Raw genomic sequence first — 56,576 nt, 5'->3', positions numbered from 1 at the left:
ACCCGTACGAGAAGGGGCCGCTCGGCCCGCGTTTCCGCGGCGAGCATGCGCTGCGTCGTTACGCCAACGGCGAAGAGCGCTGCATCGCCTGCAAGCTGTGCGAGGCGATCTGCCCGGCGCAGGCGATCACCATCGAGGCCGAGCCGCGCGATGACGGCTCGCGCCGCACCACGCGCTACGACATCGACATGACCAAATGCATCTACTGCGGCTTCTGCCAGGAAGCCTGCCCGGTGGACGCCATCGTCGAGGGGCCGAATTTCGAATTCGCCACCGAGACGCGCGAGGAGCTGTTCTACGACAAGGACAAGCTGCTGGCGAACGGCGAGCGCTGGGAATACGAGATTTCGCGCAACATCGCCGCTGACGCGCCGTACCGTTGAGCGCGCAGGCGAGGGGGTAAACAATGATTATCCAGGCCTTGGCCTTCTACCTGTTTGCGGCGATCACCGTGGCTTCGGCCTTCATGGTGATCGCGTCGCGCAACCCGGTGCACAGCGTGCTGTTCCTGATCCTGGCCTTCTTCAATGCGGCCGGACTGTTCGTGCTGATGGGCGCCGAGTTTCTGGCGATGATCCTGGTGATCGTCTATGTCGGCGCGGTGGCCGTGCTGTTCCTGTTCGTCGTCATGATGCTCGACATCAACTTCGTCGAGTTGCGCCAGGGCTTCCTGCAGTATCTGCCGGTCGGCGGCCTGATCGGCATGATCCTGCTGATCGAACTGATCCTCGTGCTGGGCGGCTGGGTGATCACCCCGGCGGCGCAGCAGGCGGCGGCGACGCCGATCCCGGCCGACATGACCAACACCCATGCGCTCGGCGCGGTGATCTACACGAAGTACATCTACCTCTTCCAGGGCGCCGGCCTGATCCTGCTGGTCGCCATGATCGGCGCCATCGTACTGACCCTGCGGTCGCGGCCGGGCGTGCGCCGGCAGAGCATTGCCGAGCAGGTGAATCGCCAGCGTGACGACGCGGTGGCGATCCGCAAGGTCGAACCGCGCCAGGGCATCTGAGAGAACGGGAACCGGACCATGGATATCGGACTCGGACATTACCTGACCGTCGCGGCGATCCTGTTCACGCTGGGCATTTTCGGCATCTTCTTGAACCGGAAGAACGTCATCGTCATCCTGATGTCGATCGAGCTGATGCTGCTGGCGGTTAACCTGAACCTGGTCGCCTTCTCGACCTACCTGCACGACCTGGTCGGTCAGGTCTTCGCGCTGTTCGTGCTGACCGTGGCGGCCGGCGAGGCGGCGATCGGCCTGGCGATCCTGGTGGTTTATTTCCGCAACCGCGGCTCCATCGCGGTTGAAGACATCAATATGATGAAGGGCTGAGGCGGCGCGATGACGATGTACCATCTGATCGTTTTCCTGCCGCTGCTGGCCGCCATCGTCGCCGGCCTGTTCGGCCGGCGTATCGGCGATGCGGCTGCCATGGCGGTGACCTGCGGCGCGGTGATCATCGGCGCCGTGCTGTCCTGGGTCGCCTTCTACCTGGTGATCGGCCACGAGCAGGTCGTCACCGTGAAGGTGCTCGACTGGATCTATTCCGGCGGCTTCCAGGTCGACTGGGCGCTGAAGATCGACCAGCTCACCGCGGTGATGCTGGTGGTGGTGAACACCGTCTCGGCCGTGGTGCATGTCTATTCGGTCGGCTACATGAGCCACGATCCGCACCGGCCGCGCTTCTTCGCCTATCTGTCGCTGTTCACCTTCGCCATGCTGATGCTGATCACGGCGGACAATTTCGTACAGCTCTACATGGGCTGGGAAGGTGTCGGTCTGGCGTCCTACCTGCTGATCGGATTCTGGTTCAAGAAGCCCTCGGCCAGCGCCGCCGCCATCAAGGCTTTCGTGGTCAACCGCGTCGGCGATTTCGGCTTTGCGCTCGGCATCATGGCAATCTTCGCCGCGGTCGGCTCGGTCAATTTCGAGACCGTGTTCCATGCCGCGCCGGGGCTGGCCGGCAAGACCTTCCATTTCCTGTGGACGGACTGGGACATCCTGAACGTCGCCACCTTCCTGCTGTTCCTCGGCGCCATGGGCAAGTCGGCGCAGCTCGGCCTGCACACCTGGCTGCCGGACGCCATGGAAGGCCCGACCCCGGTCTCGGCGCTGATCCATGCCGCCACCATGGTCACCGCCGGTGTCTTCATGGTCGCACGCTGCTCGCCGCTGTTCGAATACGCGCCCGGCACCATGCAGTTCGTTACCGTGATCGGCGCCTCGACGGCCTTCTTCGCCGCCACCATCGGCCTGGCGCAGAACGACATCAAGCGGGTGATTGCCTATTCGACCTGCTCGCAGCTCGGCTACATGTTTTTCGCGCTCGGCGTCTCCGCCTATCCGGCGGCGATTTTCCACCTGTTCACCCATGCCTTCTTCAAGGCGCTGCTGTTCCTCGGCGCCGGCTCGGTGATCCATGCCGTCGACGGCGAACAGGACATGCGTCGCATGGGCGGCCTGTGGAAGCATATCAAGGTCACCTATGTGATGATGTGGATCGGCAGCCTGGCGCTGGCCGGCCTGCCGTTCTTCGCCGGGTACTATTCGAAGGACGGCATCCTCGAGGCGGCCTGGGCCGCCGGCACCCCGGTCGGCTATTACGCTTTCGCCATGGGTATCGGCGCCGCCGTGCTGACCGCCTTCTATTCCTGGCGCCTGCTGTTCCTCACCTTCCACGGCAAGCCGCGCGCCGACCATCACGTGATGGAACATGTGCATGAAAGCCCGATGGTGATGCTGGCGCCGCTGGCCGTGCTGGCGCTTGGCGCCATGTTCGCCGGCTACCTGTTCCATGACGGCTTCATCGGTCACCACTGGAAGGAATTCTGGGGCGAGGCGATCCTGGTTCTCGATGACCACAAGGCGCTCGAGAACATGCATCATGTGCCGTTCCTGGTGATGATCGCGCCGCTGGTCGTCGGCCTGGTCGGCATCGCGGTCGCCTGGTACGCCTATATCCGCGACCCGGACCTGCCGCGCCGCGCCGCCAAGCAGCAGGTGGTGCTGTACCAGTTCCTGCTCAACAAGTGGTATTTCGACGAGATCTACGACTTCATCTTCGTCCGTCCGGCGATGTGGCTCGGCCGCGTGCTGTGGAAGGAGGGTGACGGCAGGATCATCGATGGCCTCGGGCCCGACGGCTTCGCCGCCACCGTGGTGCGACTGGCGCGTCGCGCCTCGGTGCTGCAGTCGGGCTATGTCTACCATTACGCCTTCGCCATGCTGATCGGCGTGGCGGCGCTGGTGACGTATTTCTTCACCGCGTTCGGACACTGAGCAGGGGACCCGGAGCCAATGTCGAGCATGCCCTTGCTTTCGATCGTCACCTTCCTGCCGCTGGTCGGCGCCGCCTTCATTTTCCTGGCGCGCGGACCCGAGGAGATCGTTGCCCGCAACGCCCGCTCCGTGGCGCTGTGGACCACCAGCATCACCTTCCTGGTGTCGCTACTGCTGTGGCTGAATTTTGACAACAACACCGCGCAGTTCCAGTTCGTCGAGAAGACCGACTGGATCGGCGCCGGCATCAACTACCACATGGGCGTCGACGGCATCTCGATGCTGTTCGTGCTGCTGACCACCTTCCTGATGCCGCTGTGCATCCTCGCCTCGTGGGAAGCCATCGGCACCCGCGTCAAGGAATACATGATCGCCTTCCTGGTCATGGAAACCCTGATGATCGGCGTGTTCTGCGCGCTCGATCTGGTGCTGTTCTACCTGTTCTTCGAAGCCGGCCTGATCCCGATGTTCCTGATCATCGGCATCTGGGGCGGCAAGCGTCGCATCTACGCCAGCTTCAAGTTCTTCCTCTACACGCTGCTCGGCTCGGTGCTGATGCTGCTGGCGATCCTGTACATGTACTTCGTCGCCGGCACGACTGACATCCCGAGCCTGATGAAGCCCGGTCTGTTCACCGCCGGGGCGCAGACCTGGCTGTGGCTGGCCTTCTTCGCGTCGTTTGCGGTGAAGATGCCGATGTGGCCGGTGCATACCTGGCTGCCGGATGCCCACGTCGAGGCGCCGACGGCAGGTTCGGTGATCCTGGCCGGTGTGCTGCTGAAGATGGGCGGTTATGGCTTCCTGCGTTTCTCGCTGCCGATGTTCCCGCTGGCCTCGCAGTATTTCGCGCCCTTCATCTTCACGCTCAGCGCCGTCGCCATCGTCTATACCTCGCTGGTGGCGCTGCGGCAGGAAGACATGAAGAAGCTGATCGCCTATTCGTCGGTTGCCCATATGGGCTTCGTGACCATGGGCATCTTCGCGCTGAACACCCAGGGCGTCGAAGGCGCAATCTTCCAGATGCTGAGCCACGGCGTGGTTTCGGGCGCGCTGTTCCTTTGCGTCGGCGTGGTCTACGACCGCCTGCATACCCGCGAGATCGCCCGCTACGGCGGCCTGGCCAACAACATGCCGAAATACGCCCTGGTGTTCATGCTGTTCACCATGGCCAATGTAGGCCTGCCGGGCACTGGCGGCTTCGTCGGCGAGCTGCTCACCCTGGTCGGCGCCTTCCAGGCCAACACCTGGGTCGCCTTCATCGCCACCACCGGCGTGATCCTCTCGGCGGCCTATGCCCTGTGGCTGTATCGCCGCGTCGTCTTCGGCGAGCTGACCAAGGACGACGTCAAGGCCATGCTCGACATGAGCCCGCGCGAGATCGCCACCTTTGCCCCGCTGGTTGTTCTGGTGCTGTGGATGGGTATCTACCCGGCGCCGTTCCTCGACGTTCTGGCCGCCTCGGTCAAGAACCTGCTCGACCAGCACCAGACCGCACTGGCGGCCGCCAAGGCGGTTGCCATGGCCGCCCGTTAAGGGGAAGACAGGAGTAATCCCGTGACCGCATCGTCGCTTCCCTCCCTCGCGCCGGCCTATCCGGAAATCTGGCTGGCTGTCGCCGCCATGGCGCTGCTGATGTTCGGCGTCTTCCGCGGCGACGGAGCCACCCGCACGGTTGCCTGGCTTGCCGTGTTGGTCCTTGCCGTCACCGCAGTGCTGACGGCCTGCCTGCCGACGGCGCAGACCACCACCTTCGGCGGCCTGTTCGTGGTCGACGGGTTTGCCCGCTTCGCCAAGATCCTGATCCTGCTCGGTTCGGCCTTTGCCATCATCCTGTCGCTCGGTTTCATCCGCTACGAGCGCATGGAGCGCTTCGAGTATCCGGTGCTGATCCTGCTGGCCACCATCGGCATGCTGATGATGGTTTCGGCCAATGACCTGATCTCGCTGTATCTCGGTATCGAGCTGCAGTCGCTAGCGCTCTATGTGATGGCGGCCTTCAAGCGTGATTCCAACCGCGCCACCGAGGCCGGTCTGAAGTATTTCGTGCTCGGCGCACTGTCGTCGGGCATGCTGCTCTACGGCAGCTCGATGATCTACGGCTTTGCCGGCGCCACCAGCTTCCCGCTGATCGCCCAGTCGCTCAAGGCGATTCTGAGCGGCGGCGAGCCGGTCTCCATCGGCCTGATCGTCGGCATCGTCTTTCTCAGCGCCGGCCTGGCCTTCAAGGCCTCTGCCGTGCCGTTCCACATGTGGACGCCGGACGTCTATGAAGGTGCGCCGACCCCGGTGACCGCCTTCTTCGCCGTGGCGCCCAAGGTGGCGGCGATTGCGCTGTTCGTGCGCGCGATGGTCAGCCCGTTCGGCGAGATCGCCGGCGAATGGCAGCAGATCATCATCGTGATCAGTGCCCTCAGCATGATCCTCGGTGCCTTCGCGGCCATCGCCCAGAGCAACATCAAGCGTCTGATGGCCTATTCCTCGATCGGCCATGTCGGCTACGCGCTGGTCGGCCTGGCCGCCGGCACCGAAGAGGGCGTGCGCGGCATCCTGATCTATCTGGCGATCTATCTCGCCATGAATGTCGGCACCTTTGCCTGCATTCTCTGCATGCGCCAGAAGGACCAGATGGTCGAGGGCGTGCAGGATCTCGCCGGCCTGTCAAAGAGCCATCCGGGCATGGCGCTGCTGCTGGCCGCCTTCATGTTCTCGCTGGCCGGCGTGCCGCCGCTGGCTGGCTTTTTCGGCAAGTTCTATATCTTCATGGCCGCGATCAACGCCCATCTCTATACGCTGGCGGTGATCGGCGTGGTCAGTTCGGTGGTCGGTGCCTACTACTACCTGCGCATCGTCAAGATCATGTATTTCGACGAGCCGGGCGAGCCGCTGGCCAAACCGGTGCGCGGCGAGCTTGGCGCGGTAATGACCGTGACCGGCCTGTTCACCATCCTGTTCTTCGTCTTTCCGGGGCCGCTGCTGGCCGCCGCGAGCACCGCCGCCAAGGCGCTGTTTCCGTAATCCGGGATAGATGACGGCCTGGACCCTCCGGGCGTTCGACGTCCTCGACAGCACCAACGAGGAAGTCCGGCGCGAGGCCGAGGCCGGCGCCGCCGAGGGGCTGGCCGTGCTGGCCCGGCGGCAGACCGCCGGCCGTGGCCGCCGCGGCCGGGCCTGGGTCTCGCCCGAAGGCAACCTGTTTCTCTCCGTGCTGCTGCGGCCGAAGGCGACCCCGGCGGAGGCCGCCCGGCTGTCGTTTCTCACCGCCGTGGCACTGGCCGAGGCGGTCGAGCTGGCCGACCCGGCCCTGCGGTCGAAGATCACCTGCAAATGGCCCAACGACGTCCTGCTGGACGGCGCCAAGCTGGCCGGTATCCTGCTGGAATCGCGCACGGCACAGGTTGCTCCGGGATCGGCCGGCGGCGGGCTGGACTGGGTGATCGTCGGCATCGGCGTCAACCTGGCGCATTTCCCGCCCGATACCCCCTATGCCGCCACGGCGCTGGCCGCCCATGGGGTGACGGCGGCGCCGGAGGATTTTGCCGGCTGGCTGCTGGCGCGGCTCGGATACTGGTATGGTCGCTGGCAGGGCGAGGGCTTTGCGCCGGTGCGCGAGGCCTGGCTCGGCCGGGCCCAGGGCATCGGGCAGGCCGTGGTGGTCCGGCTGCCGGACGGTGATCTGCAGGGCCGCTTTGTGGCGCTGGACGAGACCGGGGCCCTGCTGCTGGAATTGCCGGATGGCAGCCGGCAGGCGATTACGGCCGGCGATGTGTTCCCGGCCGCCTGAAGGAGACAGACGCGATGCTGCTCGCCATCAATGCGAACAACACGAACGTGAAATTCGGTGTCATCGACGGCGACCGCATCGTCGGCGAATGGCGCCAGCACACCTCTGCCATGCGCACCGGCGACGAACATGCCGTCTGGCTGATGCAGCTTCTCGCGCTGGAAAAGATCGACCCGAAGGCGATCACCGCGGCGATCATCGCCAGCGTGGTGCCGCAGGCGACCTTCAACCTGCGCCGGCTCTGCACCCGCTACTTCAATGTCGAGCCGCTGGTGCTGGGTGAGCCGGGCGTGACATACGGCATCGAGATCAAGGGGCAGGGGGCCGGTGCCGACCGTATCTGCAACACCGTGGGTGCCGCCGTGCTGTTCCCGAAGACACCGATGGTGATCGTCGATTTCGGCACTGCCACCACCTTCGACGTGGTCGACGCGGCCGGGGCCTATTGTGGCGGCGTGATTGCGCCGGGCATCAACCTGTCGATCGAGGCACTGGTCAGCGCCACCGCCCTGCTGCCGCGCATTGTGGTCGAGAAGCCGAAAATGGTAATCGGCACCACGACGGTGGCCTGCATGCATTCCGGCGTTTTCTGGGGCTATGTCGGCCTGATCGAGGGTATCGTCGCCCGCATCCGCGAGGAATTCGGCAAGCCGATGAAAGTGATCTCGACCGGCGGCCTTGCCCCGGTCTTCGACGGGTCGACCAACGTGATCGAAAAGATCGTGCCGGATATCACCGTGCGGGGCCTGATCGAGATCTACCGCCGCAGCACTGCGAAGTAAGGGCCGATGTCCGAACGTCTCGACAAGAACAGCCTGTATTTCCTGCCGCTCGGCGGGGTCAACGAGATCGGGATGAATCTCAATCTCTATGGCTATGGCGACCAGTGGCTGATGGTCGATCTGGGCACCAGTTTTGCCGACGAAGGCATGCCCGGCGTCGATATGGTGGTGCCGGACGTCACCTGGATCGCCGGCCGCCGCAAGAAGCTGCTCGGCATCGTGCTGACCCATGCCCATGAGGACCATCTCGGCGCCATCAGCCACCTGTGGGACGAACTGCAATGCCCGATCTGGGCGACCGGCTTTGCCGCCAGCGTGCTGCGCCGCAAGCTGGCGGAGAAGGGCATGGAAGACGAGGTTCCGGTCCATATCTACCAGCCGGGCGAACTGATCGAGCTGGGGCCGTTCAAGATCCGCTCGATGAACATCACCCATTCGACGCCGGAGAGCCAGGCACTGGCCATCGAGACACCGCGTGGCATGGTCCTGCATACCGGCGACTGGAAGCTCGATCCGCGCCCGGTGCTGGGGCCGCTGACCGAGATCGAGGCCCTGCGTGGCTATGGCGATCGCGGTGTGCTGGCGTTGGTCTGCGACAGCACCAACGTGTTCAACCGCGGCCATTCCGGCTCGGAAGGCGACGTGCGCGACAGCCTGATGAAAGTGCTGGCCGACAAGCCCGGGCGCATCGCCGTGACCACGTTTTCGTCCAACCTGGCGCGGCTGGAAAGCCTGTTCTCGGTGGCGGACCATCTGGGGCGGCATATCTGCCTGATTGGTCGCTCGCTGCACCGGTTTCTCGGTGCGGCACGCGAGAACGGCTACCTGAAGCATATTCCCAACCTGGTCGACGAGCGTGAGGCCGGCTTCCTGCCGCGCGAGAAGATCATGTATGTCTGCACCGGCTGTCAGGGCGAACCGCGCGGTGCCATGGCCCGCATCGCCTTCAACAGCCACCCCCATGTGGTGCTGTCGCCCGGCGACACCGTGGCGTTTTCCTCGAAGATCATCCCCGGCAACGATCGCACGCTCTATGCGCTGCACAACGAACTGGTCAGCCGCGGCATCGAGGTGATCACCGAGAAGGATGCCTTCATCCATGTTTCGGGCCATCCGTCGCGCGACGAACTGGCCGAGATGTATGCCCTGGCCCGGCCGCAGATCGCCATTCCGGTGCATGGCGAGCCGCGCCATCTGGTCGAGCACGCCCGCTTCGCCCGGAGCCTGCAGGTCCCCCACGGCATCGTGCCGCGCAACGGCGACCTGATCCGGATCGGTCCCGGCGCTCCGGAAGTGATCGAGCAGGTGCCGGCCGGCCGGCTCGCCATCGACGGCGAGGATCTGGTGCCGGTGCAGGGCGGGGCCCTGCAGGTGCGCCGCAAGCTCGCCTTCAACGGCGCCGCCTCGGTCAGTCTGGTGGTCGACGGCCAGGGCCGCCTGCAGGCGCCGCCGCAGGTGCTGCTGGCCGGCGTGGTCAATATCGAACCCGACGAGGTGGCGGAGGAGCTGGCCGAGGCCGTCGCCACGGCCATCGAGAAACTGCGCCCCGGGGCCCAGCGCGACGACGCGGCGCTGGAGCAGGCGGCGATCCGGGCGGTGCGGGCCGGCCTGCGCGGCGAAACCGGCCGCAAGCCGATTACCCAGGTGCATATCGTCCGGCTCGACTAGCGGCGGTCTGCCGCAGCGTCATGGCTTGTCGCGGGCGGCCGGCGGCCTCATATTGCATTGCAGAAGACTTTTGACCAGCAGGGAACGACCGCCATGATCGGCCGCCTCAACCATGTCGCCATCGCCGTGCCGGACCTCGCCGCCGCAGCCGCCACCTATGCCAACACGCTGGGCGCCAAGGTTTCGCCGCCGCTGGCCCAGCCCGAGCATGGCGTGACGGTCGTCTTCGTCGAGCTGCCGAACACCAAGATCGAGCTGCTGCATCCGCTCGGCGAGGGCTCGACCATCGCCAAGTTCCTCGCCAACAATCCGGCCGGCGGCATGCATCATGTCTGCTACGAGGTCGAGGACATCATCGCCGCCCGCGACAAGCTGAAGGCCACCGGTGCCCGGGTGCTGGGCGACGGCGAGCCGAAGATCGGCGCCCACGGCAAGCCGGTGCTGTTCCTGCACCCGAAGGATTTCAGCGGAACCCTGGTCGAGATCGAACAGGTCTGAGTTCAGTCCAGTATCAGTCAGCCAGTATCAGTCAGCCAGTATCAGTCAGTAAGGGGAGGCGCAGCATGACGCCCTTCAACGACGGGGTCGCCTTCATCGTCATCTACATGGCGGTTTTCTTCTGTGTGCTGCCGTTCGGGGTACGGACGCCCGACGAGGCCGGCGAGGAGATGCTGCCCGGCCAGGCGACCTCCGCTCCGGTCAATCCGCGACTCGGCTTCAAGGCCCTGGTCTCGCTCGGGATCGCCGCGGTGCTGTTCGGGATCTATTTCGTGGTCGGCTATTACGACCTGCTGGGCCTCAGCGACCTGTTCGGCCGCAGCTAGGCCTGCCGCACGGCTGCAACCTGACATAGTGCCGGCTCGGGTCGCGAACGGCCTGAAGATCGGCTCTGGTGATCGGGATTGCCTATGGTGCGATAGGCAGCGGGGCCGCAATGCGGGGGCCAGAAAAAAGAAAGGAGCAAGGACATGCCTCGCTCCGCACCCCGTCTCGCACGGGTAAGTTTAAGCCTCCCCAGACTTGGGCCGCCTGTTACCAAGCGGTTGCGTATTTTCTATACCGAATGATGAAACCTGTGTCACTCGAAAAGTTACGACTATCTAACAGAATCTTAATTGCGACCCGCTACGGTAGAAAAATGATCATTCTGGCCCGTTTCACAATTTTGCCGTTGCTGGCGGTTCTGCTGCTGGGCGGCCTCGGTCCGGCCCTGGCGGCGGAAAAGGGCGCCACGGCGGGAATCGGAGCCGAATCGACCGGTGCGGGCGAACCGGCGCCCGTTATTGCCATGTCGGTGGCCGACTGCCGCCGCCTGCTGGCCCGGATCGACAGCGCGGATATCCTGCACCAGCCCGACCCGGGGGTGAATTACCAGCCCGGCCGCGACGTCGACAGCCAGGGCCGGCCGATCGCCCCGGCCGACCTGCCGGGCAGCAATCCGCTGCCGCTGGACGGCATGATCGAACTGCCGATCCGCCTGCCGCTCAGCCAGCTCACCGGCATCAAGGTGCCCAGCAGCATCGCCGATGAATCCAAGCTGCGGATCGCCACGGTCGGCATCGATCCGATGACGGGCCAGCTCAGCTTCAATGGTCAGCCGCTGCAGCCGACTGCCGAAGACGCCGTGACCCGGGCATGCCGGGACGCCATGGTCCGTCCCCAGGCGCACTGACCGGACGGCGAGGGGCCGCGCCGGCATCACCCGCGGCCATTGCGGGGCGGGCCACCCGGCCTTAAAAACGCCCCATTACCCCAGTCACACTCGCGGCCCGACAGGACAATCACCATTATGCGGCTCAGCAGCTACTTCCTGCCCGTTCTCAAGGAAAACCCCAGTGAAGCCCAGATCGTCAGCCACCGGCTGATGCTGCGCGCCGGCATGGTCCGGCAGTCCGCTGCCGGCATCTACAGCTGGCTGCCGCTCGGCCATCGCGTGCTGAAGAAGATCGAGCAGATCGTCCGCGAGGAGCAGGATGCCGCCGGCGCCCAGGAAATGCTGATGCCGACCATCCAGCCGGCCGAGCTGTGGCAGAAGAGCGGTCGCTATGACGATTACGGCAAGGAGATGCTGCGCATCACCGACCGCCACGAGCGGCCCCTGCTGTATGGTCCGACCAACGAGGAGATGCTGACCGACATCCTGCGCGGCGACCTCAAGAGCTACCGTGACCTGCCGAAGATCCTCTACCACATCCAGTGGAAATTCCGCGACGAGGTGCGTCCGCGCTTCGGCGTCATGCGCGGCCGCGAATTCCTGATGAAGGATGCCTATTCCTTCGATCTCGACCAGGCCGGTGCCCGGCGCTCGTACAACCGGATGTTCGTCGCCTACCTGCGCACCTTCGCGCGGCTCGGCCTGCAGGCGATCCCGATGCAGGCCGATACCGGCCCGATCGGCGGCGATCTCAGCCACGAATTCATCGTGCTGGCCGAGACCGGCGAAAGCGGCGTGTTCTGCGACAGGGCGCTGATCGAACGCGACGTGCTCAGCGAGCAGGTCGACTACAGCGGCGACCTGCAGCCCATCGTCGATAGCTGGACCGCGCCCTATGCCGCCACCGAAGAGAAACACGATGCCGCCCGTTTCGAGGCCCTGCCACCGGAGCGCCAGGTGGCGGCGCGCGGCATCGAGGTCGGCCATATCTTCTATTTCGGCGCCAAGTATTCCAAGCCGATGGGCGCCGTGGTGCCCGGGCCGAACGGCGAGCAGATCGCCCTCGAAGGCGGCTCCTACGGCATCGGCGTGTCGCGCCTGGTCGGCGGCATCATCGAGGCAAGCCATGACGACAACGGCATCATCTGGCCGTTCAGCGTCGCCCCCTTCCATGTTGGCCTGATCAACCTGAAGGCCGGCGATGCCGATTGCGATGCCGCCTGCGAGGATTTGTATGGCAAGCTGAAAGCGGCCGGCCTCGACGTACTGTATGACGACCGCGACGAACGGGCCGGCGCCAAGTTCGCCACCATGGACCTGATCGGCCTGCCGTATCAGGTGACGGTCGGCCCGCGCGGCCTGAAGGCGGGAGTGCTGGAAGTGAAGAACCGCGCCACCGGCGAGAAGGAAGAGCTGACCGTCGAGGCCATGCTCGCCAAGCTGGCCGCCGCCCGCGTCGCGTAAACCCAAGGATACCGCATGCCCTTTTTCTCCCGCTTCGAATGGATGCTGGCCCTGCGCTACCTGCGGGCGCGGCGGCAGGAGGGCTTCATCTCGGTGATCGCGATCTTCAGCTTCCTCGGCATCATGCTGGGGGTGGCGACCCTGATCATCGTCATGAGCGTGATGAACGGTTTCCGCGCCGAGCTGCTGGGCCGCATCCTCGGGCTGAACGGCCATCTGACCATCCAGTCCGAGGCGGCGCTGACCCTGCATGACTACGACCGCATCGCCGGCACGGTCGGCCGGCTGCCCGGCGTGGTGCTGGCCAACCCGATGATCGAAGGCCAGGTCATGGGCACCGCCAACAACACCGCCGCCGGGGTGCAGGTGCGCGGCGTGCGCGGGGCGGACCTGATGCACGAAAAGGCGCTGGCGAACGGCCTGCGGGCCGGCACGCTGAAGGGTTTCGACGACAGCGAGGGCGTGGCGGTCGGCTACCGGCTGGCCAGCCGGCTCGGTCTCAGGCTCGGCGACCAGATCACCCTGATTTCGCCGCAGAGCACGACGACGCCGTTCGGCACGGTGCCGCGGCTGGCGCGTTTTCCCATCGTCGCCGTCTTCGACGTCGGCATGTTCGAATACGATTCCAGCTTCGTCTACATGCCCTTCAAGCTGGCGCAGACCTATTTCCGCATGCCCGGCCAGGCGACCGCCGTGGAGGTCCGGCTGGCCGACCCGCAGCAGGCGCGCCAGGCGGCCAACGAGATCATGCAGGCGATCGGGCCGCAGTATCGGCTGTATGACTGGCAGCAGGCCAATGCCCATTTCGTCAATGCGCTGGATGTCGAGCGCAATGTCATGTTCCTGATCCTCACCCTGATCATCGTGGTGGCGGCCTTCAACATCATTTCCAGTATGATCATGCTGGTGAAGGACAAGGGCCGGGATATTGCCATCCTGCGCACCATGGGCACCTCGCGGGCCAGCATCATGCGGGTCTTCGTCATTGCCGGCGCCAGCATCGGCGTGCTCGGCACTGGCGCCGGCTTCCTGCTCGGCATCAGCTTCGCGCTGAACATCGAGAGCATCCGCCAGTTCCTGCAGCGCCTGACCGGCACCGACCTGTTCTCGGCCGAGATCTACTTCCTGTCCAAGCTGCCGGCCCAGGTCGACAACGGGCAGGTGATGGCCGTCGTCGTGATGGGCCTCGCGCTGTCGCTGCTGGCGACGCTGTACCCCTCCTGGCGGGCCGCCCGGCTCGATCCGGTGGAGGCGCTACGTTATGAGTGAGGCAAAGACAAGTGAGATGAAGGCTGGCGCGGTGCTCAGCCTGCAGGATATCCGGCGTACCTTCCGCCAGGGTGGCGAGAGCATCGAGGTGCTGCGCGGCGTCGACCTTGCCGTGCAGGGCGGCGAGATCGTCGCGCTGCTGGGGCCGTCGGGCTCGGGCAAATCGACGCTGCTGCATATTGCCGGCCTGCTGGAGCAGCCGAGCGACGGCCGCATCGTCATCGGTGGCGAGGATTGCAGCCGCATGGGCGAGGCCGCCCGCACCATGACGCGGCGCCAGCGCATCGGCTTCGTCTACCAGTATCACCATCTGCTGCCGGAATTCTCGGCGCTGGAGAATGCCGCCATGCCGCTGCGGGTGCGCGGGCAGGGCAGGCGCGAGGCGCTCGCCACCGCCGGTGCCCTGCTGCAGCATCTCGGCCTCGGCCACCGGCTCACCCACCGCCCGGCGCGGCTGTCCGGCGGCGAGCAGCAGCGTGTCGCCATCGCCCGCGCCGTGGTCGGCCGGCCCGACCTGCTGCTGGCCGACGAGCCGACCGGCAATCTCGACGAGAAGACCGCCGAGATCGTGTTCGGCGAACTGACCGGTCTGGTGCGCAATGCCGGTATCGGCGCGCTGATCGCCACCCATAACCTCGAGCTGGCGAAACGCATGGACCGCGTCGTCACCCTGCATGAGGGACGGCTGCAGGCAGCCTGAGGCTGCAGCCGCGGGGGTGAGGCATGCCGGATCGGGAACGGCCGGAAGGAAATGCGGGCGAGGCTGCGTACGAGGATGATCTCTCGCTGCGGCTGAGCAGCGACAGCAGCACCCGTGCCGTCCTCTTCTCGCTGCTGATCCTCGGCTTCAATATCTGGGACCGGTTCATCGACGCCGCCCATGCCGATACCGCCCTGCTGTGGCGGATCGCCACGGCCGCCGCGATCCTGCTGGTACAGGGCCTCTGGGTGCTGTCACGGCGCAAAAGCTATCGGCTGTACCGCCGGCTGGTGCTGATCCACACCGTGACCGTGCCGCTGGGGATGACCATGGCGGTGGCGGTGCTCGACCAGGGGCTGCTCTACGGCCTGTCGAATTTCATCTTCCTCTACATCTGGATTCCGAGCGTGCTGCCTAGCCGGCGCGATGCGCTGACCGGCGGCGTGCTGGCGGGGCTGACTATCCTCGGCGTCGTTCTGGTGCGCGGTGCCGGCGGCCTCGCGGTCGGCAACATCGTCACTCTGGTGGGGCTGGGCACCGTGCTGGCGATGATGACGGCCACCAAGTTCGAGGCGGCGCTGCGCCGGGCCTGGGGCCAGGAACAGATTGCCGCCCGCGAGGCGCGTACCGACATGCTGACCGGCATGGTCAACCGGCGGCGGTTCGAGGAGGCGGCGGCGGCCGAATGGCGGCGCTGCCTGCGCTATGGCCGCGAGGCGACGCTGATCGTGTTCGACCTCGACCGCTTCAAGCAGATCAATGACGAACACGGCCATGCCGCCGGCGACATCGTGCTGCGGCAGGTGGCGGATGCCTGCCGGGCCGAGATCCGCGACATGGACATGGTCGCCCGCATCGGCGGCGAGGAATTCGCCGTGCTGCTGCCGGAAACCCCGATGATCGCCGGTGGCCGGCTGGCCGAACGCCTGCGGCTGCGCATCATGGCGCTGTCGATCGATACCCGCCGCGGCCTGGTGCAGCCGACCGCCAGCTTCGGCGTGGCGCCTTTGCTGGCCGGGGCAACCGACTGGCAGTCGGCGCTCGACCTGGCAGATGCGGCGCTCTACCGCGCCAAGGACCAGGGCCGTAACCGGGTCGAGATGGCGGCGGTAGCTAGCTAAAATCATAGGTCAGTATTTACCTGGCTCGTTTAAAGCCCGAGCTTTGGCAAACCTTGGTCTTAAGAAAATGGATATTTTACGCCTTGAATGTCATCTATCGGAAACGGAGGTTTCTGGTAGAGCGGAGACTTTGAATTATTTTTCTGAAGCCATTTCAAGTACCCGTCTATTTCAGGTCCGCCGAGGTTAATCGAAAACTCTACTCCGAAGAGCGCTATGATGAAGTAGACTTCAGAGCTTATGGAGCCATCTGGTAGTCTTGATTCTGGCGAAGTAAATAAGAAGTCCGACTCATGCGTAATCAGATAGCGCTCCTCACCATCCAATATGTATGCATTCTCTGAGTAAATTCGACGTATATGCACAGGCCAGTATTTCTCACCATTGCCATAGCGAGCGTATTCCCGCAGCGGATCTAATTGCGGATCGTCAATGACTGCTTCTTGCCATCCGTGCGTGCCCATTAACCTGTGTGTCAAAGATTCAATTGCTGCTTTTGCGACGAACCTACTTGTTATTCGCTTTTCTGGAATGGATCCGGGGGGCAGAATAAGCGTCCCTTCTTTCATTTTAAAAAGAGAACGGGCAGCGCTAACGGACAGGTCCAGCTTATGAGTGCCGCTCAGCCCAAAGTGTAGTCCGTGGATGCCATCGATATGCGGTAGAAGGACTTGGTGAGGAGGGATGCGTCCTTTTTTGCTTTGGATAAAATTCCGCGCACGTAAATTTTGTAGAAATCCAGTTTCTAAAAATGGCTTTTCTATTTTTGATGAGAAGTAGTTGTTGCATGAATCGCAGACAAACCCTTTTGGTAAAACGAAGTTTTTGTTGCCGAGAGATTCGGGGATTATATGTTCGACACTTGAAAATTTCTTAGCGGTCTGTTTGCAAAATATGCAGCGCATTGCAAAGTCGCTTCGTTAATAATGAGGTTGTTCATCCTACTCCGGATGGGATCGTTGGGACTTATGTTTTTTCGCACCCACCGTTTTCACGGCTCTGGCCCCAGATCGCAGGCGCGCGGTTGATCGGCACCGACGCCTGACGACTCAGCCGGCCGGCTTCGGCGCGGCGGTCCGCGGTGCCCGGCCCGGCAGGGTCATGGCGACCACCCCGACGAAGACGCAGGCAAAGCCGATCCAGGCGGTTGGCCCGAGCTGCTCGTTCAGGAACAGCACGCCGATGCCGACGCCGATCGGCACCCGCAGGTAGGCTTGCGCCGTGGTACCGACCGAGCCCAGCGTATGGATCAGCCGGAAATAGATCACGAAGGCCAGTGCCGTCGAGAAGACCGACAGGCCGAGCAGGGCCAGCACCGAACTCGTCGACGGCACCAGCGTCCAGGGCCGGTCGAGCAGCAGGCTGGCCGGCACCAGCAGCGCGGCGCCCGACAGCATCGAGCCGGCCGCCGGCAGCATCGGGTCGAGCCCCTTGAAGCCGCGGCCGAAAATGGCCGCCCCGGCATAGCAGACCGTCGCCGCCACGATGGCGAGCTGGGCCAGCAGCTCGCGGCCGAGCCCGTTCAGCGCCTGCAGGCCGATGATCAGGCAGATGCCGGTCAGGCCGGCCAGCACGCCGAACAGCTTGCGGAAGCTGACCGGCTCATGGCGGGTGATCGCCACCGTCAGCAGGAAGGTGAAGATCGGCGAGGTGGAGTTGAGGATGGTGGCCAGCCCGGCATCCACCGTGTATTCCGCCCAGGCGATCAGGCAGAAGGGTACCACGCTGTTGAGGACGGCCTGCACGAGAAAGCGCCGCCAGGTGGCGCCGTCGCGCGGCAGGGCGATACCGCGCAGGCGCAGGATGCCGAGCAGCAGCAGCCCGGCGATCAGGGTGCGACAGGCGATCAGGGTCACCGGCGGGATGGTGGCGATCCCGAGCTTGATGAAGGTGTAGGAGGCGCCCCACAGGGTCGCCAGTGCCAGCAGCAGGGCAAACTCGATGGCGGGGGCGGCAGGTTTCGCGGTCTGGTCGGTCATGGGGTCCGGGTGGGGTTGTTATGACGGCCAGACTGTCATGCCGCGGCCGGCCGACGCTTCGGTTCCGGCCGAAGTGTCGCGGTCAGGCGCTGCGCCGCCGGCCCATCCATTGCTCGCGGCTCTGGCCCCAGACCACGGTGGCGCTGTTGATCGGTGCCGGCAGCCAGCCGTCGCGCAGGATGGTTGAGCCCAGCCGTTTGGCGACCGCCTGCGAATTCACATTCTCGGGTGCGATGGTGTGCACCACCTCGGTCCAGCCGAGGTTATCGAAGGCCCAGTCGATGGCGGCCGTCGCACTTTCGATGGCATAGCCCTTGCCCCAGGCATCGCGCACCAGGGCCCAACCCACCTCGGTGCCGGGCCAGTCGGCCGGGCACCACGGGCCGAGCCGGCCGATCCAGCAACCGCTGGCCTTTTCGAGCACCGAAAACATGCCGAAGCCGTCCATCGCCCAGGCGCCGGCCATCAGGCGCAGCATGCGCCAGGCGACGGCACGCTCCTGCGCGCCGCCGATGAAGCGCTGCACCTCGGCATCGGCCACGAAGGCCGCCCATGGCTCGAAATCCTCCGCCTGTGGCGGGCGCAGGATCAGGCGGTCGGTTTCAAGGACGGGCAGCGGCTTGGACATGGCATGGCCTCGGTGCGGGTCATGTCATCCTGCCTAGGCGATTGTGCCGTCGCGTGCAATCTCAGGATTGTGCCAGTGCAATCTCGGCTTCGGCCCAGGTCCCGGTGCGGGCGAGCTGCGGCGCGTAGTCGGGTTCGCTCCATTGCAGTGGCACGGCGCCACGGATCAGCCGGCCGCCGTCCGCGGGCTCGAAGCGCAGCAGGCGCTGGGCGCCCTTGAAGGCGGCGATTTCCGGGCCGTCCAGCACGACCGCGGCCGTGCCGGTCAGGGTCAGCAGGTCGCCGGTCGCGAAATCGACGAACAGCAGGCCGGCCCGGGGATTGATGGCGATGTTGCCCAGCGTGTTGAAGAACAGGTTGCCGGAGAAATCCGGGATGGTCAGCACGCTGCGGCCGTCTTCTTCCGTCACCCGCACGAAGCCGGGGCGGCCGCCGCGATGCGAGACATCGACGCCCTGCTCGCGCGGACCGCTGCCGGCCGCGGCCGACGCCGAGGCAATGAACAACGTGTCGGCCGCGCGGACCAGCGCCGTGGCCGCAGGCGACAGCAGCGCGCTTTCGGCCGCGACCGCATGCGGCGCCGCGATGGTCTCGGGCAGGTCGCGGAAGCGATGCTGGCGCACCTGGATGTACTGCGGGCAGTTGCCGAAGCTCTGGTCCACCTGCACCGAGAAGACACCGTCGCCGACCTCGGTGACGTGGCCGTTCATGCGGTTGCGCCGGCGGGTAGCCAGCTCGATGCCGAGCAGGCCGATCGGCATGCCGGCGGCCAGATGCTCCGACAGCGGGTCGGCGGCGGCCGGCCGGGCCGAAATGACCAGCGTGTGGTCGTCGGGCGAGGCAACGAAGCCCGGCACGCCGACCAGCAGCGAGGCCCAGGGCCGGCCTTGGGCATCGAGGCTGCCGGCCAGCATCATCGGCAGCTTGGTGAACAGCTCGCGATGCTGGTCGGGCATGAAGTCGCGGATGACCTGGTTGCCGACCTGGGCCATGCGCTTGCGCGAACCAGCCAGCAGTTGCAGGGCCTGTTCGCCGGAATGGAAAGCCTCCGGCGGCGTATCGGTCATCGAACCGGTGAGGATCGCGGTCATGGTCAGGCTGCCCTCCATTATGCTGCCTTGGGCAAAGGGGAGCGGGGCATGGCGATGAAGCCGGGCAGGGCCTCGACGCGGCCGAGCCAAGCGCTGATCGCCGGGTAATCGTCGAGCGATACGCCGCCCTCGGGGGCATGGGCCGTGTAGCTATAGAGCGCCACGTCGGCGATGGTGGGGTGGTCGGCGGCCATCCAGTCCTGCCGGGCCAGATGCGCTTCCATCTGGCTGAACAGCCAGCTGGCCAGCTTCTGGGCGACGGTGAGGTCTTCGGGGACGCCGAACAGCTGGATGACGCGGGCGCGGGCCGGGCCGAAGGCGAGCTGACCGGCGGCGACCGACAGCCAGCGCTGCACCTGCGCGGCGGCCAGCGGCTCGCGCGGCAGCCAGCGGGGATCGTAGCGGCCGGCGAGATAGACCAGGATCGCGTTGCTGTCGGCGAGGGTGACATCGCCATCCTCGATCACCGGCACCTGACCGAAGGGGTTCTTGGCCAGGAAGGCCGGGCCCTTGTGTTCGCCGGCGGCAAGGTCGACCGGGATGATCTCGTAGGGCAGGCCGAGCAGGGACAGCATCAGCTTGACCCGGTGCGCATGGCCGGACAGCGGGAAGTCGTGGAGACGGATCGGCTGGGTGGGCTGCATGGCGGGTCTCCGGGCTGGCAGTGGATGTATGCCTGGCAGCATGCGCCTTTCACGAAAAAACGGAATACGGGCGTTTGACAAGAGACTGTTTCAGTATCTGTAATAATCCCATGGACCGGATCGCTGCCATGCAGGCCTTTATCGCTGTCGCCGAAACCGAGAGTTTCGCCGAGGCGGCGCGGCGGCTTGGCCTGTCGCCACCCTCGGTGACCCGGGCCGTGGCGACCATCGAGGAGCGCATCGGCACCCTGCTGCTGCATCGGACCACCCGGCAGGTGCGGCTGACCGAGGCCGGCCAGCGTTACCTGCTGGATTGCCGCCGTATCGTCGCCGAGGTCGAGGAAGCCGAGGCCGCGGCGGCCGGCGACCATGCCGAGCCGCGCGGCAGTTTCACGGTCACCGCGCCGGTGATGTTCGGCCGCATCCATGTGGCGCCGGTGCTGCTCGATTTCCTCGACGCGCATCCCGGCGTTTCGGCGCGGCTGGCGCTGCTCGACCGCGTGGTCGACCTGATGGACGAGGGCTTCGACGTCGCGCTGCGCATCGCCGAGCTGGCGGACTCTTCATTGGTGGCGGTCAGGGTCGGCACCATGCGGCGGGTGATCTGCGCCACGCCGGAGTATCTCGCACAGCATGGCGAGCCGCGGCGGCCGGCGGATCTGGCCGACCATCCGGTGGTTCTGACCGCGCCGCTGGTCAACCTCGGCGAATGGCTGCTCGACGGGCCGGGCAGCCCGGGCGAGCGGGTGGTGCCGCAGGCCCGCCTGATCGTCAATTCCGCCGATGTGGCAGTGACGGCGGCGCTGGCCGGCCGCGGCCTGACCCGGGTGCTGGCCTACCAGATCGCACCGGAACTGCGCGCCGGCCGCCTGAAGATCCTGCTCGAGGACTACGAGCCGGCGCCGATCCCGGTGCATCTGGTGCAGCTTGGCGGCCGCCGCGCCCCGGCCCGGGTGCGGGCCTTTGTCGACTTCGCTGCAGCCCGGCTGCGCCGCACGCTGGCCGAGATCGCCGCGATCTGACTACACTCGGCCGGCTGGTGCATTCCGACCGGGGAGCGTTTTGGACAAACTCGAAGGACTGGTCGCCGAGATCGCGGCGGAGATGGCGGCGCAGACCGAGCGCGGCAAGGTCGCGAGCTATATCCCGCAGTTGGGCAAGGTCGACCCGAAGCAGTTCGGCATCGCCGTGACCCTGGCCGATGGCCGGATCGTCTGCGGCGGTGACGCAGACACGCGGTTCTCGATCCAGAGTATCTCCAAGGTGTTCACCCTGACCCTGGCGCTCGGCAAGATCGGCGATGCGCTGTGGCGCCGGGTCGGCCGCGAGCCGTCGGGCAATCCGTTCAATTCCATCGTCCAGCTCGAATACGAGCGCGGCAAGCCGCGTAATCCCTTCATCAACGCGGGCGCGCTGGCGCTGGCCGATGTCATCCTGTCCGGGCACCGACCGCGCGAGGCGCTGGGCGACATCCTGCATTTCATCCGCCATGTCGCCGATGACGACAGCATCGCCATCGACCAGGGCGTGGCGCGCTCGGAGCAGGAGACCGGCTTTCGCAACGCGGCGCTGGCCAATTACATGCGGGCCTGCGACATGCTGGAAAGCCCGGTCGACTTCGTCCTCGGGGTGTATTTCCACCATTGCGCCATCGCCATGTCCTGCCGCCAGCTCGCCATGGCGGGACGCTATCTGGCGTTTTCCGGCCGGCAGGACGGCCGGACCGTGCTGTCGCCGGAACGGGCACGGCGCATCAATGCCCTGATGCTGATGTGCGGGCATTACGACGGTTCGGGCGAGTTCGCCTTCCGGGTCGGCATCCCGGGCAAGAGTGGGGTCGGTGGCGGCATCCTCGGCGTGGTGCCGGGCCGCGCCTCGGTCTGCGTCTGGTCGCCGGGCATCGACGAACAGGGTAATTCCCGGCTCGGCCGGCTGGCCCTGGAACGCCTGACCCAGGGCATGGGCTGGTCGGTGTTCGGTCCCCAGGGCTGAACTAGAGAGCGCTGCGGCCGAGGCGTTCGACGCGGTCGAGCCAGGCGCGACGGCGGGCGGGCGAGGCTGTCTTCACAGCGCCGAACAGGCTGGTGCGCACCGGGGCTATACCGCAGAGGCCGAGGATGTTGCGACTGAGCACCTTCACGCCATGGCCGAGATAGATCCAGCTGAACACCCAGGCCGGCATGCCCATGGTGACGATGATGCGGGCGGAGCGGCCATTCAGCAGCCGTTCGGTTCCCCCGTCGGGGCGATAGGCAAAGGCGGAGCCGGGGCGCAGCGCCTGCTCGAAGACGCCTTTGAGCAGGGCCGGCATGGTGCCGAGCCAGAGCGGGAAGATGATGACGAGATGGCTGGCGCGACGGATCGCCGCCTGCGCCGGGACGATGCAGGCCGGTGGCTGGCCGTCCTCGAAATCGGCCTGGCTGCGCAGCAGTGGCGGATCGAGCATGGCGACGTCGATCATCTCGACACGGTGGCCGGCCGCTTCGGCGCCGCGGGCATAGGCCGCCGCCAGGGCATGGCACAGCCGGCCGCCGGCCGGGTCGGGATGGCCCTGGATGATCAGGATGGAGCGTTCGGCGGTGGTCATGGCGGCAGGATGGCGCCGGCCGCCGGCGGCTGCCTTGACCTGCATCAGACCAGAGCTGCCAAGAGCTGGATCGCTACATCTGGAGCGGATTTCCGCTTCGTTCGCCTGCATCTGGGATTCGTCCACAGCCGTTCCCAAGCCGCATCAGGGAGTTGCGCAGTTATCCACAAGATATTGGGAATCCACACGAATCGGTCACACATCATGGCCGATTCGGATTCCTTGCGTTCTGGTTTGGCGGGCCTAGGTCGCGTATCGTAGACCCAGAACGGGAATCGAAAATCCAGCCGCCGGTCAGTCCCCGATGAACCACGCCGATTTCGTCCACCTCCGCGTCCATACCGCCTATTCGCTGACCGAGGGGGCGATCCGGGTCGAGCAGCTCGCCGGGCTCTGCGTCCGTCACCGGATGCCGGCGGTGGCGATCACCGACACCAACAACCTGTTCGGCGCGCTGGAGGGCTCCAAGGCGCTGGCCGGCAAGGGCATCCAGCCGATCATCGGCTGCCAGATCAGCCTGGCCCGGCTCGACCAGCAGACCGCCTTCGGCAAGACGCTGCGCAAGCCCGACCCCGACCGCATCGTCCTGCTGGCCCAGAACGAGGCGGGTTACGCCAACCTGATGCGGCTCAGCACCAAGGCCTATCTCGACACCCCGCCGGGCGAACTCGCCCATATCGACTGGGCGGTGCTGGAAGCGGCCAGCGAGGGGCTGATCTGCCTGACCGGCGGCCCGAGCGGCCCGGTCGCCCGCCTGCTGTCCGAGGGGCAGGCCGACGAAGCCCGTGCCCAGCTCGAACGGCTGAAGGGTATCTTTCCCGGCCGGCTCTATGTCGAGCTGCAGCGCCACGGCTGGGCCATCGAGACCAAGACCGAGGACGCCCAGATCGATCTGGCCTATGCCCTCGACCTGCCACTGGTGGCGACCAACGACTGCTATTTCTCCGACGAGGGCATGTATGAGGCGCATGATGCACTGCTCTGCATCGCCGAGGGCACCTATGTGGGCGAGCAGAACCGCCGCCGGGTGACGCCCGACCATCGCTTCAAGTCGGCGGAAGAGATGCGGGTGCTGTTCGCCGACTTGCCGGAAGCGATCGACAACACGCTGGTGATCGCGCGGCGCTGCGCGATCAAGTCGGAAGAACGCAAGCCGATCCTGCCGAGTTTCGGCGACGGCACCGGCGAGAGCGAGGCCGACATGCTGCGCCGCATGGCGCGTGAGGGGCTGAAGCTGCGCCTGCAGCAGGTCGGCGTGTCGGGCGATGGCGAGAAGGTCTACTGGGACCGCCTCGATTTCGAATGCGACACCATCATCGGCATGAAGTTTCCCGGCTACTTCCTGATCGTGGCCGACTTCATCCAGTGGGCCAAGCGCAACGGCGTGGCGGTCGGGCCGGGCCGCGGTTCGGGCGCCGGCTCGGTGGTCGCCTGGGCGCTGACCATCACCGATCTCGATCCTCTGCGCTTCGGGTTGCTGTTCGAACGCTTCCTCAACCCGGAACGCGTGTCCATGCCCGACTTCGATATCGACTTCTGCCAGGAGCGGCGGGAGAAGGTGATCGACTACGTGCAAGCCAAATACGGCGCCGCCAACGTCGCCCAGATCATCACCTTCGGCAAGCTGCAGGCCCGCGCGGCGCTGCGCGACGTCGGTCGCGTGCTGCAGCTGCCTTTGGGACAGGTCGACCGCATCTGCAAGCTGATCCCGAACAATCCGGCCAATCCGGTCTCGCTGGCCCAGGCGATCAAGGAAGAGGTCCGCCTGCGCGAGGAACGCGACCGCGACGAGAATGTCGGCCGCATGATGGATGTGGCGCTGAAGCTGGAAGGCCTCTACCGCAACGCCTCAACCCATGCGGCGGGCGTGGTGATCGGCGACCGGCCGCTTGTGGAGCTGGTGCCGCTGTATCGCGATCCGCATGCCAGCATGCCGGCGACGCAGTTCTCGATGAAATATGCCGAGGCTGCCGGCCTGGTGAAATTCGACTTCCTCGGCCTGAAGACCCTCGACGTGCTGGAAAAGGCCATTGCGCTGATCCGCAGAAAGGGCATCGAGATCGACCTGGCGACCATCCCGCTCAGCGACCAGCCGACTTTCGACCTGCTCGGGCGCGGCGATGCGGTCGGCGTGTTCCAGTTTGAAGGCAGCGGCATGCGCGACATGCTGCGCAACATGAAGCCCGACGCCTTCGAGGACCTGATCGCCCTGGTGGCGCTGTATCGTCCGGGTCCGATGGAGAATATCCCGACCTACATCGCCCGCAAGCACGGCAAGGAAAAGCCCGACTACCTGCATGACTGGCTGAAGCCGGTGCTGGAAGAGACCTACGGCGTCATCATCTACCAGGAACAGGTGATGGAGATCGCCAAGGTGCTGGCCGGCTACTCGCTCGGCGAGGCCGACCTGCTGCGCCGCGCCATGGGCAAGAAGATCAAGGCCGAGATGGACGCGCAGAAGGAGCGCTTCATCACCGGCGCGAAGGAGAAGGGCGTCGACCCCGAGCGTGCCGCCTTCATCTTCGAACTGGTCGAGAAATTCGCCGGCTACGGTTTCAACAAGAGCCATGCGGCAGCCTATGCGCTGGTGGCCTGGCAGACGGCCTATCTGAAGGCCAATTATCCGGTCGAGTTCATCGCCGCCTCGATGACCCTGGATATCTCCAATACCGACAAGCTGAACGTGTTCCGCCAGGAATGCGCGCGCCAGGGCATCAGCCTGCTGCCGCCCGACATCAACCGCTCCGAAGTCGAATTCTCGGTCGAATACGACAAGGGCAAGACCGAGAAGGGCGCGATCCGCTATGCGCTGGCGGCAGTGCGCAATGTCGGCGCCGCGCCGATGGGGCAGATCGTCGCCGAGCGCGAGGCCGCTGGCGCCTTCAAGTCACTGTTCGATTTCGCCGGCCGGGTCGACCCCACGGCGCTGAACAAGCGCATGCTGGAGAATGTCGCCAAGGCCGGTGCCTTCGACGGGCTGGAAAAGAACCGCGCCCGGGTGATCGCCGGCCTGGAAACCCTGATCCGCTTCGCCCAGGGCAAGGCGGCGGACCGCGCCTCCAACCAGGTGTCGCTGTTCGGCGGCGGCGGCAAGGATGCCGATGTGCCGCTGCCCAAGCTGCCCGAGGGCGACATCTGGACGCCGATGGACCAGCTGGCGAAGGAATTCGAGGCGATCGGCTTCTATCTTTCCGCCCACCCGCTCGATGCCTATCAGGCGACGCTCAACCGGGTCGGCGTCAAGCGCTATGCCGATGTCCTCAAGCAGCTGCATTCCAGCGAGCAGATCATCAAGATCGCCGGCACCATCATTTCCAAGCAGGAGCGGACCTCGCAGAAGACCGGCAACCGCTTTGCGTTTGTTCAATGTTCTGACGCTTCTGGCATGTTCGAGGTGATGCTGTTCTCGGAAATCCTGGCGCAGCACCGCGACCTGCTGGAGGCCGGCACCAACGTGGTCTGGACCCTGTCGGCCAAGGCCGAGGGTGAACAGCCGCGGCTCAGTGCCCAGAAGATCGAAAAGCTCGACGATGTCGCGGCGCGGGCGGCGGCCGGCATCAGGATCCTGGTCGAGACCGATCAGCCGTTTGCCCAGATCCGCGGCCTGCTCGACAAGGCCGGCAAGGGCCGTGGCCAGGTGATGGTCGGCCTCAAGCTCGAGGAACCCGGCGTGCCGGGCGGGCTGGAAGCCGACCTCAAGCTGCCGGGCGCTTTCGCCATCAACCCGACCATCCGTCACCAGATCCGCGTCCTGCCCGGCGTGCTTGAGGTTTACGACATCTGACCTGTTGCCGGACCGGCGCATTCTCCTACCTAATGGAGAGAGGCATTCCGCCGGAAACCTTCTCCCTCCCGCCAGATCACGGTTAGACAGAACCATGTCCGCAAGTCAGCCCCAGGCCATTCATCGCAAGGATTACCGCCAGCCGGATTACTGGATCCGCGAGGTGGCCCTCGATTTCGACCTGCTGCCCGAGGCAACCAAAGTCACGGCACGGCTGAGTGTCGAGCCGAATGCCGCCGGCACGGCTGGCGCAGCGCTGGTGCTGGACGGCGAGGACGTGAAACTGCTGGCGCTGAAGCTGGACGGGCAGGCCCTGTCGGCCGCCGATTACACGGTGGAAGAGCGCAGCCTAAGCATTGAGAAGCCACCGGCGACAGCCTTCACCTTGGAGATCGTCACCGAGATCGCGCCGGCGAAGAACACGCATCTCTCTGGGCTCTACCAGTCGAGCGGCGTCTACTGCACGCAATGCGAGGCACAGGGCTTCCGCCGCATCACCTATTTTCTCGATCGGCCCGACGTGATGGCGGTCTACCGCGTCACCGTGCGGGCGGACAAGAAACTCTGTCCGGTGCTGCTGTCGAACGGCAATCTGGAGGAGCAGGGCGATCTCGACGGCGGCCGGCATTATGCCGTCTGGCATGACCCGTTTCCGAAGCCGAGCTATCTGTTCGCACTGGTCGCCGGCGACCTCGCCTGCAACGAAGACAGTTTCACCACCCAGAGCGGCCGCAAGGTGACGCTGCGCATCTTTGTCGAACATGGCAAGGAAGGCCGCACCGGCTATGCCATGGATGCGCTGAAACGCTCCATGCGCTGGGACGAGACCCGCTTCGGCCTCGAATACGACCTCGACCTGTTCAACATCGTTGCCGTCAGCGACTTCAACATGGGCGCGATGGAGAACAAGAGTCTCAACGTCTTCAACGACAAATACATCCTGGCCGATCCGGAAACCGCCACCGATGCCGATTATGCCGGCATCGAGACCGTGGTGGCGCACGAGTATTTCCACAACTGGACCGGCGACAGGATCACCTGCCGCGACTGGTTCCAGCTCAGCCTGAAGGAAGGCCTGACCGTTTTCCGCGACCAGGAATTCTCCTCCGACATGCGCTCGCGCCCGGTCAAGCGCATCAAGGACGTGCGCAACTTGCGCGCCCGCCAGTTCCCTGAGGATGCCGGGCCGCTGGCGCATCCGGTGCGGCCGGACTCGTATATCGCCATCGACAATTTCTACACGGCGACGGTCTACGAGAAGGGTGCCGAGGTCATCCGCATGATGCATACCCGGCTCGGCGAGGCCGGCTTCCAGAAGGGCATGCGGCTCTACGTCGAGCGCCATGACGGCGAGGCCGCCACCTGCGACGATTTCGCCGCCGCCATGGCCGATGCCAACAATGTCGATTTCGCGCAGTTCAAGCTATGGTACAGCCAGTCGGGCACGCCGCAGCTCGACCTTGCCGGCCGTTACGATGCGCAGGTCGGCGCCTATGAGCTGACCGTCAGCCAGAGCTGTCCGCCGACTCCGGGCCAGCCGGACAAGGCGCCGATGCATATCCCGTTTGCCATTGGCCTGCTGGACGAGCAGGGACGCGACATTCCGCTGAAACTGGAGGGCGCTGTCGCGGCCGGAGCCAGTATCGTGCTGCCGGTGACGCAGGCGAAACAGAGCTTCCGCTTCGCCAATGTGCCGCAGCCCAAGGCCGTGTCGCTGAACCGCGGCTTTTCGGCGCCGGTCAATGTGCGGATGCCGCAGGATGGTGCCGAGCGCGCCTTCCTGATAGCCCATGACAGCGATCCCTTCGCCCGCTGGGAGGCCGGCCAGCAATATGCCACCGAGCTGCTGTTGCAGCGGGTGGCCGATATCCGGGCCGGCAAGCCGGCCGATGCGCCTTACGATGCCGCCTTCATCGATGCCGTCCGGCAGATACTGCAGGATGACGGCCTGGAGCACGCCTTCGTGGCCGAGGCGATCGGCCTGCCGGACGAGGATTATATCGCCGACCGCATGGAGGTCGTCGACGTCGATGCCATCCATGCCGCGCGCAAGGCGCTGCGTCGGCAGATCGCCACGGCGCTGCGTGCGGATTTCGAACGACTCTATGCAGCGAACCGCGATACCGGCGCCTATTCGCCCGATGCCGCCCCGGCGGGTCGCCGCGCGCTGAAGAACAGCGCGCTCGGCTATCTGTCGGCACTGGCCGAGGCGGATGCCGGCCTGCGCGGCCAGATCGCGGCCCAGTACCGGGCGGCCGACAACATGACGGACCGCATGGTGGCACTGCGCCTGCTGGTCGACATTGCCGGCCCGGAGCGGCAGGCGGCGCTGGCGGATTTCTACGACCGCTTCCGCGACGATGCGCTGGTGCTCGACAAATGGCTGGCGCTGCAGGCGATCTCGGTGCTGCCGGATACGCTTGACCGGGTGAAGGACCTGATGGCGCATCCGGCCTTCTCGATGCAGAAGCCCAACAAGGTGCGCGCCCTGATCGGCAGTTTCACGGCGAATACGCTGCGCTATCATGCGGCCGACGGCGCCGGCTATGCTTTCCATGCCGACCGTATCCTCGAACTCGACCCGAAGAATCCGCAGGTGGCGGCGCGCATGCTGGCGCTGCTCGGGCGCTGGCGCCGCTTCGATGCCGGGCGGCAGGACAAGATGAAGGCGGAGCTGCAGCGGATTCTGGCGGCGCCGAAGCTGTCGCGCGAGACCTACGAGATCGCGTCCAAGTCGCTGGGCAGCTAGTCTGTCGCCGGGCTCGGCGAATAGGCGCGCAGGAAGGTTGTCACCGCGGTATCGACCCGGTGACGGATTTCCGCCTCGCTGAGCGAGACCTGCATGCGCAGGATGCGCTTCAGCGTGGTGTGCCCGACCAGCATGCCGAAGAACTGCTCGGCGGCCAGCCTCGGATCGCTGACGGCGAGCCGGCCGGCCGCGGTCTCGCGCTGCAGATAGTCGCCCAGCCGCGCCACGCCCAGACCCGGACCATTATCGTAGAAGGCCGGGCCGATGCCGGGGAAATCCGCCGCCGAGGCGATCAGCAGGCGCTGCAGACCGACGGTCTGCTCCGAGGCCATCTTGTGCAGGAAACTCTCGCCCAGCGTGGTCAGAACCTGATGCGGCATGGCACCCGGCGCCAGATGTGCCAGCGGCGCGGTGATCAGGTCGGAGGATTCCTGCACGATGGCGGCGAACAGGTCGTCCTTCGACGAGAACAGGTTGTAGATGGTCTGGCGTGAAACGCCGGCCTCGGCAGCGATGGCATCGAGGCCGATGCCGTAGCCGTGCTCGAGGAACAAGCGCCGGGCGACGGCGATGATCGCCTCGCGCTTCTGCGGATCGGCGGGGCGGCCGCGGCGGCGCGGCGTGGCGGCGGGGCTCAATGCCCGCCCCCCTGGCCGGCGGGGGGCGCCTTCGGCTTGCGGGCGAAGGCGACGGCAACCGACGCGGCGAGGAAGACGGCGGCCAGCACGACAAACACATCGGCAAAGGTCATCACCCGGCTCTGCTGCTGCACCATCCGGGACAGCATCTTGCTGGCCAGCAGGGTCGTATCGGCCGGCAGCCGGTCGCCCAGCTTGTTGCCGATGGCGTCGATATACTGCTGGACCTCCCAGCGGCCGGGATTGATGTGATCGACCAGCCGATTCCAGTGAAACGCCGAACGGTCGGTCATCATCGTGTTGATGCCGGCCAGCCCGAAGGCGCCGCCGAGGTTGCGGGTCAGGTTGTAGAGTCCGCTGGCGTTCTTCAATTCCTGCGGCGGCAGGGTGCCGAGCGCGATGACGTTGATCGGCACGATGCAGAACATCAGCGCCGCACCGCGCATGATCTGCGGGATCAGCAGCTCGTCAAACTGCCAGTCGGCGGTGATATGCGACATCATCCAGGTCGAACCGGCCAGCAGTGCGAAGCCGAAGGCCAACACGGGACGCGGGTCCATCTTGCGGGAGAGAATGCCGGCCGGCGGCGCCGACAGGAACTGGGTCAGGCCGGTGACGAACATGATCTCGCCGATCTGCAGGCTGTTCAGTCCGCGCACCTGCGCCAGATACAGCGGCAGCAGGTAGACCAGACCGTAGAGGCCGACGCCGATGGTGAAACTGAACACGCAGCCGGTGGCGAAGTTGAAGTTGCGGAAGGCCTTCAGGTCGACGATCGGGTTGCGGTAGGTCAGGCTGCGCCAGAAGAACAGCGCCGCGCCGACGGCGGCGGCAACGGCGAAATTGCGGATGGTCTCGTCGCTGAACCAGTCGTTGCGGGCACCTTCCTCGATGACATATTCAAGGCTGCCGAGGAACAGGCCCATCGACAGCAGGCCGAAGAAGTCGAAGCCCTTGAGCAGGCTGTAATCCGGTTCGTCGAAATCGACGAACAGCCAGACCACCAGGCTGACCAGCAGGCCGGGGATCACGTTGATCAGGAACAGCCAGTGCCACGACATGATCTGGGTGAGATAGCCGCCCAGCGTCGGCCCGATGGTCGGTGCCAGGGTGGCGACCAGGCCGATCAGCACCGTGGCGCTGGCCATCTTCTCGCGCGGGAAGACCAGATAGGTGCTGGCGAAAACCGTCGGGATCATGGCGCCGCCGAGGAAGCCCTGCAGGGCGCGCATCACGATCATGCTGTCGATGCTGGTGGTCATGGCGCAGCCGACGCTGGCCAGCGTGAAGCTGAGTGCCGAGACGGTGAACAGCACGCGGGTCGAGAAGGCGCGCGACAGATAGCCGCTGAACGGGATCATCACCACTTCGGCGATCAGATAGGCGGTCTGCACCCAGGCGATCTCGTCGGCCGAGGCGCTGAGGCCGGCCTGGATCTCGTTCAGCGACGACGAGACGATCTGGATGTCGAGGATCGCCATGAACATGCCGAACACCATGGCGAAGTAACCGATCAGGCGGTTCTTCGACAGGCCCGTGGCCGGCGCCGCCATGGGAGGGCGGGGCGCTGCGGAGGCGGGAAGGGCGGCGGCTTCGGCCATGACGTGCGGGCCTGCGGCTCAGCCGGCCTTGCCGCGGGTCCAGGCGTCGGCGGTGTTGCCGGCGCTGCGCAGGTCGACATCCACCACCACCGACATGCCGGGCACCAGCAGCGGCGTGCCGGGCTCGATCTCGATGCGCAGGCGCACCGGCACGCGCTGGACGATCTTGGTGAAATTGCCGGTGGCATTCTCCGGCGGTAGCAGGCTGAACTTGGCGCCGCTGGCCGGGGCGAAGCTGTCGATCCGCGCCTTGATGGTGCGATTGGGGAAGGCGTCGACATGCAGCATGGCGATCTGGCCGATCTTCATGTCGCGCAGCTGGGTTTCCTTGAAATTGGCCGTCACGTAGACGTCGCTCAGCGGCACCAGCACCATCATCTGGGTGCCGGCACGGACATACTGGCCGATCTGGCCGGTGCGGTTGCCGACCACACCATCGATCGGCGCGCGCAGCACGGTGTTGTCGAGGTCGAGCTGCACGGCGGCGATATCGGCCTCGGCCTGGACGATCTGCGCCTCGGCCTCGGCACGGTTGGCCTTGAGCACGGCGGTCTGGTTCTGCTCCAGCGACAGCCCGGCCGCTGCCTTCTCGAGCGCGGCGCGTGCCTTGCGCTGGTCGGCGGTGGCGGTCTCCAGCTTCTGGTTCGAGGCGTAGTTGGAGGCGGCGAGCTGGCGGTAGCGCTTCAGGTCGTCATCGGTGCGCGCGAGATCGGCGCGGGCGCTTTTGACGCCGGCGTCCGCTTCGCTGATAGCGGCCTGCTGGCGCTGCAGCTGGGCGTCGACGGCCCCCAGCGCGGTCCGGCGCGCCATCAGGGTGGCCCTGGCCTGGTCGAGCTTGGCCTTGTAGTCGCTGGGGTCGATCTCGGCGAGGATCTCGCCGGCCTTCACTGCCTGGTTGTCGGCCACATTCATCTTGGCGACATAGCCGGCGACCTTGGGTGCGATCACCGAGATGTCGGCCTCGACATAGGCGTTGTCGGTGCTCTCGATGAAGCGGGCGACGGCCCACCAGTACCAGCCGCCATAGGCGAGGCCGCAGGCGACAACGGCCGCCAGGCCGATCAGGACGAAACGTTTCTTGTTCATGTGTCTACAGCCCGCAGGACGTCAGGGTTCCGCCGGCTTTGTAGATTTAGTAGACGGGCCTGTCCATAAAATAGTCGGGCTGTAGGCCGGCCATCGGGCGGGAGTGTGATGGCGGTTACAGGTAGGTGACCAGCCTATGAGTGTGGGGGCGGGATCAGACCTTGATGCCGATGGCACCGCGCAGGTCGGCGCCCTCAAGGTCGGCGCCGCGCAGGTCGGCGTTGGTCAGGTCGGCGTCGAGGAAAGAGCAGCCGCGCAGGTTGGCGCTGCGCAGGTCGGCCAAGGTCAGGATCGAGCGGTTGAAGATGGCACCTTCCAGGTCGGCGCCCTGGAACTTGGCCTGGGTCAGGTTGCATTCCTGCAGGCTGGCGGCCTGGTGGCGGTTCTTGGCGCCGGAGATGCTGACCGGCGAGAGCTTGGCGCCGCGGAAATCGGCATTGGTCATGATGGCGCGATCGAACTTGGCGCCCTGCAGATTGCAGGTGGCGAAATTGGCATTGAGCATCATGGCGCCGCGCAGGTCGGCCAGCACGAAGCGCGAGCCCGAGAAATCCGTGCTGCGCAGGATGGCGTAGGAAAAGTCGCCGGCCGAGAAGTTGATGTTGTTCAGCTTCAGGTCGGACAGGTCATAGCGGCTGAAATCCACCCGCATGCCCTGCTTGCCGAGTGAATCGATCCAGGTCAGGTGTTCCTTGACGATGAACTGCAGCGAGCGGTCGAGGTCGTCCAGGCTGCGCGGCAGGATCGCCTTGGTGAGATCCGTGTCGCGCAGGTCCATCGGCCGGAAATAGGCGGCGGTCAGGTCGGCGCCGTCGAAATTGGTCTCGTTGATCACCGCGCCGGCCAGCACCGAGCCGTGCAGCACGCAATGCGACAGGTTGGAGGAGGTCAGGTCGGCACCGGTGAACAGGCAGCCCGACAGGTTGGAACCGGACAGGTCGGCGCCGTTCAGTTTGGCATTGGAGAAATTGCAGTTGCTGAGATCGGTGTTGCGGCCGACCACCTTGCCGAGTTTGGCGGAGCTGAGGTTGGCGCCGGCCATCTTGGCATTGTCGATCGAGGTGGCGCGCTTGAGTACGGCGATCAGGTTGCCGTCTTCGTCGGGGCGCAGCAGCACGCCGTCGCGGATATCAGCGTTGCTCAGGTTGGCGGCTTCAAGATTGGCGTTGCGCAGGTTGACGCCGCGCAGATCGGCCTTGGTCAGGTCGGCGCGCCGGAAATCCGCCCCCTGCATGTCGGCGGCGAAGAAGGACGAACCGACCAGCACCGAATGGCTGAAATCGGCATAGCTCATCTTGCTGCCGACGAAATCCGCCGAACTCAGTTCCTTGCCGCTGAAGTCGAGCCGCGAGGCATCGCGGAAATGCAGCACCATGCGCTTGCCACCGCGCACGCCGCGCACGTAGTTGGCATGGTTTTCGAAGTATTCGTCGATCTCGTACTGGGCAATGACTTTGACGGGATTGTTCATTCAGGCGGGCTCCGGGCAGGCACGGTAGCATAGCGGGCAAGAGTTAAGACAGATTAACGCCATTGGCCCCGGTAAAATCCGCCCCCGTCACATCGGCCTCGCGCAGGTCGGCGCTTTTCAGGTCGGCATTGCGGAAACTGGCGCCGCGCAGGTTGGTGCCGCGCAGGTCGGCCTGCATCAGGATGGCGCGGTCGAATTTCGCCCCGTCGAGCTGGCAGCCGGCCAGATTGGCCTGGCCGAGGTTGGCGTCTTCGAGGCTGGTGTGCCAGCGCCGGCCTTCCAGTGTCGAGATCGGCATTGGCCCCATGCGGGCGCCGCTGAAGTTACAGCCGATCAGGTTGGCGCCGTGGAACTTGGCGCCGCGCAGGTCGGTGCCGGTGAAGTTGGCATTCAGCAGCATGGCGTCGGAAAAATCGGTCATCGACAGCACGGCGCCGGCGAAATCGGCTTCCACCAGGGTTGCCTGGACGAACAGCGCAGCGGACAGGTCGATCTGCTGCAATTTCACGCCGGACATGTCGATGCGGCTGAAGTCGGCGCGCCGCCCCTTGATGCCGAGCGATTCCGCCCACAGCAGATGCTCGCGCAGGACGATCTGCAACGGCTTGTCGAGGTCGGCAATGTTCTTGGCCATCAGCGCGCCGTTGAGCCGGGCATCGCGCATCTCGCTGGTGCGGAAGAAGGCGCCGGCAAGATCGGCACCCTCGAACTTGGTGCCATGCAGCAAGGCGCCGGCCAGTACGGCGCCCGACAGGGCGCAGCCGCTCATGTTGGTGTTGGTCAGGTCGGCACCGACAAAGATGGCGCCGCGCAGGTCGGAATTCGACAGGTCGGCATCGACCAGCCGGGCATTGGCCAGGTTGGCATGGCTGAGATCAGCCTGCTGGCTCATGATCCGGCCGAGCTTGGCGCCGACCAGCTTGGAATGGGTCATCTGGGCGCGTTCGGTGATCGCGCCGCCGACCGCAATGGGGACCAGGTTGCCGGCCTCGTCCGGGCGCAGCAGGCGGCCGTCGCGCAGGTCGGCGCCCGACAGGTCGGCGAATTCCAGGTTGGCCCCCCGCATCAGGGCACCACGCAGGTCGGCCCGGGTCAGGTCGGTGGAGGCGAGGTTGGCGCCCTCGAGATTGGCGCCATAGAAATTGGCGCCGGACAGCCGGGCGAATTTGAACACGGCTGCCTTGAAGTTGCCGCCGACCATAGCGCACTCGCGCAGGTCGCGATTGGAGAAAACCAGGCCGGAAGCATCCTGGAACTGCAAATTCAAACGGTTACCACCCCTGGCCCCCCGCGCAAAGCGCTCCTGGGCGACCAGCAGGGCATCGAGGTCCTTCTGTGTGATCGTGGCCAGCGACATGCGATCATATCACCACGTGGCCCGGCCCGGCGCCAGAGGCGGGAAGCCTGTGGTTGCAAAGGCTTGCAAAAATCCCGGCCCGGTTCATCCGGGGGCTTGCCAGCGGCCCGCGGGCAGGCTACAAGCCGCGCGTTCAAACCCACACGCAGGCTTGCGCGGCCTTGGGGAGAAATCCCAAGGCGGCGTTCCGGTGTCCGGTCCCAGCGGAACCCAGTTCCAGGGGCAGGACGTGCCTGCGGCGGCCCAACCGGAGAAGGATAGAGAGATGACCCTGCCGACCTTTACCATGCGTCAGCTGATCGAAGCTGGCGTCCATTTCGGACACCAGACCCACCGCTGGAATCCGAAGATGAAGCCGTTCCTGTTCGGGGAACGCAACAATGTTCACATCATCGACCTGCAGCAGTCGGTGCCGATGTTGCATCGCGCCCTGCAGGCCGTGCGCGACGTCACCGCCGGCGGCGGTCGCGTGCTGTTCGTCGGCACCAAGCGCCAGGCCTCGGAGGCGATTGCCGAAGCGGCAGCCAAGTGCGGCCAGTTCTTCGTGAACCATCGCTGGCTCGGCGGCATGCTGACCAACTGGAAGACCATCTCCCAGTCGATCAAGCGCCTGAAGGAGCTGGAGGAGCTGCTGGGGTCCGAGCAGAACACCGCCGGCCTGACCAAGAAGGAAGTGCTGAACCTGACCCGCGAGCGCGAGAAGCTCGACCGGGCGCTGGGCGGCATCAAGGATATGGGCGGTCTGCCCAGCATCATGATCGTCATCGACACGGTCAAGGAAGACATTGCCATTGCCGAAGCCCGCACGCTCGGCATTCCGGTGGTGGCGGTCCTCGACTCGAACTCGGACCCGCAGGGCATCACCTATCCGGTTCCGGGCAACGATGACGCGCTGCGTGCCATCAACCTGTACTGCGACCTGTTCTCGCTCGCCGTTCTCAGCGGCATCGAGGAGCAGCTGTCGGCCAGCGGCGCCGATCTCGGCGCGGCCGAAGAGCTGCCGGTTGAGGCGGTTGCCGAGGCGCCTGCCGCAGGCGGCGAGGCCGCGGCCCAGGCCTGAGCCTGATGTATCGGTCGCGGCGCCCCCTCGCATGCCGACGGGGCGCCGCAGCCGTTTTCATGACCATACGATTACCGGGCGATGTCCGGTCAACCGAATAGGACTGAGAGGACTCTGACATGGCTGAGATCACTGCGGCCCTGGTGAAGGATCTGCGCGAGAAGACCGGCGCGGGCATGATGGATTGCAAGAAGGCGCTGGGCGAAACCAACGGCGACGTCGACGCCGCTGTCGACTGGCTGCGCAAGAAGGGCCTGTCGGCTGCGGCGAAGAAGGCCGGTCGCGTGGCCGCCGAAGGCCTGGTTGCCGTTGCCATCAAGGATAACGCTGGCGCCATCGTCGAGGTGAATGCCGAGACCGATTTCGTTGCCCGCAACCCGCAGTTCCAGACGCTGGCCGGGGGTATCGCCACCGCGGCCCTGACCGCTGGCGAGGATGTTGCCGCTCTCGAAGCCGCGCCGTTCCCGGGCACGGGCCGCAGCGTCAAGGACGAGATCACCCAGGCCATCGCCACCATCGGCGAGAACATGACCCTGCGTCGTGCCCGCGTGATGACGGTCGATGGCGGCGTGGTCGTTGCCTATGTCCACAGCGCGCTGGCCGAGGGTCTCGGCAAGCTGGGCGTGCTGGTCGGCCTGAAGTCGACCGGCAAGCGCGAGGTGCTGGAGCAGATCGGCAAGCAGCTCGCCATGCACATCGCGGCGACCAACCCGCAGTCCGTCAGCACCAAGGACCTCGACCAGAGCCTGGTCGAGCGCGAGCGGACCGTGCTGACCGACCAGGCGGCGGGTTCGGGCAAGCCGGCCGAGATCATCGCCAAGATGGTCGAAGGCCGCATCCGCAAGTTCTATCAGGAGGTCGTCCTGCTCGAGCAGGTCTTCGTCATCGACGGCGAGACCCCGGTCGGCAAGGCCGTCGAGAAGGCGGCCAAGGATGCCGGCGCGCCCATCGAGGTCACAGGCTTCGTCCGCTTCCAGCTTGGCGAGGGCGTCGAGAAGAAAACCGATGATTTCGCGGCCGAAGTCGCCAAGATGGCCGGCTGAGGCGGGTTGCAGGAAAGTTCGGGGAGGGGGGCTCAGGCCCCCCTTTCTGTATCTGCGGGCATTTTTGCCAAGCCGGGCCATGGTATAAGGTTCGCCACAGAATCGCCGCGCCTTTCGGTCAATCCTGGGCGCCTGTCGCCGAGGATGCCGTATGACCATCAAATACCGCCGTGTGCTGCTGAAATGCTCGGGCGAGGCCCTGATGGGCCCGACCCCCTACGGCATCGACTTCGAGACCGTCGACCGGATCACCGCCGAAGTGAAGGCGGTGCATGATCTCGGCGCCGAGATCTGCCTGGTCATTGGCGGCGGCAACATCTTCCGCGGTGTCGCCGGTGCCACCCGCGGCATGCAGCGCGCTTCGGCGGACTACATGGGCATGCTGGCCACGGTGATCAACGCGCTGGGCGTGCAGCATGCCCTTGAGTCCCATGGCGTGCCGACCCGGGTGATGTCGGCGATCCGCATGGATACGGTCTGCGAGCCCTATATCCGCCGTCGTGCCATGCGACATATGGAAAAGGGCCGGGTGGTGATTTTCGCTGCCGGTACCGGCAATCCGTTTTTCACCACCGACACGGCCGCCGCCCTGCGGGCCGCGGAAATGGGCTGCGACGCCCTGCTGAAGGGCACCCAGGTCGATGGCGTCTACAGCGACGACCCGAAGAAGGACAAGACGGCCACCCGCTATGACCGGCTGACCTACCTGGACGTGCTGCAGCGCGACCTCAAGGTGATGGACGCCTCGGCCATCAGCCTGGCGCGGGAGAACAATATCCCCATTCTGGTGTTTTCCTTGCACGAGCCGGGCGGCTTCGCCAAAGTGCTGACCGGCACCGGACGGTGCACCGTGATCGAGGGAACCTAGGGTTCCAGCTTAGCTATAAAATATTGATTATAAATAACCTTTTTGTTGCATGTGCAGGAGAGTGTCGTGGCTGAACCGGATATCGACGATATCGAGCGCCGCATGGGCAAGGCTGTCGAGGTGCTGAAGCACGAATTCGTCGGTCTGCGTACCGGTCGGGCCACGATCAGCATGCTCGATCCGGTCCGCGTCGACGTCTACGGCAGCGTGATGCCGATCAACCAGATCGGCACGGTCAGCGTGCCCGAACCGCGCATGATCAGCGTGCAGGTCTGGGACAAGTCGAACGTGAAGGCGGTGGAGAAGGCGATCACCGCCAGCGGCCTTGGTCTTAATCCGCAGGCGGACGGCACCCTGATCCGCATTCCGATCCCCGAGCTGAACGAGCAGCGCCGCAAGGAGCTGACCAAAGTTGCCGGCCAGTATGCCGAACAGGCGCGGGTCGCCATCCGTGGCGTGCGGCGCGATGGCATGGATGGCCTGAAGAAGCTGGAGAAGGACGGCGAGATCGGCGAGGACGATGCCAAGATGTGGCATGACGAGATCCAGAATCTGACCGATGCCTCCATCAAGAAGGTCGACGAGGCGCTGGCCCAGAAGACCAAGGAGATCCTGCAGGTCTAGCCATGTCCGAGCCGGTCGTATCGCAAGCCGCCGAACCGGCCGTCCCGCGCCACGTTGCCATCATCATGGACGGCAATGGCCGCTGGGCGAAGGCCCGAGGATTGCCGCGCAACCTCGGCCATCGCCAGGGTGTCGACGCCGTCCGCGAGGTGGTGCGTGGCTGCCGCTCGCTCGGCATCCGCTATCTCACGCTCTATGCTTTCTCGTCGGAGAACTGGAAGCGGCCGCAGAGCGAGGTCAGCGGCCTGATGGACCTGCTGCGGCTGTATATCCGCCGCGAACTGAAGGAACTGGCCGGCGGCGGCGTGCGAATCCGGGTGATCGGCGACCGCTCGAAGCTTGATGCCGACATCCGCGACCTGATCGCCGATGCCGAGGCGCAGACCCGCGACAACACGGTCCTGACTCTGGTGATCGCGCTCAGCTATGGCGGCCAGGACGAGATCGTCGCGGCCTGCCGGCGTATCGCCGAAGAGGTTGCCGCCGGCCGGCTGCAGCCGGAGCAGATCGATGCCGGCGTGGTGGCGGGGCAGTTGCACACGGTCGGCATCCCCGATCCGGATATCGTGATCCGCACCAGCGGCGAGCAGCGCCTGTCGAATTTCCTGCTGTGGCAGACTGCCTACAGCGAGCTGATTTTCGTCGACAAGCTGTGGCCCGATTTCGGCCAGCAGGATCTGGCAGCCGCCGTTGCCGAATTCCAGCGCCGCGAGCGGCGGTATGGCGGCACCGGTGAGTGAGCCGGCAGCACAGGGGACAACGATGCAGGACGGGCCGCTGACACCCGCGAAGACGGGTCCGAGCAGCCTGGTGCTGCGAGTGGTTTCGGCGGCCGTGCTGCTGCCGCTGGTGATCTTCGCGACCTGGCTCGGCGAGTGGCCGTTTGCCATCCTGGCCTTTGCCGCCGCGATGCTGATGCTGCATGAATGGCTGCGCATGCCGGGGCCTTACGCCCGCAGCGTGCTGATCGGCAGCGGACTCGGCATTGCCGGTAGCCTGCTGCTGGTGATGCTCAAGCACCACAATTTTGCCATGGGGTTCCTGTTGCTTGGTGCCGTGGCAGTGGGACTCTACATGCGGCACCGGTTCCTGTGGCACACGGTCGGCCTGATCTATGTCGGGCTGCCGTGCCTGATGCTGCTGTGGCTGCGCGGGGATTCGGAACAGGGTCAGCACATTGTCTTCTGGCTGCTGTGCGTGATCTGGGCGACCGATACCGGCGCCTACTTTGCCGGCCGTGCCATTGGCGGGCCGAAGCTGATTCCGAGCATCAGTCCCAACAAGACCTGGGCCGGCCTGATCGGCGGCATGATCTGCGCGGCCCTGGTCGGCTGGCTGATCGCCCGGATTGATGTTACCTGGCCAGCCGTCATCCTTGCCATGCTGGCCGGTGTCGTCGCCGTGGTGTCGCAGGCCGGCGATTTCTTTGAATCCGGCGTGAAGCGGCATTTCGGCGTCAAGGACACCGGCAGCCTGATCCCCGGCCATGGCGGCGCACTCGACCGGCTCGACGGCCTGCTGTTCGCCGTGCCGTTCATCACGCTGATCTACATCTTCTGGGGAGACCTGCTGTGGCTGTGACCGGCCTGCCGGCGGAACCCCGCCGGATCACGATCCTCGGTTCGACCGGCTCAATCGGCCGCTCGACAGTCGATCTGCTGCAGCGCGACCGCGGCAGTTTTGCAGTTGCCGCCCTGACCGCGCAGAGCAACGTGGCTTTGCTGGCCGAGCAGGCCCGCACGCTCGGTGCCGATTGCGCGGTGATCGGTGACGAGACCCTGCTGCCCGAACTGCGCCAGCGGCTTGCCGGCAGCGGCATCGAGACGGCCGGGGGCAGTGCGGCGATCATCGAGGCGGCATCCCGGCCGGCCGACTGGGTGATGGCCGCCATCGTCGGCGCAGCGGGCCTTGAACCGACCCTGGCCGCCGTGCGGCAGGGAACGGTGGTCGCCCTTGCCAACAAGGAAAGCCTTGTCTGCGCCGGTGCGCTGGTGATGCGCGAGGCCGCCCTGCATGGCGCAACCATCCTGCCGGTCGATTCCGAGCATAACGCCATCTTTCAGGTTTTCGATTTCGACGCCCCGGACAGCATCGACCGGGTGATCCTGACTGCGTCTGGCGGGCCGTTCCGCACCCTCAGCCTGGGGGAGATGCGCGAGGTCTCGCCGGCCCAGGCGATGGCCCATCCGGTCTGGAGCATGGGGGCCAAGATCTCGGTCGATTCCGCCACCCTGATGAACAAGGGGCTGGAACTGATCGAGGCAAGCTTCCTGTTTCCCGTACCGGAGGAGCGGATCGAGATCCTGATCCACCCCCAGTCCGTGATTCACAGCATGGTCTCGTACGTGGACGGATCAGTCCTCGCCCAGCTGGGCACGCCGGACATGCGCACGCCGATCGCCGTGACCCTGGCCTGGCCTGGCCGGATGGCCACGCCGGCGAACCGGCTGGATCTGGCGGCGATCGCCCGACTGACCTTTGAAGTCCCTGATTTCGCACGATTTCCGGCCCTCAATCTGGCCCGGCAAGCCTTGCAAACCGGGGGCGCGGCCCCTACTATCCTCAATGCTGCAAACGAGGTGGCCGTCGATGCCTTCCTGAAGGGGCAGATCGGGTTTCTCGACATCACACGGATCGTCGAACAGACCTTGGCCCGCGTGCAGCATGGATCGCTGACGGATCTGGGATCTGTTCGCGAAGCGGATGACGCAGCGCGGCGCTATGCGATGCACCTGATCGACCCGGCGGGCGACCCGCGGGTTATCCGGGTGCCAACACGAGGGCAGGGCCGGCACTAGGCTGGCGGTCGAGGTATCATGGAATTCGTCACCAATCTGGCCAGCTACATCGTCCCGTTCGTCGTCGTTCTCACCATCATCGTGTTCGTCCACGAACTGGGTCATTACTGGGTGGCGCGCCGCTGCGGTGTGCGGGTCGAGGTTTTCTCGATCGGTTTCGGCCCGGAACTGTTCGGCTGGTACGACAAGAATGGCACCCGCTGGAAGATCAGCGCCATTCCGCTCGGCGGCTTCGTGAAGTTCTTCGGCGATGCCGATGCGGCATCCGGCGCCGATGGCGCGGCCATTGCCGCCATGAGCGAGGCCGACCGCAAGGAATCCTTCCACTACAAGGGGCTGCGCGCCCGCTCGGCCATCGTGGTGGCCGGTCCGGTGGCCAATTTCCTGTTCGCCATTCTCGTCTATGCCGCGCTGTTCAGCGTGATCGGCCAGCCGTTCACGCCGCCGGTCGTCGGCGAGGTGATGCCGAACAGCGCCGCCGCCGATGCCGGCCTGAAGTCGGGTGACCGCATCACCGCAGCCGATGGCACCAGCATCGGGCGCTTCCAGGATCTGCAGACCTATGTGGCGCTGCGCGCCGAAACCCCGATCGACCTGACCGTTCGCCGCGATGGCAGCGAGCAACACATCACCGTGGTGCCGCGCCGGGTCGATGCATCGAACGGTGTCGGTGGGACCGAGCGGGTCGGCCAGATCGGCATCCGCACCTCCGGCATCGAATTCGTGCGACATGACCCCGCGACCTCCGTGGTGCTGGCCGCGCAGGAGACCTGGCAGGTCGTCGCCAATACCTTCACGTATCTCGGCCGGATCGCCGATGGCCGCGAGTCCGGCGACCAGCTGAGCGGCCCGCTCGGTATCGCCAAGATCTCGGGCGATGTTGCCAAGGCGAGCTGGCTCGGCCTGATCCAGCTGATGGCGACGCTGTCCGTGGCCATCGGCCTGATCAACCTGTTCCCGGTGCCGATGCTCGATGGCGGCCATTTGCTGTTTTACGGCATCGAGGCCCTGCGGGGCCGGCCGCTGGGAGACCGGGCGCAGGAATACGGCTTCCGCATTGGCTTTGCCCTGGTCCTGTCGCTGTTCCTCTTCGCAACGTGGAACGATTTGAATCGCCTGCCTGTTTTCAATTTCCTCACTGGGCTTTTTTCGTGAATCGGGCTAAGTGAGGGCAGGTCTGGGGGCGAGGGGGACTGTGTCAGGAATGTTCCGCACGATTGTATCGCGGTTGCGCCGGCTTGGGGCCCTGGGCCTGCTTTTGCTGTTGGCGCTGGGTGCCCATGCGGCCGCCGCGCAGACCGGGCCGACGATCCGCGATGTCGTTGTCGAGGGCAACCAGCGCATCGAGGTGGCGACGGTCCAGAATTACCTCACGCTGCATGCCGGCTCGGCCTATAGCGCCGCTGAAGCCGACAAGTCGCTGAAAGCGCTGTTTGCCACCGGCCTGTTCTCGGATGTGACCCTGCGCCTGCAGGGCGATACCCTGATCGTGCGCGTGGTTGAAAATCCGGTGATCAACCGGCTGGTCTTCGAAGGCAATCATCGCATGCAGGCGGACCAGCTGCGCAGCGAGCTGCAGCTCAAGCCACGGCAGGTCTATACCCGCGCCAAGGTGCAGGCCGATACCCAGCGCATCCAGCAGATCTACCGGCGGTCCGGCCGCTTTGCCGCGACGGTCGAGCCGAAGGTCATCCAGCTCGAGCAGAACCGCGTCGACCTGATCTTCGAGATCAATGAAGGCCCGCTCACCGGCGTCAGCAGCATCCGCTTCATCGGCAACCGGCGGTTCAGCGATTCGCGCCTGAAAGAGGAAATCCAGACCAAGGAAACCGCCTGGTACCGTTTCCTGAGTTCCGACGACAGCTATGATCCGGACCGCCTGACTTTCGATCGCGAGAAACTGCGCAAGTTCTATCTCAGCAAGGGCTATGCCGATTTCCGTGTGATCAATGCGGCGGCCGAACTGCTGCCGAACCGCGAGAATTTCATCATCACCTTCACCATCGAGGAAGGCCGGCCCTACACTTTCGGCAAGATGGACGTCACCAGCGACATCAAGGGCGTCGACAACAAGGCGCTTGCGGCCCTGGTCACCACGAAGACGGGCGAGACCTATAATGCCGACCAGGTCGAGAATACCGTTCAGGCGCTGACCGACGAACTCGGCCGGCAGGGCTACGCCTTCGTCGACGTGCAGCCGCAGGTCAAGAAGGACCTGCAGAAGCGCATTATCGATATCGATTATACCATCGGCGAGAGCCCGCGGGTCTTTGTCGAGCGCATCGACATCGTCGGCAACGTGCGCACGCTGGACAAGGTGATCCGTCGCGAGTTCCGGCTGGCCGAGGGCGACGCCTTCAATGCCGCCAAGCTGCGCCGCACCCGGACGCGGCTGCGTGGCCTGAACTTCTTTGACAAGGTGGACGTCAAGGAGAGCCGCGGCAGTGCGCCGGATAAGGTGGTCCTGACGGCCGACGTTACCGAGAAGTCGACCGGCGAATTCTCGGTGGGTGTCGGCTACTCGACCTCGGAAAGCGTGCTCGGCGACATTTCGATCCGCGAACGCAACCTGCTGGGTCGCGGCCAGGATCTCAAGCTGGGCTTCAGCCTGTCGACCCAGCGCCAGCAGGCCGACCTGTCCTTCACCGAGCCGTATTTCCTTGATCGGGAACTGGCCGCCGGTTTCGACCTGTCACGGCGGCGCACCGACTTCCGCGATCGCAGCAGTCTCGATCAGACGACGACGATCGCTTCGCCGCGCATCTCGTACCCGATCACCGAGAACCTGTCGCAGCAAATCTACTACCGGTTCCGGCAGGACCAGATCAACCATGTCCGCGACGATGCGTCGCCGTTCATCATCGCCCAGGAGGGTGGTTACGTGACGTCGTCGATCGGCCACGTGCTGACTTACGATCGGCGCGACGACAAGATCGAACCCGGGCATGGCTACCTGCTGCGGTTGTCGCAGGAACTTGCCGGTGTTGGCGGCACCGAGAGGTACGTCAAGAATGTCGGCGCTGGCTATAAGTATTTCACCCTGTCGGACGACGTCATTCTCACCCTGGGCGCCGAAGCTGGATCGATCATCGGTCTCGGCGAGGATGTTCGCCTGCCGAACCGTTTCTATCTCGGCGGCGACAACTTCCGTGGTTTCCGCACCGGTGGTATCGGTCCCCGCGACACTTCAACCGGCGACTCGCTGGGCGGCGAGCAGTATTATAAAGGATCGGCGGACCTCAGTTTCCCGATCGGCCTGCCGAACGAATATGGCATCAAGGGCATCCTGTTTACCGAGGCCGGCTCGCTCTCGAAACTGTCTGATTCCGGTCCGACTGTCTTTGATTCCAACAGCCTGCGCGTGTCGGCCGGTACCGGTGTACAATGGAAGTCGCCTTTGGGCCTGATCCGTGTCGATGTCGGCTTCCCGATCGTCAAGGAAGAAGCCGACAAGACGGAACTTCTGCGCATCAACTTCGGTTCACGCTTCTAGCCAGCAAGGTCTGAAACCCAATGTACGCCTATCTCAGGACCTGTCTTGTCCTCCTCTGCCTGCTCGCGGCCTCCGTTCCGGTGGCGGTGCAGGCGCAAACCCAGAAGACGCCGGTCGCGACCGTCGTTGTGATCGATACCCAGCGCATCTTCCGCGATGCGGCGGCCCTCAAGGCCGTGCGGCAGCAGATCGACCAGTATCGTGCCGGCCTGAAGCCGGAAATCGAACAGCAGGAAGATGCACTGCGCAAGGAAGACCAGGAGTTGGCCAAGCAGCGGTCGGTGTTGACGCCTGAAGTGTTCGAGCAGCGTCGCCAGGCTTTCCAGGCCAAGGTCGTCGCCCTGCAGAAGCAGATCCAGGATCATCAGACCACGATTGAAAAGGCCTTCAACGGCGCCCGCGATCAGGTGACCGGCACGATCGTCGAGATCCTCAAGGAGATGTCCAAAACCCGGGGCTTCAACCTGGTGCTGGACCGGACCAATGTGCAGGTCATGCTGGATCCGAACGTGGAGATCACGCCTGAGGTTCTGAAGCTGCTGGATCAGCGTCTGCCGACGGTGAAAGCGGCCTTACCCGCGCGGAAGTGAGCTTATGGCTGATCCGCGATTTTTCGAGCGGGCCGGCCCCTTCCGTCTGGGTGATCTGGCCCCCCGCTGTGGCGCACAGCTTGCCGATGAGTCCCACGCTGCACGGATGGTGTCTGACGTTGCCACCCTGGACCAGGCCGGTCCCGGGCAGCTGACCTTTCTCGATAACCCGAAATACGCGGAAGCATTGCCGCAAACCCGGGCCGAGGCCTGCATCCTGCACACCAAGTATGCGGCCGCGGCGCCGGCAGGCACGGCGCTGCTGATCGCGCCCAATCCCTATCTATGCTACGCGCGGGCGGCGCAGTTGTTCTATCCGGCGATGCGGCCGGCAGCCGGCTGCCATCCCAGTGCCGTGGTCGACCCTACTGCGACGGTCGCTCCGGATGCGTCGCTTGCCCCCCATGTGGTGATCGGTCCCGGCGCGGAGATCGGCGCCGGGACGATCATCGGCCCGGGCAGTGTGATCGGTCGCGGGGTGGTGGTCGGCGCGGAATGCCGGATCGGTCCGTCGGTTACGCTCAGTCACTGCCTGATCGGGGCCCGCGTGACCCTGCATACCGGCGTGCGGATCGGCCAGGACGGATTCGGCTTTGCACCGGATCCCGCCGGGCATGTAAAGGTGCCGCAGCTTGGCCGGGTTGTGATCGGTGACGACTGCGAGATCGGGGCCAACACCACGATTGACCGGGGTGCCGGGCCCGATACGGTGGTCGGGCCAGGCTGCTGGATTGATAATCTCGTCCAGATCGGGCACAACGTAACCCTCGGGCGGGGCTGCATTGTTGTGGCCCAGGCCGGAATAGCCGGCTCGACCCAGCTGGGCGATTTTGTCGTCCTGGCGGCCCAGAGCGGCCTGGCCGGTCATCTGAAGATCGGCACCGGCGCACGGGTTGGTGCGAAATCCGGGGTCATGACGGATATTCCGGCAGGAGAGAGCCATTTCGGTATCCCGGCGACGAAGGTGAAGGAATATTTCCGCCAGATCGCGACACTGCGACGACTGGCGCAGAAGAAGGGCACGCAGAATGACTGAGACCCAGACCGAAGGCAGCCTGGAGTCGGTCGACATTCTCCGCATCATGGAGATGATCCCGCATCGCTATCCGATGCTGCTGATCGACCGGGTGGTCGAGATGAAGCGCGGCGAAAGCGCCGTCGGCATCAAGAACGTGACGATGAACGAGCCGCAGTTCACTGGCCATTTCCCGACCCAGCCGGTGATGCCCGGCGTGATGATCGTCGAGAGCATGGCGCAGACGGCGGCCGTGGTGGTGGTGCATGCGCTGGGGCCGGATGCCGAAGGCAAGCTGGTTTATTTCATGACCATCGACGAGGCGCGCTTCCGCCGGCCGGTGGTGCCCGGCGACCGCATGTATATCCATGTGACGGCAATCAAGCGGCGCGGCACGATCTGGAAGTTCAAGGGCGAGGTGAAGGTCGACGACAAGCTCGCGGCTGAAGCGATCTTCTCGGCCATGATCCTCGACAAGAAGTAGCTCATGGCACAGATACATCCGACTGCCATCATCGAGGATGGCGCGCGCCTGGGCGAGGGTGTGCGCATCGGACCCTATTGCCATGTCGGCAGCCAGGTGACGCTCGGCAACAATGTCGAGCTGATCAGCCATGTTGCCGTGGCCGGGATCACCAGCATCGGCGAGGGCACCCGGATTTTCCCGTTTGCCTCGATCGGCCACCAGCCGCAGGACCTGAAGTACCACGGCGAACCCTCGCGCCTTGAGATCGGTCGCAACAACCAGATTCGTGAGGGCGTCACCATGAACCCCGGCACCGAGGGTGGCGGCATGCTGACCCGGATCGGCGATGGTGGCCTGTTCATGACCGGTGCCCATGTGGCGCATGACTGCCTGCTCGGTAACAACGTGATCATGGCCAACAACACCGCGCTCGCCGGCCATATCGAGGTCGGTGATTTTGCCTTCGTCGGCGGCTTGGCGGCGGTACACCAGTTCTGCAAGATCGGGCCGCATGCCATGATCGGCGGTATGTCCGGTGTCGAGCAGGATGTGATTCCTTACGGTATGGTCATGGGCAACCGTGCGCGGCTAACCGGTCTCAATCTGATCGGTCTGAAGCGCCGTGGTTTCGATCGCGAGGAGATCAGCCGCCTGCGCGCCGCATACGATCAGCTGTTTGCCGGCAAGGGCACCTTCACCCAGCGCCTGGACGACGTGGCCGAAACCTACGCTGCTTCGGCGCTGGTCCGCGAGGTGACGGATTTCATCCGCAATGCCTCGAAGCGCGGCATCTGCCAGCCGCAGTCGGATGACGACGCCACGGCCTAAACTCGCCCTCATCGCCGGTGGTGGTGACATCCCGGCCCTGATCCGCGATGCCTGCATCGCCGAGGGCCGGCCCCTTTATATCGCTGCGCTGAACGGATTTTGTCCGGCATCCACCGTAACCGGCGTTGACCACGACTGGTTCGACCTGCCGCAGGTCGGCCGCCTGCTGAAGGCGCTGAAGCAGGCTGGCGCGGCCGAGGTCTGCCTGTGCGGCAGCGTGTCCAAACCCGATTTCGCCACGCTGAAGCCGGACTGGCGGGGTGCGCTGCTGCTGCCGAAACTGCTGAAAGCCGCCCTGCAGGGCGATGACGCAATCTTGCGGGTGGTGCTCGACACCTTTGAGCAGGACGGTTTCCGCATCGTCGGCATCGACAGCCTGATGCAAGGCCTGTTAGTCGCCGAACGGCAGTATGGCCAACTGGCGCCTGTCGGTGCCGCTGTGAGCAACCTGCAGCTTGCCATCGGGGCCGCCCACGCGCTTGGTGCTGCTGACCGCGGCCAGGCGGCCGTGGCCGCCGGCGGCAGCGTGGTCGGTCTCGAGGATGCTGCCGGCACCGATGCCCTGCTGGCCCGCATGGCGACCCTGCCGGCGGCCCGTGGCGGTGTGCTCGCGAAATGCGTGAAGCCGCAGCAGGACCGCCGTGTCGATCTGCCGACCATCGGCGTGACCACGGTGGAGAATGCTGCGGCAGCCGGCCTGGCCGGCATCGCCGTCGAGGCCGGTGCGGCCCTGCTGGTCGACCCGGTGGCCACGGCTGCCGCAGCCGACCGGCTCGGCCTGTTCGTCGTCGGGTTTCGCAATGGCTGAAGCCCGGCCTTTACGCGTCGCGCTCATCGCCGGCGAACCTTCCGGCGATGCGCTGGGCGCCAGCTTGATGCGCGCCCTGCGACGCGAGACCGATGATGCGGTAGTCTTCAGCGGCATCGGCGGCGCCCAGATGATCGGGCAGGGGATGCAGAGCCGGTTTCCGATTGTCGATCTCGCAGTGATGGGCCTGGTCGAGGTGTTGCCGCGCATCCGCCTGCTGCGCCGGCGTATCGACGAGACGGCCCGTTTCCTGCTGGCTGATCCGCCGGATATTGCGGTGACCATCGACAGCCCGGGTTTCACCCGGCGGGTGGCGCAGAAACTGGCCGGTCGATCGTTTCCGCTGGTGCATTATGTGGCGCCGACGGTCTGGGCCTGGCGACCGGGACGGGCGCGACGACTGGCGCGGCTGTATGATCACCTGCTGGCGATCCTGCCATTCGAGCCGCCGTATTTCGAGGTCGTCGGCCTGCCGACGACCTATGTCGGTCACCCTGCCGTCGAGACCATCGCGGCGATCCGCCGGACCGAAGCAGCCGCTGTCGAGGATGGCCGCGGGTTTCGTGTCCGTCATGACATCCCGGCCGACCGGCAGATTCTGGCCGTATTGCCGGGCAGCCGGCAGGGCGAGGTCCGTCGCCTGCTGCCGGTCTTCGATGCGGTGCTGCGCCTGCTGAAGGGCGCGGGACTGAACCTTCATCTCGTGATCCCCACGGTGGAGACCGTGGCCGAGACGGTGCACAGTGCGGCGGCCGATCTGCCGTTCCCCGCGCTGGTCGTCGAACAGAGTGCCGAACGTTATGCCGCCATGCTGACCGCCGATGCGGCGCTGGCCGCTTCGGGCACGGCGACGCTGGAACTCGGGCTTGCCGGCGTGCCGACGGTGCTGGCCTATCGCGTGAATGCGCTGACCGCGGCGATCGTGCGGCGCCTGCTGCGCACGCCCTATGCCGGCCTGGTGAACATCCTGAGCGGGCGGGAAGTGATGCCGGAATTCCTGCAGGAGAATTGCCGTGCCGAGCGGATCGCGCCGGCGTTGCTGCCGTTGCTGACCGATGCGGCGGCGCGGCGGGCGCAGACCGATGTCTGTGCTGCCATCACGCTGCAGCTCGGCGGTGGCGAAGACCTGCCGCCTTCGGTGCGCGCCGCGCGCGCGGTGCTTGCCGCTGCCGCACGACGGTTGCCGGCGCCGGCGAAAGGTTGATGCCTGCGGACGATGGTGTATCGTCCCCCCGACCAGAAGGAGAGTGTCATGAGCGAAGCCCCCGCCAATTTCCGCATGCTGCACACCATGCTGCGCGTGCTCGACCTTGATAAGTCGATCGATTTCTATGTCGACAAGATGGGCATGAAGCTGCTGCGCCGGCAGGATTACCCGACCGGCGAATTCACCCTGGCTTTCGTCGGCTATGGCGACGAGAGGGATCACGCCGTCATCGAACTGACCCATAACTGGGGCCAGAAGGAGGCGTATTCGATCGGCAGCGGCTATGGCCATATCGCCATCGGCGTGCCGGATATCTATGGCCTGTGCGACAAGCTCGGCCAGGCCGGCGTGAAGATCCCGCGTCCGCCGGGTCCGATGAAGCACGGCGGCAGCGTCATTGCCTTTGTCGAGGATCCGGACGGCTACAAGGTCGAGCTGATCGAACGCAAGGCGGCCTGAGCCCGGTTGCAGGCCGGCAGACCAAGAAAAAAGCCCGGCTTTCGGCCGGGCTTTTTGCTGTCTGCGAAGACGGCAGGTCAGAGATGGGGCCGGTCAGAGACGGGCGGCGATCCATAAAGTGCCGGCCAAAACCAGGCCGAGCCAGATCCAGAAACGCGGGCGACGCAGCAGGGACCGGGGGGCCAGACGGTTGTCGTTGGCCGGCAGCGGCGCGGTCAGAAAACCGGGTCGCAACCAGCCATGTCCCGTGGCCCGAGGGCCGGACGGCGGTTGCCCGCCGTGTTTTTCTGCTCCCTTGCGCATCGGCCCGCCTCCCATCGGTGCCGTCTCTTTGGCCGATCTTCGGCGGATTACTTCCGCTTGTCGAGCGGAATAAACGCGCGCTTCGGCGACCCGGTGAACAGCTGCCGGGGACGGCCGATCTTCTGGGCCGGGTCCTCGATCATCTCGTTCCATTGGGCGATCCAGCCGACCGTACGCGCCAGGGCGAACAGGGCGGTGAACATGTCGGTCGGGAAACCCATGGCGCGCAGGATGATGCCCGAATAGAAATCGACGTTCGGGTACAGCTTCTTGCTGACGAAGTAATCGTCCTCGAGAGCGATGCGCTCGAGTTCCATCGCCATCTTCAGCAGCGGCTCGTCCTTGACGCCCAGTTCCTCGAGAACCTCGTAGCAGGTCTCGCGCATCACCTTGGCCCGCGGGTCGTAGTTCTTGTAGACGCGATGGCCGAAGCCCATCAGGCGGAAGCCCGAGTTCTTGTCCTTGGCCTTCTTGACCGCCTCGCCGACCTTGTCGACCGAACCGATCTCTTCCAGCATCTTCAGAACGGCTTCGTTGGCACCGCCATGGGCGGGGCCCCACAGGCAGGCGATGCCGGCGGCGATGCAGGCAAACGGATTGGCGCCAGAGGAGCCGGCCAGACGCACCGTCGAGGTCGAGGCGTTCTGCTCATGATCGGCATGCAGGATGAAGATGCGATCCATCGCCTTGGCCAGCACCGGGCTGACCTTGTAGGGCTCGGCCGGCACACCGAAGGTCATGTGCAGGAAGTTTTCCGCATAGCCCAGATCATTGCGCGGATACATGAACGGCTGGCCGACGGAATACTTGTAGGCCATTGCCGCGATGGTCGGCATCTTGGCGATCAGGCGATGCTGCGCGATCATGCGCTGCTTCGGATCATCGTAGTCGGTCTGGTCGTGATAGAAGGCCGACAGCGCGCCGACTACACCGCACATGACCGCCATCGGATGCGCGTCGCGACGGAAGCCGCGGAACAGGAAGTGGATCTGTTCATGCAGCATGGTGTGGTTGGTGATCGAATTCTCGAAATCGCTGCGCTGCTTGCCATTCGGCAGCTCGCCATTCAGCAGCAGGTAGCAGGTCTCGAGGAAGGTCGACTTCTCGGCCAGGTCGGCAATGTCGTAGCCGCGATAGAGCAGCACGCCTTCATCGCCGTCGATGTAGGTGATCTTGCTCTCGGTGCTGGCGGTCGAGGTGAAACCCGGGTCGTAAGTAAAATAGCCGGATTCGGCGTAAAGCTTGCGGATGTCGATCACCGACGGCCCGACGGTGCCATCGAGAATGGGGAGTGTGACGGTCTTGCCGGTATTCGGATCGGTGAGTGTAGCGGGCTGTTTGCCGGCGGTCATAAGGGTACCCCCAGGGTTGGTGACTGCGTATCTGGTTGTAGTGCAAACAATTATAGGGCGCACAGTATGAAGGGGAAAAGTGCCGGCCGTCGCAAAATAAATTCGACCGGCCATGCATAATCCTCATGGTGCCCGTTTCGGGGGCGGATGTTTCATCATGGTAACCCGAGGTTTCCGCTGCGTGGTCTGCATGCTAGGCAGGGATCGTCCGGTCATCGACCGGGGGATTTTTACGAAGGACGCTTCCCATGCTCGACAATGCCGCGCTCGATACATTGTTTCGCTCTGCCCGGACCCATAACGGCTGGCAGGCCCGCCCGGTCACCGACGACCTGCTGCTGCAGATTTACGATCTAATGAAAATGGGCCCGACCAGCGCGAACTGCTCGCCGGCCCGGATCGTGTTCATCCGTTCGCCCGAGGCCAAGGCCCGGCTGAAGCCGGCACTCACGCCCGGCAATCTCGACAAGACCATGGCGGCGCCGGTCACCGCGATCATCGCCCATGACCTGAAGTTCTTCGACCGGCTGCCCAAGCTGTTCCCCCATAACCCGGATGCCCGGAACTGGTTTGCCAACGATCCGAAGGCGGCCGAGGTGGCGGCTTTCCGTAACGGAAGCCTGCAGGGGGCCTATTTCATGCTGGCGGCCCGGTCGCTGGGGCTGGATTGCGGCCCGATGTCCGGTTTCGACAACGCCAAGGTCGATGCCGGGTTCTTCCCCGAGGGCAGCTTGAAGTCGAATTTTCTCTGTAACCTGGGTTATGGCGACCCGGCGAAGCTGTTCGCCCGGAGTCCCCGGCTGGATTTCGCCGAAGCCTGTAAAGTTCTCTGATTGTTCACGCTCGGCTGACCGGTTCCGGACACCCCGGAACCGGCGTCTGCAGCCGCGAATCCCAGTGTTTTGGCGGCTTCGAAAAAGATCATGGCGCAGTGCCAAATGGCGCTTGACCGGGGCAGGGCCCGACAGTAATGTCCGCCCCGCGATTCGACTTGGTGGTAGGGGTTCGTCCCTAAACACAGGCCGATGAACGGTCAGGGTCTCCGTAGCGCTCACGTTGAGATCGGACTTACGCAAGAGACATAAAGACCCCTCTCCGTGGCCGATGGGCCGCAAGGATGGGTCGGAGCGAAGTGAGGCGGATTGCCGGGCTGAAAAGCTGTCGGTGGTTCGCCTTGGATTTTTTTGTGTTGGACCAACTGGCGGAGTTTCCACTCGTATGCCGACGATCAATCAGCTGATCCGCAAGCCGCGTCACCCGAAGCCGGTCCGTGACAAGGTTCCGGCGTTGCAGGAATGCCCGCAGCGCCGTGGCGTTTGCACGCGCGTCTACACGACGACGCCGAAGAAGCCGAACTCGGCGCTTCGTAAGGTCGCCCGCGTGCGCCTGACCAACGGCTTCGAAGTGACCAGCTACATCCCGGGCGAAGGCCATAACCTGCAGGAGCACTCGGTGGTGCTGATCCGCGGCGGCCGCGTCAAGGATCTTCCGGGTGTCCGTTATCACATTGTCCGTGGCGTGCTCGACACGCAGGGCGTCAAGGATCGCAAGCAGCGCCGTTCGAAGTACGGCGCGAAGCGTCCGAAGTAAGGCTCAGGAGAAAAAGCGATGTCGCGTCGCCATGCTGCCGAAAAGCGTGAAATCCTGCCGGACCCGAAGTTCGGCGATATCGTGCTGACCAAGTTCATGAACATGCTGATGTACGAAGGCAAGAAGTCGGTCGCCGAGGCGATCATCTACGGCGCCCTCGACCGCATCAAGGCAAAGACCGGCAACGACCCGGTCAAGATGTTCCACGATGCGCTGGGCAACGTGCGCCCGCAGATCGAAGTGCGCTCGCGCCGCGTCGGCGGTGCCACCTACCAGGTGCCGGTCGAGGTTCGTCACGACCGTGGCCAGGCGCTGGCGATCCGCTGGCTGATCTCGGCGGCCCGTGGCCGCGGCGAGAACACCATGATCGATCGCCTGTCGGGCGAGCTGCTCGATGCCGCCAGCGGCCGCGGCGGTTCGGTCAAGAAGCGTGAAGACACCCACCGTATGGCGGAGGCCAACAAGGCCTTCTCGCATTACCGCTGGTAAGTAAGAGTCCCCAGGAGATCGTCATGCCTCGCGCGACCCCCTACGAGCGCTACCGTAATATCGGCATCATGGCCCACATCGATGCCGGCAAGACCACGACCACGGAGCGCGTGCTGTATTACACTGGCCGGTCGCACAAGATCGGCGAAGTGCATGACGGCGCTGCTACCATGGACTGGATGGAGCAGGAGCAGGAGCGCGGCATCACGATCACGTCGGCGGCCACCACCTGCTTCTGGAACGACCACCGCATCAACATCATTGACACCCCCGGCCACGTCGACTTCACCATTGAGGTCGAGCGCAGCCTGCGCGTGCTTGATGGCGCGGTCTGTCTGTTCGACGGCGTCGCCGGTGTCGAGCCGCAGTCGGAGACGGTGTGGCGCCAGGCTGATAAGTACGGCGTGCCGCGCATGTGCTTCGTCAACAAGCTTGACCGCATGGGTGCCAATTTCTACCGCTGCGTCGACATGATCGTCGACCGTCTGGGTGCCACCCCGCTGGTCACGACGCTGCCGATCGGCTCGGAAGCCGATTTCAAGGGCATCGTCGACCTGGTGCGCAACCGTGCGATCATCTGGAAGGATGAGAGCCTCGGCGCCGAGTTCTTCTATGACGAGATTCCGGCCGATCTGAAGGAACAGGCCGCCGAGTGGCGGCAGAAGATGATCGACGCCGCGCTCGAGATGGACGATGCGGCGCTGGAAGCCTATCTCGAGGGCAACGAGCCCGACGACAAGACCCTGACTGCCTGCATCCGCAAAGGCACCATTGCCGGAAAGTTCGTGCCGGTGCTGTGCGGCTCGGCGTTCAAGAACAAGGGCGTGCAGCCGCTGCTGGATGCCGTTGTCGATTACCTGCCGTCGCCGGTCGATGTCGATGCCGTCAAGGGCATCAAGCCCGGCACCGACGAGGAACTGATCCGCAAGACCTCGGATGACGAGCCGTTCTCCGGCCTGGCGTTCAAGATCATGAACGACCCGTTCGTCGGTTCGCTGACCTTCGTGCGCATCTATTCCGGCGTGCTGGAAGCCGGCGCCGGCGTGATGAACACTGTCAAGGAAAACCGCGAGCGTATCGGTCGCATGCTGCAGATGCATGCGAACAGCCGCGAAGAGATCAAGGAAGCCCGCGCTGGCGACATCGTCGCGCTGGCCGGCCTGAAGAACACCACCACGGGCGACACCCTGTGCGATCCGAACCATCCGATCGTGCTGGAGCGTATGGAATTCCCCGAGCCGGTGATCGAGGTTGCGGTCGAGCCGAAGACCAAGAACGACCAGGAGAAGATGGGCCTGGCCCTGAACCGCCTGGCCGCCGAGGATCCGTCCTTCCGCGTCTCGGTCGACCATGAAAGCGGCCAGACCGTGATCAAGGGCATGGGCGAGCTGCATCTGGAAATCCTCGTCGACCGCATGAAGCGCGAATTCAAGGTTGAGGCCAACGTCGGTGCGCCGCAGGTGGCCTACCGCGAGACCCTGACCAAGCCGGCCGACATCGACTACACCCACAAGAAGCAGTCGGGCGGTTCGGGCCAGTTCGCCCGCGTCAAGCTGAAGTTCGAGCCGCAGGAAGCCGGTGCCGGCATCACCTTCGTCAATGACGTGGTGGGCGGCAACGTGCCGAAGGAATATGTCCCGGCGGTGGAAAAGGGCATCCGGCAGGTCGCGGCCTCCGGCGTGCTGGCCGGGTTCCCGGTCATCGACTTCAAGGCCACGCTGTATGACGGCGCCTACCATGACGTCGACTCCTCGGCGCTCGCCTTCGAAATCGCCGCCCGCGCGGCGTTCCGCGAAGTGGCCCCGAAGGCCGGTGCCAAGCTGCTTGAGCCGATCATGAAGGTCGAGGTCGTCACCCCGGAAGATTTCGTCGGTGACGTGATGGGCGACCTGTCGTCCCGCCGCGGCCAGCTGACCGGCACCGAGCCGCGCGGCAATGCCCAGGTCATCAATGCGATGGTGCCGCTGGCCAACATGTTCGGCTACGTGAACAACCTGCGTTCGATGACGCAGGGCCGTGCCCAGTACACCATGACGTTCGACCACTACGCCCAGGTGCCGCAGAACGTGTCCGACGAAGTCGTCGCCAAGATGGCCGGCTGAGACACGAGCGGCAGAGACAGATAAGAGATAGCGGAGAAGGCAGATGGCCAAGGCAAAGTTTGAGCGTAACAAACCGCATTGCAACATTGGGACGATTGGTCACGTCGACCATGGCAAGACGTCGTTGACGGCTGCGATC

54 protein-coding genes (1 of these 54 running past the window's edge) are annotated in these 56,576 nt (G+C 65.1%); 41 read left to right on the top strand and 13 right to left on the bottom strand.

What is annotated here, in order from left to right; all coding sequences use genetic code 11:
• From nuoI to ACFOOQ_RS13840, 16 genes are all read left to right on the top strand, one after another.
• On the top strand, window positions 1-383 hold the 3' portion of the coding sequence (gene nuoI, locus ACFOOQ_RS13915; RefSeq protein ID WP_379727696.1) for an NADH-quinone oxidoreductase subunit NuoI. Its footprint begins 106 nt before the window's first position; the window shows 383 of its 489 coding nt (coding positions 107-489); its start codon lies off the left edge, out of view; it ends in the stop codon at window positions 381-383.
• 23 nt (window positions 384-406) lie between these two features.
• The gene (locus ACFOOQ_RS13910; RefSeq protein ID WP_379727694.1) at window positions 407-1,015 is read left to right on the top strand and encodes an NADH-quinone oxidoreductase subunit J; all 609 of its coding nucleotides are present in this window, start codon (window positions 407-409) and stop codon (window positions 1,013-1,015) included.
• An 18-nt stretch (window positions 1,016-1,033) separates the two neighbouring features.
• Window positions 1,034-1,342, top strand: a complete 309-nt coding sequence (nuoK, locus tag ACFOOQ_RS13905) for an NADH-quinone oxidoreductase subunit NuoK (protein WP_379727692.1) — start codon at window positions 1,034-1,036, stop codon at window positions 1,340-1,342.
• 15 nt (window positions 1,343-1,357) lie between these two features.
• Window positions 1,358-3,289, top strand: a complete 1,932-nt coding sequence (gene nuoL, locus ACFOOQ_RS13900) for an NADH-quinone oxidoreductase subunit L (protein WP_379728653.1) — start codon at window positions 1,358-1,360, stop codon at window positions 3,287-3,289.
• 18 nt (window positions 3,290-3,307) lie between these two features.
• Window positions 3,308-4,822 (top strand): NADH-quinone oxidoreductase subunit M, encoded by a 1,515-nt coding sequence (locus ACFOOQ_RS13895; protein ID WP_379727690.1) that lies wholly within the window; start codon window positions 3,308-3,310, stop codon window positions 4,820-4,822.
• A gap of 21 nt (window positions 4,823-4,843) precedes the next feature.
• On the top strand, window positions 4,844-6,304 hold the full coding sequence (gene nuoN, locus ACFOOQ_RS13890; protein WP_379727688.1) for an NADH-quinone oxidoreductase subunit NuoN: 1,461 nt from the start codon (window positions 4,844-4,846) through the stop codon (window positions 6,302-6,304).
• Window positions 6,305-6,314: 10 nt separating this feature from the next.
• The gene (locus ACFOOQ_RS13885; protein WP_379727686.1) at window positions 6,315-7,070 is read left to right on the top strand and encodes a biotin--[acetyl-CoA-carboxylase] ligase; all 756 of its coding nucleotides are present in this window, start codon (window positions 6,315-6,317) and stop codon (window positions 7,068-7,070) included.
• Window positions 7,071-7,084: 14 nt separating this feature from the next.
• Window positions 7,085-7,852 carry a type III pantothenate kinase gene (locus ACFOOQ_RS13880; protein WP_379727683.1) on the top strand — a complete coding sequence of 256 codons (768 nt, stop codon included), beginning with the start codon at window positions 7,085-7,087 and terminating at the stop codon, window positions 7,850-7,852.
• Window positions 7,853-7,858: 6 nt separating this feature from the next.
• Window positions 7,859-9,520 carry a ribonuclease J gene (locus ACFOOQ_RS13875; RefSeq protein WP_379727681.1) on the top strand — a complete coding sequence of 554 codons (1,662 nt, stop codon included), beginning with the start codon at window positions 7,859-7,861 and terminating at the stop codon, window positions 9,518-9,520.
• Window positions 9,521-9,613: 93 nt separating this feature from the next.
• Window positions 9,614-10,018: a methylmalonyl-CoA epimerase gene (gene mce, locus ACFOOQ_RS13870; protein ID WP_379727679.1), complete on the top strand. Its 405-nt coding sequence runs from the start codon at window positions 9,614-9,616 to the stop codon at window positions 10,016-10,018.
• Between the two features lie 65 nt (window positions 10,019-10,083).
• The gene (locus tag ACFOOQ_RS13865; RefSeq protein ID WP_379727677.1) at window positions 10,084-10,344 is read left to right on the top strand and encodes a DUF1467 family protein; all 261 of its coding nucleotides are present in this window, start codon (window positions 10,084-10,086) and stop codon (window positions 10,342-10,344) included.
• A 314-nt stretch (window positions 10,345-10,658) separates the two neighbouring features.
• A complete protein-coding gene (locus ACFOOQ_RS13860) occupies window positions 10,659-11,192 on the top strand; it encodes a hypothetical protein (protein ID WP_379727675.1) in 534 nt (177 codons plus the stop codon).
• A gap of 117 nt (window positions 11,193-11,309) precedes the next feature.
• Window positions 11,310-12,638 (top strand): proline--tRNA ligase, encoded by a 1,329-nt coding sequence (gene proS, locus ACFOOQ_RS13855; RefSeq protein ID WP_379727673.1) that lies wholly within the window; start codon window positions 11,310-11,312, stop codon window positions 12,636-12,638.
• A 15-nt stretch (window positions 12,639-12,653) separates the two neighbouring features.
• Window positions 12,654-13,907, top strand: coding sequence for a lipoprotein-releasing ABC transporter permease subunit (locus ACFOOQ_RS13850; RefSeq protein WP_379727671.1), 1,254 nt, complete (start codon window positions 12,654-12,656; stop codon window positions 13,905-13,907).
• Complete coding sequence (locus tag ACFOOQ_RS13845) at window positions 13,900-14,607, top strand: ABC transporter ATP-binding protein (protein ID WP_379727669.1); 708 nt, start codon at window positions 13,900-13,902, stop codon at window positions 14,605-14,607. The genes ACFOOQ_RS13850 and ACFOOQ_RS13845 overlap by 8 nt, the downstream gene beginning before the upstream one ends.
• A gap of 23 nt (window positions 14,608-14,630) precedes the next feature.
• Complete coding sequence (locus ACFOOQ_RS13840) at window positions 14,631-15,728, top strand: GGDEF domain-containing protein (protein ID WP_379727667.1); 1,098 nt, start codon at window positions 14,631-14,633, stop codon at window positions 15,726-15,728.
• 59 nt (window positions 15,729-15,787) lie between these two features.
• Here ACFOOQ_RS13840 and ACFOOQ_RS13835 read toward each other — a convergent pair whose 3' ends face one another.
• From ACFOOQ_RS13835 to ACFOOQ_RS13815, 5 genes are all read right to left on the bottom strand, one after another.
• Window positions 15,788-16,633, bottom strand: a complete 846-nt coding sequence (locus ACFOOQ_RS13835) for an HNH endonuclease (protein ID WP_379727665.1) — start codon at window positions 16,631-16,633, stop codon at window positions 15,788-15,790.
• Between the two features lie 144 nt (window positions 16,634-16,777).
• Window positions 16,778-17,707: a DMT family transporter gene (locus ACFOOQ_RS13830; protein ID WP_379727663.1), complete on the bottom strand. Its 930-nt coding sequence runs from the start codon at window positions 17,705-17,707 to the stop codon at window positions 16,778-16,780.
• An 82-nt stretch (window positions 17,708-17,789) separates the two neighbouring features.
• Window positions 17,790-18,335: a GNAT family N-acetyltransferase gene (locus ACFOOQ_RS13825; protein ID WP_379727661.1), complete on the bottom strand. Its 546-nt coding sequence runs from the start codon at window positions 18,333-18,335 to the stop codon at window positions 17,790-17,792.
• A gap of 61 nt (window positions 18,336-18,396) precedes the next feature.
• On the bottom strand, window positions 18,397-19,425 hold the full coding sequence (locus tag ACFOOQ_RS13820) for a pyridoxamine 5'-phosphate oxidase family protein (protein ID WP_379727659.1): 1,029 nt from the start codon (window positions 19,423-19,425) through the stop codon (window positions 18,397-18,399).
• A 17-nt stretch (window positions 19,426-19,442) separates the two neighbouring features.
• The gene (locus ACFOOQ_RS13815; RefSeq protein ID WP_379727657.1) at window positions 19,443-20,069 is read right to left on the bottom strand and encodes a glutathione S-transferase family protein; all 627 of its coding nucleotides are present in this window, start codon (window positions 20,067-20,069) and stop codon (window positions 19,443-19,445) included.
• Window positions 20,070-20,179: 110 nt separating this feature from the next.
• Between ACFOOQ_RS13815 and ACFOOQ_RS13810 the strand changes: the two genes are divergently transcribed.
• A complete protein-coding gene (locus tag ACFOOQ_RS13810) occupies window positions 20,180-21,091 on the top strand; it encodes a LysR family transcriptional regulator (RefSeq protein WP_379727655.1) in 912 nt (303 codons plus the stop codon).
• A gap of 40 nt (window positions 21,092-21,131) precedes the next feature.
• Window positions 21,132-22,061, top strand: a complete 930-nt coding sequence (locus ACFOOQ_RS13805) for a glutaminase (protein ID WP_379727653.1) — start codon at window positions 21,132-21,134, stop codon at window positions 22,059-22,061.
• Between the two features lies 1 nt (window position 22,062).
• On the opposite strand, the gene ACFOOQ_RS13800 is transcribed toward ACFOOQ_RS13805, so the two are convergent.
• Complete coding sequence (locus ACFOOQ_RS13800; RefSeq protein ID WP_379727651.1) at window positions 22,063-22,701, bottom strand: NAD(P)H-dependent oxidoreductase; 639 nt, start codon at window positions 22,699-22,701, stop codon at window positions 22,063-22,065.
• Window positions 22,702-22,960: 259 nt separating this feature from the next.
• Between ACFOOQ_RS13800 and dnaE the strand changes: the two genes are divergently transcribed.
• Together dnaE and pepN are read left to right on the top strand one after the other, a co-directional pair.
• A complete protein-coding gene (gene dnaE / locus ACFOOQ_RS13795) occupies window positions 22,961-26,440 on the top strand; it encodes a DNA polymerase III subunit alpha (RefSeq protein WP_379727649.1) in 3,480 nt (1,159 codons plus the stop codon).
• Window positions 26,441-26,534: 94 nt separating this feature from the next.
• Window positions 26,535-29,189 (top strand): aminopeptidase N, encoded by a 2,655-nt coding sequence (gene pepN / locus ACFOOQ_RS13790; protein WP_379727647.1) that lies wholly within the window; start codon window positions 26,535-26,537, stop codon window positions 29,187-29,189.
• On the opposite strand, the gene ACFOOQ_RS13785 is transcribed toward pepN, so the two are convergent.
• From ACFOOQ_RS13785 to ACFOOQ_RS13765, 5 genes are all read right to left on the bottom strand, one after another.
• The gene (locus ACFOOQ_RS13785) at window positions 29,186-29,827 is read right to left on the bottom strand and encodes a TetR/AcrR family transcriptional regulator (protein WP_379727645.1); all 642 of its coding nucleotides are present in this window, start codon (window positions 29,825-29,827) and stop codon (window positions 29,186-29,188) included. The genes pepN and ACFOOQ_RS13785 overlap by 4 nt on opposite strands.
• Window positions 29,824-31,380, bottom strand: coding sequence for a DHA2 family efflux MFS transporter permease subunit (locus ACFOOQ_RS13780; protein ID WP_379727643.1), 1,557 nt, complete (start codon window positions 31,378-31,380; stop codon window positions 29,824-29,826). The genes ACFOOQ_RS13785 and ACFOOQ_RS13780 overlap by 4 nt, the downstream gene beginning before the upstream one ends.
• Before the next feature lie 66 nt (window positions 31,381-31,446).
• Window positions 31,447-32,514 (bottom strand): HlyD family secretion protein, encoded by a 1,068-nt coding sequence (locus ACFOOQ_RS13775; protein ID WP_379727641.1) that lies wholly within the window; start codon window positions 32,512-32,514, stop codon window positions 31,447-31,449.
• Window positions 32,515-32,668: 154 nt separating this feature from the next.
• The gene (locus tag ACFOOQ_RS13770) at window positions 32,669-33,985 is read right to left on the bottom strand and encodes a pentapeptide repeat-containing protein (protein WP_379727639.1); all 1,317 of its coding nucleotides are present in this window, start codon (window positions 33,983-33,985) and stop codon (window positions 32,669-32,671) included.
• A gap of 43 nt (window positions 33,986-34,028) precedes the next feature.
• Window positions 34,029-35,342, bottom strand: a complete 1,314-nt coding sequence (locus tag ACFOOQ_RS13765) for a pentapeptide repeat-containing protein (RefSeq protein WP_379727637.1) — start codon at window positions 35,340-35,342, stop codon at window positions 34,029-34,031.
• Between the two features lie 265 nt (window positions 35,343-35,607).
• On the opposite strand from ACFOOQ_RS13765, the gene rpsB reads away from it, so the two are divergent.
• From rpsB to gloA, 16 genes are all read left to right on the top strand, one after another.
• The gene (gene rpsB, locus ACFOOQ_RS13760) at window positions 35,608-36,402 is read left to right on the top strand and encodes a 30S ribosomal protein S2 (protein ID WP_379727635.1); all 795 of its coding nucleotides are present in this window, start codon (window positions 35,608-35,610) and stop codon (window positions 36,400-36,402) included.
• Window positions 36,403-36,521: 119 nt separating this feature from the next.
• Complete coding sequence (gene tsf / locus ACFOOQ_RS13755; RefSeq protein WP_379727633.1) at window positions 36,522-37,445, top strand: translation elongation factor Ts; 924 nt, start codon at window positions 36,522-36,524, stop codon at window positions 37,443-37,445.
• A gap of 151 nt (window positions 37,446-37,596) precedes the next feature.
• Window positions 37,597-38,313, top strand: coding sequence for a UMP kinase (gene pyrH, locus ACFOOQ_RS13750; RefSeq protein WP_379727630.1), 717 nt, complete (start codon window positions 37,597-37,599; stop codon window positions 38,311-38,313).
• Window positions 38,314-38,379: 66 nt separating this feature from the next.
• Window positions 38,380-38,937 (top strand): ribosome recycling factor, encoded by a 558-nt coding sequence (gene frr / locus ACFOOQ_RS13745; RefSeq protein ID WP_379727627.1) that lies wholly within the window; start codon window positions 38,380-38,382, stop codon window positions 38,935-38,937.
• 2 nt (window positions 38,938-38,939) lie between these two features.
• A complete protein-coding gene (locus ACFOOQ_RS13740; RefSeq protein WP_379727624.1) occupies window positions 38,940-39,677 on the top strand; it encodes an isoprenyl transferase in 738 nt (245 codons plus the stop codon).
• Between the two features lie 22 nt (window positions 39,678-39,699).
• A complete protein-coding gene (locus ACFOOQ_RS13735) occupies window positions 39,700-40,518 on the top strand; it encodes a phosphatidate cytidylyltransferase (RefSeq protein ID WP_379727621.1) in 819 nt (272 codons plus the stop codon).
• Window positions 40,509-41,735 carry a 1-deoxy-D-xylulose-5-phosphate reductoisomerase gene (locus ACFOOQ_RS13730; protein ID WP_379727617.1) on the top strand — a complete coding sequence of 409 codons (1,227 nt, stop codon included), beginning with the start codon at window positions 40,509-40,511 and terminating at the stop codon, window positions 41,733-41,735. Before ACFOOQ_RS13735 ends, ACFOOQ_RS13730 begins: the two co-directional genes overlap by 10 nt.
• An 18-nt stretch (window positions 41,736-41,753) precedes the next feature.
• A complete protein-coding gene (gene rseP / locus ACFOOQ_RS13725) occupies window positions 41,754-42,890 on the top strand; it encodes an RIP metalloprotease RseP (protein WP_379727613.1) in 1,137 nt (378 codons plus the stop codon).
• A 49-nt stretch (window positions 42,891-42,939) separates the two neighbouring features.
• Window positions 42,940-45,228, top strand: a complete 2,289-nt coding sequence (gene bamA, locus ACFOOQ_RS13720; protein WP_379727610.1) for an outer membrane protein assembly factor BamA — start codon at window positions 42,940-42,942, stop codon at window positions 45,226-45,228.
• Window positions 45,229-45,248: 20 nt separating this feature from the next.
• Entirely contained in the window at window positions 45,249-45,818 is a 570-nt protein-coding gene (locus ACFOOQ_RS13715) for an OmpH family outer membrane protein (RefSeq protein ID WP_379727607.1), read from the top strand.
• Window positions 45,819-45,822: 4 nt separating this feature from the next.
• Complete coding sequence (gene lpxD, locus ACFOOQ_RS13710; protein ID WP_379727604.1) at window positions 45,823-46,854, top strand: UDP-3-O-(3-hydroxymyristoyl)glucosamine N-acyltransferase; 1,032 nt, start codon at window positions 45,823-45,825, stop codon at window positions 46,852-46,854.
• Window positions 46,847-47,317, top strand: a complete 471-nt coding sequence (fabZ, locus tag ACFOOQ_RS13705) for a 3-hydroxyacyl-ACP dehydratase FabZ (RefSeq protein ID WP_379727601.1) — start codon at window positions 46,847-46,849, stop codon at window positions 47,315-47,317. Before lpxD ends, fabZ begins: the two co-directional genes overlap by 8 nt.
• Before the next feature lie 3 nt (window positions 47,318-47,320).
• On the top strand, window positions 47,321-48,127 hold the full coding sequence (lpxA, locus tag ACFOOQ_RS13700) for an acyl-ACP--UDP-N-acetylglucosamine O-acyltransferase (RefSeq protein ID WP_379727598.1): 807 nt from the start codon (window positions 47,321-47,323) through the stop codon (window positions 48,125-48,127).
• A complete protein-coding gene (locus ACFOOQ_RS13695) occupies window positions 48,108-48,935 on the top strand; it encodes an LpxI family protein (protein ID WP_379727595.1) in 828 nt (275 codons plus the stop codon). The genes lpxA and ACFOOQ_RS13695 overlap by 20 nt, the downstream gene beginning before the upstream one ends.
• On the top strand, window positions 48,928-50,139 hold the full coding sequence (lpxB, locus tag ACFOOQ_RS13690; protein WP_379727592.1) for a lipid-A-disaccharide synthase: 1,212 nt from the start codon (window positions 48,928-48,930) through the stop codon (window positions 50,137-50,139). Before ACFOOQ_RS13695 ends, lpxB begins: the two co-directional genes overlap by 8 nt.
• A gap of 48 nt (window positions 50,140-50,187) precedes the next feature.
• Window positions 50,188-50,601 carry a lactoylglutathione lyase gene (gloA, locus tag ACFOOQ_RS13685; protein ID WP_379727589.1) on the top strand — a complete coding sequence of 138 codons (414 nt, stop codon included), beginning with the start codon at window positions 50,188-50,190 and terminating at the stop codon, window positions 50,599-50,601.
• Window positions 50,602-50,694: 93 nt separating this feature from the next.
• Here gloA and ACFOOQ_RS13680 read toward each other — a convergent pair whose 3' ends face one another.
• Both ACFOOQ_RS13680 and gltA read right to left on the bottom strand, forming a co-directional pair.
• Complete coding sequence (locus tag ACFOOQ_RS13680; protein WP_379727586.1) at window positions 50,695-50,904, bottom strand: hypothetical protein; 210 nt, start codon at window positions 50,902-50,904, stop codon at window positions 50,695-50,697.
• Window positions 50,905-50,951: 47 nt separating this feature from the next.
• Window positions 50,952-52,256, bottom strand: coding sequence for a citrate synthase (gltA, locus tag ACFOOQ_RS13675; RefSeq protein ID WP_379727584.1), 1,305 nt, complete (start codon window positions 52,254-52,256; stop codon window positions 50,952-50,954).
• A 248-nt stretch (window positions 52,257-52,504) separates the two neighbouring features.
• Here gltA and ACFOOQ_RS13670 point away from each other — a divergent pair, with 248 nt between their 5' ends.
• From ACFOOQ_RS13670 to ACFOOQ_RS13650, 5 genes are all read left to right on the top strand, one after another.
• On the top strand, window positions 52,505-53,089 hold the full coding sequence (locus tag ACFOOQ_RS13670) for a malonic semialdehyde reductase (protein WP_379727581.1): 585 nt from the start codon (window positions 52,505-52,507) through the stop codon (window positions 53,087-53,089).
• Between the two features lie 385 nt (window positions 53,090-53,474).
• The gene (rpsL, locus tag ACFOOQ_RS13665; RefSeq protein WP_341704708.1) at window positions 53,475-53,846 is read left to right on the top strand and encodes a 30S ribosomal protein S12; all 372 of its coding nucleotides are present in this window, start codon (window positions 53,475-53,477) and stop codon (window positions 53,844-53,846) included.
• Window positions 53,847-53,864: 18 nt separating this feature from the next.
• On the top strand, window positions 53,865-54,335 hold the full coding sequence (gene rpsG, locus ACFOOQ_RS13660; protein ID WP_379727576.1) for a 30S ribosomal protein S7: 471 nt from the start codon (window positions 53,865-53,867) through the stop codon (window positions 54,333-54,335).
• 23 nt (window positions 54,336-54,358) lie between these two features.
• Window positions 54,359-56,437, top strand: a complete 2,079-nt coding sequence (gene fusA / locus ACFOOQ_RS13655; protein ID WP_379727573.1) for an elongation factor G — start codon at window positions 54,359-54,361, stop codon at window positions 56,435-56,437.
• Between the two features lie 43 nt (window positions 56,438-56,480).
• Window positions 56,481-56,576 (top strand): GTP-binding protein (locus ACFOOQ_RS13650; RefSeq protein ID WP_372624634.1); only part of this gene is annotated, 96 nt, incomplete at its 3' end.

This window comes from Ferrovibrio xuzhouensis, assembly GCF_042648965.1.
GTDB classification, from domain to species: Bacteria; Pseudomonadota; Alphaproteobacteria; order Ferrovibrionales; family Ferrovibrionaceae; genus Ferrovibrio; species Ferrovibrio xuzhouensis.
The sequence above is the reverse complement of the archived record's forward strand: the minus strand, read 5'-3'. Positions and strand labels throughout refer to the sequence as shown.

Coding starts and splice junctions, on each gene's coding strand:
- fabZ (WP_379727601.1), top strand. CDS start 46,847: ATGACTGAGACCCAGACCGAAGGCAGCCTGGAGTCGGTCGACATTCTC.
- pyrH (WP_379727630.1), top strand. CDS start 37,597: ATGACCATCAAATACCGCCGTGTGCTGCTGAAATGCTCGGGCGAGGCC.
- ACFOOQ_RS13715 (WP_379727607.1), top strand. CDS start 45,249: ATGTACGCCTATCTCAGGACCTGTCTTGTCCTCCTCTGCCTGCTCGCG.
- tsf (WP_379727633.1), top strand. CDS start 36,522: ATGGCTGAGATCACTGCGGCCCTGGTGAAGGATCTGCGCGAGAAGACC.
- lpxB (WP_379727592.1), top strand. CDS start 48,928: ATGGCTGAAGCCCGGCCTTTACGCGTCGCGCTCATCGCCGGCGAACCT.
- fusA (WP_379727573.1), top strand. CDS start 54,359: ATGCCTCGCGCGACCCCCTACGAGCGCTACCGTAATATCGGCATCATG.
- ACFOOQ_RS13835 (WP_379727665.1), bottom strand. CDS start 16,633: ATGCGCTGCATATTTTGCAAACAGACCGCTAAGAAATTTTCAAGTGTC.
- ACFOOQ_RS13780 (WP_379727643.1), bottom strand. CDS start 31,380: ATGGCGGCGCCGGCCACGGGCCTGTCGAAGAACCGCCTGATCGGTTAC.
- proS (WP_379727673.1), top strand. CDS start 11,310: ATGCGGCTCAGCAGCTACTTCCTGCCCGTTCTCAAGGAAAACCCCAGT.
- lpxD (WP_379727604.1), top strand. CDS start 45,823: ATGGCTGATCCGCGATTTTTCGAGCGGGCCGGCCCCTTCCGTCTGGGT.
- ACFOOQ_RS13910 (WP_379727694.1), top strand. CDS start 407: ATGATTATCCAGGCCTTGGCCTTCTACCTGTTTGCGGCGATCACCGTG.
- ACFOOQ_RS13885 (WP_379727686.1), top strand. CDS start 6,315: ATGACGGCCTGGACCCTCCGGGCGTTCGACGTCCTCGACAGCACCAAC.
- ACFOOQ_RS13735 (WP_379727621.1), top strand. CDS start 39,700: ATGCAGGACGGGCCGCTGACACCCGCGAAGACGGGTCCGAGCAGCCTG.
- ACFOOQ_RS13840 (WP_379727667.1), top strand. CDS start 14,631: ATGCCGGATCGGGAACGGCCGGAAGGAAATGCGGGCGAGGCTGCGTAC.
- rpsB (WP_379727635.1), top strand. CDS start 35,608: ATGACCCTGCCGACCTTTACCATGCGTCAGCTGATCGAAGCTGGCGTC.
- ACFOOQ_RS13815 (WP_379727657.1), bottom strand. CDS start 20,069: ATGCAGCCCACCCAGCCGATCCGTCTCCACGACTTCCCGCTGTCCGGC.
- mce (WP_379727679.1), top strand. CDS start 9,614: ATGATCGGCCGCCTCAACCATGTCGCCATCGCCGTGCCGGACCTCGCC.
- ACFOOQ_RS13770 (WP_379727639.1), bottom strand. CDS start 33,985: ATGAACAATCCCGTCAAAGTCATTGCCCAGTACGAGATCGACGAATAC.
- gltA (WP_379727584.1), bottom strand. CDS start 52,256: ATGACCGCCGGCAAACAGCCCGCTACACTCACCGATCCGAATACCGGC.
- bamA (WP_379727610.1), top strand. CDS start 42,940: ATGTTCCGCACGATTGTATCGCGGTTGCGCCGGCTTGGGGCCCTGGGC.
- ACFOOQ_RS13860 (WP_379727675.1), top strand. CDS start 10,659: ATGATCATTCTGGCCCGTTTCACAATTTTGCCGTTGCTGGCGGTTCTG.
- rpsL (WP_341704708.1), top strand. CDS start 53,475: ATGCCGACGATCAATCAGCTGATCCGCAAGCCGCGTCACCCGAAGCCG.
- ACFOOQ_RS13680 (WP_379727586.1), bottom strand. CDS start 50,904: ATGCGCAAGGGAGCAGAAAAACACGGCGGGCAACCGCCGTCCGGCCCT.
- ACFOOQ_RS13775 (WP_379727641.1), bottom strand. CDS start 32,514: ATGAACAAGAAACGTTTCGTCCTGATCGGCCTGGCGGCCGTTGTCGCC.
- ACFOOQ_RS13830 (WP_379727663.1), bottom strand. CDS start 17,707: ATGACCGACCAGACCGCGAAACCTGCCGCCCCCGCCATCGAGTTTGCC.
- rpsG (WP_379727576.1), top strand. CDS start 53,865: ATGTCGCGTCGCCATGCTGCCGAAAAGCGTGAAATCCTGCCGGACCCG.
- ACFOOQ_RS13850 (WP_379727671.1), top strand. CDS start 12,654: ATGCCCTTTTTCTCCCGCTTCGAATGGATGCTGGCCCTGCGCTACCTG.
- nuoK (WP_379727692.1), top strand. CDS start 1,034: ATGGATATCGGACTCGGACATTACCTGACCGTCGCGGCGATCCTGTTC.
- ACFOOQ_RS13875 (WP_379727681.1), top strand. CDS start 7,859: ATGTCCGAACGTCTCGACAAGAACAGCCTGTATTTCCTGCCGCTCGGC.
- gloA (WP_379727589.1), top strand. CDS start 50,188: ATGAGCGAAGCCCCCGCCAATTTCCGCATGCTGCACACCATGCTGCGC.
- ACFOOQ_RS13895 (WP_379727690.1), top strand. CDS start 3,308: ATGTCGAGCATGCCCTTGCTTTCGATCGTCACCTTCCTGCCGCTGGTC.
- ACFOOQ_RS13670 (WP_379727581.1), top strand. CDS start 52,505: ATGCTCGACAATGCCGCGCTCGATACATTGTTTCGCTCTGCCCGGACC.
- ACFOOQ_RS13810 (WP_379727655.1), top strand. CDS start 20,180: ATGGACCGGATCGCTGCCATGCAGGCCTTTATCGCTGTCGCCGAAACC.
- ACFOOQ_RS13765 (WP_379727637.1), bottom strand. CDS start 35,342: ATGTCGCTGGCCACGATCACACAGAAGGACCTCGATGCCCTGCTGGTC.
- ACFOOQ_RS13695 (WP_379727595.1), top strand. CDS start 48,108: ATGACGACGCCACGGCCTAAACTCGCCCTCATCGCCGGTGGTGGTGAC.
- pepN (WP_379727647.1), top strand. CDS start 26,535: ATGTCCGCAAGTCAGCCCCAGGCCATTCATCGCAAGGATTACCGCCAG.
- rseP (WP_379727613.1), top strand. CDS start 41,754: ATGGAATTCGTCACCAATCTGGCCAGCTACATCGTCCCGTTCGTCGTC.
- dnaE (WP_379727649.1), top strand. CDS start 22,961: ATGAACCACGCCGATTTCGTCCACCTCCGCGTCCATACCGCCTATTCG.
- lpxA (WP_379727598.1), top strand. CDS start 47,321: ATGGCACAGATACATCCGACTGCCATCATCGAGGATGGCGCGCGCCTG.
- ACFOOQ_RS13825 (WP_379727661.1), bottom strand. CDS start 18,335: ATGTCCAAGCCGCTGCCCGTCCTTGAAACCGACCGCCTGATCCTGCGC.
- ACFOOQ_RS13880 (WP_379727683.1), top strand. CDS start 7,085: ATGCTGCTCGCCATCAATGCGAACAACACGAACGTGAAATTCGGTGTC.
- ACFOOQ_RS13845 (WP_379727669.1), top strand. CDS start 13,900: ATGAGTGAGGCAAAGACAAGTGAGATGAAGGCTGGCGCGGTGCTCAGC.
- ACFOOQ_RS13820 (WP_379727659.1), bottom strand. CDS start 19,425: ATGACCGCGATCCTCACCGGTTCGATGACCGATACGCCGCCGGAGGCT.
- ACFOOQ_RS13740 (WP_379727624.1), top strand. CDS start 38,940: ATGTCCGAGCCGGTCGTATCGCAAGCCGCCGAACCGGCCGTCCCGCGC.
- ACFOOQ_RS13800 (WP_379727651.1), bottom strand. CDS start 22,701: ATGCAGGTCAAGGCAGCCGCCGGCGGCCGGCGCCATCCTGCCGCCATG.
- nuoL (WP_379728653.1), top strand. CDS start 1,358: ATGTACCATCTGATCGTTTTCCTGCCGCTGCTGGCCGCCATCGTCGCC.
- ACFOOQ_RS13865 (WP_379727677.1), top strand. CDS start 10,084: ATGACGCCCTTCAACGACGGGGTCGCCTTCATCGTCATCTACATGGCG.